Here is a 47700-nt window from a genome sequence, read left to right on the forward strand (position 1 = left end):
TTTCAACGCGTGGTCGGCGGCCGGCAAGTGGCTCAAGGTTTTCCAGGCATTGATCGAGGAGCCCAATCTCGAATGGGCTTTCATCGATGGCACCTATGTGAAGGCCCACCAGCACAGTGCCGGTGCGGCCAGCGACCAGCCCGAAGCCATCGGCAAAAGCCGGGCAGGAAACACGAGCAAGCTCCATCTGGCCGTCGATGCGCATGGATTGCCCGTGGCCTTCGAGATCACCGGGGGCGAGGTCAGCGACTGTAGCTCGGCCCCCGAGCTGATTGCACAGCTGCCGTCCGCCGCGGTGATCTTGGCCGACAAGGGCCATGACAGCGAGCGCATCCGCGAACGGATCGAGGCGCAGGGTGCCCGGGCGGTCATCCCCCGAAAGCGCAACTCGATCAAGGGCAATGCCGATCTGGACCGGGGGCTGTATCGCTACCGGCATCTGGTCGGGAACGCCTTTGCGCGGCTGAAGCATTACCGCGCCGTGGCGTTCCGCCACGACAGGCTGAAGCGGAATCACGAGAGCAGGGTAGCCACCTGGACAAAAGCCTGTTGGCCATGGTTCCTGTCCGCCCCGACCGTGCTGCCCGGCTTGGCCGTGCGCTCCAGCATGGCCAGCGCGGCCTCGACTTCGGCAGGCCCGTTGAACCCGGTGCACTCCACATCCACGATCAGCCCGCTGCGGTGCTCGATCATCGTGTGTGCCCTATGCGCCAGGCGGCTGGCGTCGCCGTTGTTGTTGCGCGCCAGACGGGCCTCGGGATCGGTTGTCGACCGATGGGTGGCGTTGCTGCGCTTCTCGCCCTTGAAGTCGGCGTAGGGGTTGCGCGTGCCATCTGCCGGCGGCTTGCCGCCGTCCTTGCGGGCGAGGGACTTGTGCGAAGCCCAGGCGTCGATCCGCGTGCCGTCCACGCTGAAATGCCCATCGCTGGCGTACCCGGGCCACTGCTCCAGCGACTTGATGCGCTCGAAGAACAGGCGCGCCACCTCCTGGTTGAACAGCCGGTCGCGGCTCTGGCTGAAGGCCGAGTGATCCCACACCGGCTCGTCCACCGGCAAACCAGACAACAGGTTGAAATCGATCTGCTCGACCAGCTGCCGCTCGGAGCGGACGGTGCAGATCACCTGGAGCGACGAAGCGCGCAACAGCCGCTCCGGTGCGATCGAGGCACGCCCCAGCCTGGAGTGAAGCCCGTCGAAGTCCCGATCCATCGAAGCCAGGATCGTATCGAGCCGCCGGCGCAATGGGCGCAGCGGATGGTCGTTCGGGATGCGCTGTTCCAGCGCTGGGTAGCTGAACAGCTCGTCTTGCTCGAGATCGAGTCCACGCATTGGCTTGGGCTGAGCTCTGCATGAAGGAGATGGCAGTCAGTTTGCCAGAGCGGAAAGCGCTCTGGCTTTTTTCAACGGCCTAATAAGGCGCCTCAGCCTGAAGGGCCGCCTGTCTCATTCCCCCTTGGGTTGGTCTGTTCGTCGCCTGGATGCGCCAGGCGTCGTCCCGAGCGCTCGGCTGTGCGTCTGCAAGGTCTGTGGAAAACATTCACTGAGCCCCGTCGATAAACCGGTGACAGAATTGAAGATAAAATTGCCTGTGGATAATATCTAAATCCATGAACAGGGAGTCGACAGGCTATCCTATATCCACAGGCAGGATTGCCACAGGCTTATTCTTGCTGGAAAAGCCAACAAGCAATGGCGTCTGCTTAGTTATCCACAGATATCATGGCGATTAAACATAAACATAAGAGTAAGCTTTTTAAAAATTCATCCTTATTTATTTCCATTACAGGTCCAGGTTAAACGACATCGAGATGCGGCTGGTTATTTTTTGTGCAGGAGCTTCATTCGCACCGCCTAACTCTCTATACTTGCCGCCCTTCCTTTTCCCCTACGAACAGGCACGAGGTGCGTGGTGGACTTCTCTTCCCGTTTTGACGTGATCGTGATCGGCGGTGGTCATGCCGGTACCGAAGCCGCGCTTGCGGCTGCGCGCATGGGCGTGAAGACCCTGCTGCTGAGCCACAATGTGGAAACCCTCGGGCACATGAGCTGCAACCCAGCCATTGGCGGTATCGGCAAGAGCCACCTGGTCAAGGAAATCGATGCCCTCGGCGGCGCCATGGCGATCGCGACCGACCGGGGCGGCATCCAGTTCCGCATCCTCAACAGCCGCAAGGGACCGGCGGTGCGGGCCACCCGCGCCCAGGCCGATCGCGCGCTGTACAAGGCAGAGATCCGCCGCATCCTGGAAAACCAGCCCAACCTGTGGATCTTCCAGCAGGCCTGCGACGACCTGATTGTCGAAGGCGAACAGGTGCGCGGCGTGGTCACCCAGATGGGTCTGAAGTTCCATGCCGACAACGTGGTACTGACTGCCGGCACCTTCCTCGGCGGACTTATCCACATCGGCCTGGAGAATTATTCCGGTGGTCGCGCCGGCGATCCGCCCTCGATTGCCCTGGCCCGCCGCCTGCGCGAGCTGCCGCTGCGCGTCGGCCGGCTGAAGACCGGCACCCCGCCGCGCATCGACGGCCGCTCCATCGACTTCTCGCAGATGACCGAACAGCCGGGCGACACGCCGGTCCCGGTAATGTCCTTCCTCGGCTCGCGCGAGCAGCATCCGCAGCAGGTCAGCTGCTGGATCACCCACACCAACGCGCGCACCCACGAGATCATCGCCGGCAACCTCGACCGCTCGCCGATGTACTCGGGGGTGATCGAGGGCATCGGCCCGCGTTATTGCCCGTCGATCGAGGACAAGATCCACCGCTTCGCCGACAAGGACAGCCATCAGGTGTTCCTCGAGCCGGAAGGCCTGTCGACCCACGAGATCTATCCCAACGGCATCTCCACCTCGCTGCCGTTCGATGTGCAGCTGCAAATCGTTCGCTCGATCCGCGGCATGGAGAACGCCCACATCATGCGTCCCGGCTACGCCATCGAGTACGACTTCTTCGATCCGCGCGACCTGAAGTACAGCCTGGAAACCAAGGTGATCGGCGGGCTGTTCTTCGCCGGTCAGATCAACGGCACCACCGGCTACGAGGAAGCCGGCGCCCAGGGCCTGCTTGCCGGCGCCAATGCCGCGCTGCGTGCCCGGGGCCGCGAGGCCTGGTGCCCGAGACGCGACGAGGCTTACCTCGGCGTGCTGGTCGACGACCTGATAACCCTCGGCACCCAGGAGCCGTACCGCATGTTCACTTCACGTGCGGAATACCGGCTGATCCTGCGCGAAGACAACGCCGATCTGCGCCTGACCGAGAAAGGCCGCGAGCTGGGCTTGGTCGACGACGCCCGCTGGGCGGCGTTCTGCGCCAAGCGCGAAGGCATCGAGCGCGAGGAGCAGCGCCTGAAGAGTACCTGGGTGCGCCCCGGCACTCCGGAGGGCGAGGCGGTTGCCGCGCGTTACGGCAGCCCGCTGACCCGCGAGTACAACCTGCTCAACCTGCTGGCCCGGCCGGAAATCGACTACGCCGGGCTGGTCGAGCTGACCGGTGGCGGCGCCGAGGATGAACAGGTTGCCGAACAGGTGGAGATCAAGACCAAGTACGCCGGCTACATCGACCGCCAGCAGGACGAGATCGCCCGCCTGCGCGCCAGCGAAAGCACCCGCCTGCCAGACGATCTGGACTACGCTACGATTTCCGGGCTGTCCAAGGAGATCCAGCACAAGCTCGGCCAGACCCGCCCGCAGACGCTCGGCCAGGCCTCGCGAATCCCGGGGGTCACTCCGGCGGCGATTTCCCTGCTGCTTATCCATCTGAAGAGGCGCGACGCCGGCCGGAACCTGGAGCAGAGCGCCTGATGTCCACCGTCACCTCCCGCCATGCCGAGGAACTGGCGCGTGGCGCCCGCGAGCTGGGCGTCGAACTGTCCGACCGCCAGCAGGAACAGCTGCTGGCTTATCTGGCGCTGTTGATCAAGTGGAACAAGGCCTACAATCTCACCGCCGTGCGTGATCCACACGAGATGGTCTCGCGCCATCTGCTCGACAGCCTCAGCGTGGTGTCTCAGGTCTCCGGGGCTGGGGATAACTGGCTGGATGTCGGCAGTGGGGGCGGTATGCCGGGTGTCCCGCTGGCCATCCTGTTTCCTGAGCGGTACTTCACCCTGCTGGATTCCAATGGCAAGAAGACCCGTTTCCTTACCCAGGTGAAACTGGAGCTGCAATTGCAAAACCTGGAAGTTGTTCACAGTCGGGTCGAGGCATTCACACCCGCGCAGCCGTTCTCCGGCATCTGTTCGCGAGCATTCAGTTCGCTGGCGGATTTCGCCAACTGGACCCGCCATCTCGGCGATGGCGAAACCCGCTGGCTGGCGATGAAGGGCGTGCAGCCGGACGACGAGTTGCAGGCCCTGCCGAACGATTTTCGACTGGAACGTACCTATGAGCTCAAGGTTCCCGGTTGTCAGGGTCAGCGCCATCTGCTGATACTGCGCCGCACTCCATGATCCGGACAGACGCTGACCATGGCTAAAGTACTCGCCATCGCCAATCAGAAGGGCGGTGTGGCCAAGACCACCACTTGCATCAACCTGGCCGCCTCGCTGGTGGCCACGCGCAGACGCGTCTTGCTGATCGATCTCGATCCCCAAGGCAACGCCACCACCGGCAGCGGTGTGGACAAGCTGAATCTGGAGCATTCGATCTATGATGTGCTGACCGGCGACTGCAGCTTCGCCGAGGCCATGCAGTTCTCCGAACACGGTGGCTACCAGCTACTACCGGCCAACCGCGATCTCACCGCGGCGGAGGTCGTCCTGCTCGACAAGCCGGGCAAGGAGCACCGCCTGCGTGAAGCCCTGGCACCGATCCGCGAGAATTACGACTACATCCTCATCGACTGTCCGCCCTCGCTGTCGATGCTGACGGTCAATGCCCTGGCCGCCGCCGATGGGGTGATCATCCCCATGCAGTGCGAGTACTACGCCCTGGAAGGCCTGAGCGATCTGGTCAACTCGATCCAGCGCATCGGCCAGGCGCTCAATCCTAGCCTGCAGATCGAGGGCCTGTTGCGCACCATGTACGATCCACGCATCAGCCTGACCAACGAAGTCTCCGATCAGCTCCAGGCGCATTTCGGCGACAAGCTCTACGAAACCGTTATCCCGCGCAACGTGCGACTCGCCGAAGCGCCCAGCTACGGCATGCCGGCGTTGGTCTACGACAAGCAATCCAAGGGTGCCCAGGCCTATCTGGCGCTGGCCAGCGAACTGTCGCGCCGCCAGCGCCAGGCCATGCGCGGTGCCAGAGCATAAGGAGCTTCCATGGCGATCAAGAAACGAGGCCTGGGCCGCGGGCTGGATGCCTTGCTGGGCGGTACCGGCGGCGTGACCGCCCTGCAGAAGGAGGCGGAGCCGGTCGACGGCCATGAGCTGCAGCACCTGCAGTTGGAGTTGATCCAGCGCGGCAGGTACCAGCCGCGCCGCGACATGGACCCTATAGCGCTGGAGGAGCTGGCGCAGTCGATCCTGGCCCAGGGGGTGATGCAGCCGATCGTGGTGCGGCCGATCGATGGCATGCGCTATGAAATCATCGCGGGCGAACGGCGCTGGCGGGCCAGCCAGCAGGCCGGGTTGGAGAAAATCCCGGCCATCATTCGCGATGTGCCGGACGAGGCGGTTATTGCCATGGCGCTGATCGAGAACATCCAGCGCGAGAACCTCAACCCGATCGAGGAAGCCATTGCCTTGCAGCGCCTGCAGCAGGAATTCCAGCTGACCCAGCAGCAGGTCGCCGAGGCTGTGGGCAAGTCGCGGGTCAGCATCAGCAATCTGCTGCGGCTGATTTCCCTGCCGGAGGAGATCAAAACCCTGCTCTCCCATGGCGATCTGGAAATGGGTCATGCTCGTGCACTGCTCGGTCTTCCCGTCGAACGGCAGGTAGAAGGCGCGCGACACGTTGTCGCACGCGGTCTGACCGTCCGTCAGACCGAGGCGCTGGTTCGCCAGTGGCTGAACGACCAGCCACAACCCGAGAAAGCCCCCACGAGCGATCCGGACATAACCCGTCTGGAGCAGCGGTTGGCCGAGCGTTTGGGCTCTCCGGTGCAGATCAAGCACGGCCAGAAAGGCAAGGGGCAACTTGTGATCCGCTACAATTCTCTGGACGAACTTCAAGGTGTCCTGGCCCATATCCGCTGATATTCCGGCGTGTAGCGGGTGATCGGAAAAGACTACCCGATGGTTGAACCGACTTGGAACCGCCCCTATACTCGCCGCGCATTTTGAAGGCGGCGTGCTCGTTGAAAGCTCCGCCAAGGCGACGGGGATCGTGTGAACATACGTAATCGGACACCTCTCCATCGTCTCCCCGTATTTCGCGTATTGGTCGTGCAGTCTCTGACAGGGCTTGCTGCGGCCTTCGCGTGCGGTGTGTTTTTTGGGTTGGTCGCAGGGTATTCGGCCCTGCTCGGAGGCCTGATCGCCTGGGTGGCCAACCTGTATTTCGCCCATAAGGCCTTTCGCTATTTCGGCGCGCGTTCGGTCAAGGCCGTGGTCCAGTCTCTTTGGTCCGGTGAAATGGGAAAACTGATTCTGACAGCGGCGCTCTTCGCGCTGGTGTTTGTGGGGGTGCAGCCTCTCGAGCCGCTGGCACTGTTCGGCGGCTACCTGCTGGTGCTCGGTACCGGAGCGAGCGCACTCCTGCTGATGAGGAACAATCCGAAGCATTGAGTATTTGAGGCGTTTATGGCGAACACTCCAGTCGAATATATACAGCATCACCTACAGAACCTGGTCTTCGGCTCACACCCGGAAAAGGGCTGGATCATCGCGCAGACGCCGGAAGAGGCCAGGCAGATGGGCTTCTGGGCCATCCATCTGGATACCATCGGCTGGTCGATCGCCATGGGCGTGCTGTTCCTGTGGCTGTTCCGCAAGGCAGCGCTCAGCGCTTCCACCAAGGTGCCGGGGCCGCTGCAGAACATCGCCGAGATGTGCATCGAATTCGTCGAGGGCATGGTCCGGGACACCTTCCATGGCCGCAACCCGCTGATCGCTCCCCTGGCCATGACCATCTTCGTCTGGGTGTTCCTGATGAACAGCCTGAAGTGGATTCCGGTCGACTTCATCCCCGGCCTGGCCCATCTCCTGGGTGCGCCCTACTTCAAGATCGTGCCGACCGCCGACCCCAACGGAACCTTCGGTCTGGCTCTCGGCGTTTTCATCCTGATCCTGTTCTACAGCATCAAGGTCAAGGGTTTCAGTGGCTTCGGCAAGGAACTGGCGTTCACCCCGTTCAACCATTGGTCGCTGGTTCCATTCAACCTGTTCCTCGAGATCCTCGGCCTGCTGGCCAAGCCGCTGAGTCTCGCTCTGCGTCTGTTCGGCAACATGTACGCCGGTGAGGTGGTGTTCATCCTCATCGCCCTGCTGCCGTTCTGGGCACAGTGGGCTTTGAATGTGCCCTGGGCGATCTTCCACCTCCTGGTGATTCCGCTGCAGGCCTTCATCTTCATGGTGCTGACCGTGGTGTACTTGAGCGCCGCCCACGAAGACCACCACTGACCGGCAACAACGCTTCCCCAACCAAACCTACCCTTAGCTTCAGGAGCTTTACATGGAACTTGTCATCATCGCCGCCTCCATCATGATCGGTCTGGGTGCCCTGGGCACCGGTATTGGCTTCTCCCTGCTGGGTGGCAAGCTGCTGGAGTCCACCGCTCGTCAACCCGAGCTGGCTCCCCAGCTGCAAACCAAGACCTTCCTGATGGCTGGCCTGCTCGACGCCGTCCCGATGATCGGCGTCGGTATCGCGATGTACCTCATCTTCGTTGTCGCTCCCTCTGCTGCTTGAGCATTTCCCGGGTCAAGAAGGGGTTCGCCCGGCGAACCCCCTCGCTGTGGAAATGGCAAGCACGCCGAACGAGATAGCACGAGGTAAATCGCTGTGAACATGAATTTGACGCTATTTGGTCAAACGATCGCCTTCGCTATTTTCGTCTGGTTCTGCATGAAGTATGTTTGGCCGCCACTCACCCAGGCCATGCAGGAACGCCAGAAGAAAATCGCCGAAGGTCTGGATGCTGCAGGCCGTGCGCAGCAGGATCTGAAGCTGGCGCAGGAAAAGGTTTCCAATACTCTCCGTGAAACCCGCGAGCAGGCTGCCGAGATCATCGAGCAGGCCAACAAGCAGGCCAATGCGATCGTTGAAGACGCCAAGCAGCAGGCACGTGCCGAAGGCGAGCGACTGATCGCCGGGGCCAAGGCCGAGATCGAGCAGGAAATGAACCGTGCCAGGGATGAACTGCGTACTCAGGTGGCGGCTCTGGCCATCCTGGGCGCAGAGAAGATCCTGGAGTCCAAGGTGGACACCAAGGCACACAACAAGCTGGTCGAAAAACTGGCCTCCCAACTCTAAGCGAGGCAAGCGATGATCAATAACCAGACGCTTGCTCGGCCTTACGCAAAAGCCGCTTTCGAGTATGCCAGCGCGGCCAACAGCAGCGACGCCTGGTCGGGCATGTTGGGCCTGGCTGCCGCTGTTGTTGGAGCCCCCGAAGTCGCCGAACTGCTGCGCAACCCGCGCCTGACCCGCGAAAGCAAGGTCGAGGCCGTGCTGCGTCTGTTCGCCGCCGACGTCGATGAGGCGTTCCGCAACTTCATCGCCAACATGGGCGAGCACGATCGCCTGTTCGTGTTGCCGACCGTGCGCGAGCTGTTCGATGCGTACAAGGCGGAAGCTGAAAAGACGCTCGACGTCGAACTGGAGACGGCCTACGAGCTTTCCGCCCAGCAACTCGAAACCTTGGCTGCCGCCCTGTCGAAGCGGCTAGATCGTTCCGTCAACCCCAGGCAGGTCGTGAATCCTGCTCTGATCGGTGGCCTGGTCATCCGCGCCGGCGATGTGGTTGTCGACGGTTCGGTCCGCGGCAAACTTAGCCAGTTGGCCGAATCGTTGAAATCCTGATTTGAGGGTCATGGCATGCAGCAACTGAATCCTGCTGAGATTAGTGAAATCATCAAGCAGCGCATCGCGAACACCGATGTGACTGCCCAAGCCCGCAACGAGGGCACCGTCGTCAGCGTATCTGACGGTATCGTTCGCATCTATGGTCTGGCCGACGTAATGTACGGCGAGATGATCGAGTTCCCCGGCGGCATCTATGGCATGGCGCTGAACCTGGAGCAAGATTCCGTTGGTGCCGTGGTCCTGGGTAACTACCTGGGACTGACCGAAGGCATGAGTGCCAAGTGCACCGGCCGCATTCTGGAGGTCCCGGTCGGTCCGGAACTGCTGGGTCGTGTGGTCGATGCCCTGGGCAACCCGATCGACGGCAAAGGCCCGATCGATGCCAAACACACCGACGCCGTCGAAAAAGTGGCGCCGGGCGTGATCTGGCGTAAGTCGGTCGACCAGCCGGTGCAGACCGGCTACAAGTCGGTCGACGCCATGATCCCGGTCGGCCGTGGCCAACGCGAGCTGATCATCGGCGACCGCCAGATCGGCAAGACCGCGCTGGCCATCGACGCCATCATCAACCAGAAGAACAGCGGCATCCGCTGCGTGTATGTGGCCATCGGTCAGAAGCAGTCGACCATTGCCAACGTGGTGCGCAAGCTGGAAGAGCACGGCGCCTTGGCCAACACCATCGTGGTGGCTGCGTCCGCTTCCGAGTCCGCGGCCCTGCAGTATCTGGCTCCCTACGCCGGCTGCACCATGGGCGAGTATTTCCGTGATCGCGGCGAAGACGCACTGATCGTCTACGATGACCTGTCCAAGCAGGCCGTCGCCTACCGTCAGATCTCCCTGCTGCTGCGTCGCCCGCCGGGCCGCGAAGCCTACCCGGGCGACGTGTTCTATCTCCACAGTCGTCTGCTGGAGCGCGCTTCCCGCGTTTCCGAAGAGTACGTGGAGCAGTTCACCAAGGGTGCTGTAAAAGGCCAGACCGGTTCGTTGACCGCTCTGCCGATCATCGAAACCCAGGCCGGCGACGTATCCGCCTTCGTTCCGACCAACGTGATTTCCATCACCGACGGTCAGATCTTCCTGGAATCCTCCATGTTCAACTCGGGTATCCGCCCGGCGGTCAACGCCGGTATCTCGGTATCCCGCGTCGGTGGTGCGGCCCAGACCAAGATCATCAAGAAGCTGTCCGGTGGCATCCGTACCGCTCTGGCCCAGTACCGTGAACTGGCGGCCTTCGCCCAGTTCGCTTCGGACCTCGACGAAGCCACCCGCAAGCAGCTTGAGCATGGTCAGCGCGTTACCGAGCTGATGAAGCAGAAGCAGTATGCGCCGATGTCCATCGCCGAAATGTCGCTGTCCCTGTATGCCGCCGAGCGCGGTTTCCTGCAGGACGTCGCCGTGGCCAAAATTGGCGCCTTCGAGCAGGCGTTGATCGGTTACTTCCAGCGTGAGAAAGCAGACCTGCTGGCGAAGATCAACGAGAAGGGTGACTTCAACGACGAAATCGATGCAGGCCTCAAGGCCGGCATCGAGAAGTTCAAGGCCACCCAGTCCTGGTAAGCCGCAGCGGGAGCCGCAAGGCTCCCGCCTGCTAACCCGAAAGGTGTCAAATGGCAGGCGCAAAAGAGATTCGCAGCAAGATTGCGAGCATCAAGAGCACGCAGAAGATCACCAGCGCCATGGAAAAGGTGGCGGTCAGCAAGATGCGCAAGGCCCAGATGCGCATGGCTGCCAGCCGTCCCTATGCGGAGCGGATCCGTCAGGTCATCGGCCATCTGGCCAAGGCCAACCCGGAATACAAGCACCCGTTCATGGTCGAGCGCCCGGTCAAGCGCGTCGGTTACATCCTCGTCTCCACCGACCGCGGTCTGTGCGGCGGCCTGAACATCAACCTGTTCAAGGCCCTGATCAAGAACATGAAGGAGTGGCACGACAAGGGTGTCGAGGCCGACTTCTGCGTGATTGGAAACAAGGGTGCCAGTTTCTTCCGCAGCTACGGCGGCAATGTGGTCGCGGCGATCGGCAACCTGGGGGAAGAGCCCTCGATCAACAGTCTGATCGGCAGCATCAAGGTGATGCTGGACGCCTTCCACGAAGGCCGTGTGGACCGTCTGTACCTGGCGTCGAACAAGTTCATCAACACCATGACCCAGAAGCCCGACGTCGAGCAGCTGCTGCCGCTGGCTGCAAGTGACGATGAGGGTGTCCAGAAGGGGTCCTGGGACTACCTGTACGAACCCAATGCCCAGCAGCTGCTGGACAACCTGCTGGTTCGCTACATCGAGTCGCAGGTCTACCAGGCCGTGGTCGAGAACGGCGCAGCCGAGCAGGCGGCGCGGATGATCGCGATGAAGAATGCGACCGACAACGCCGGCGAACTGATCAGCGATCTGCAGCTGGTCTACAACAAGGCCCGTCAGGCGGCGATCACCCAGGAAATTTCGGAAATCGTCGGCGGCGCTGCCGCGGTTTGAGAACGGTTCATAAGGTTAGAGGAACCAAGTAATGAGTAGCGGACGTATCGTTCAAATCATCGGCGCCGTTATCGACGTGGAATTCCCGCGCGATCAAGTGCCGAACGTCTATGACGCGCTGAAAGTGGAAGGCGCGGCCACCACCCTGGAAGTCCAGCAGCAGCTGGGCGACGGCATCGTTCGTTCGATCGCCATGGGGTCCACCGAAGGTCTCAAGCGCGGCCTGAACGTGAACAACACCGGTACCGGTATCTCCGTGCCTGTCGGCACGGCCACCCTGGGCCGGATCATGGACGTGCTGGGCAACCCCATCGACGAAGCCGGTCCGATCGGCGAGGAAGAGCGCTGGACCATTCACCGCGCTGCTCCGTCCTACGCGGAACAGGCTGGCGGCAACGAGCTGCTGGAAACCGGCATCAAGGTGATCGATCTGATCTGCCCGTTCGCCAAGGGCGGCAAGGTCGGCCTGTTCGGTGGCGCCGGTGTGGGCAAGACCGTGAACATGATGGAGCTGATCCGCAACATCGCCATGGAGCACAGCGGTTACTCCGTGTTCGCCGGCGTGGGTGAGCGTACTCGTGAAGGTAACGACTTCTATCACGAGATGAAGGACTCCAACGTTCTCGACAAGGTGGCCCTGGTCTACGGCCAGATGAACGAGCCGCCGGGCAACCGTCTGCGCGTGGCGCTGACCGGTCTGACCATGGCCGAGAAGTTCCGTGATGAAGGCCGCGACGTGCTGCTGTTCGTCGACAACATCTACCGCTATACCCTGGCCGGTACCGAAGTGTCTGCACTGCTGGGTCGTATGCCGTCCGCGGTGGGCTACCAGCCGACCCTGGCCGAGGAAATGGGCGTTCTGCAGGAGCGCATCACCTCCACCAAGACCGGCTCCATCACCTCCGTGCAGGCCGTGTACGTTCCCGCGGATGACCTGACCGACCCGTCCCCGGCGACCACCTTCGCCCACCTTGACGCCACCGTGGTACTGTCCCGTGACATCGCCTCCCTGGGTATCTACCCGGCAGTCGACCCGCTGGATTCCACCTCCCGTCAGCTGGATCCGCTGGTGATCGGCCAGGAGCACTACGACACCGCCCGCGGCGTGCAGTACGTGCTGCAGCGCTACAAGGAACTGAAGGACATCATCGCCATCCTCGGCATGGACGAACTGTCCGAAGCCGACAAGCAGCTGGTGTCCCGCGCGCGCAAGATCCAGCGCTTCCTGTCCCAGCCGTTCTTCGTGGCCGAAGTCTTCACCGGTTCTCCGGGCAAGTACGTGTCGCTGAAGGAAACCATCCGCGGCTTCGCCGGCATTCTCAAGGGCGACTACGACCACCTGCCGGAGCAGGCGTTCTACATGGTTGGCGGCATCGACGAAGCCATCGAGAAGGCCAAGAAACTGTAACTGGAGCGCCCGCTAGCGGGCGCTCGACCAGGCGGTCGTCACCTCGGTGGCGCCGCCTGCTAACCGAGGCATGAATATGGCTATGTCAGTCCATTGCGACATCGTCAGTGCGGAAGAAGAGCTGTTCTCGGGCCTGGTGGAAATGGTCGTCGCCCACGCTCACATGGGCGATGTCGGTATCCTTCCCGGTCACATGCCGCTGCTGACCGATCTCAAGCCCGGTCCGGTGCGGGTGATCAAGCAGGGTGGCGACGAGGAAATCTTCTACATCTCCGGCGGCTTCCTCGAAGTGCAGCCGAGCATGGTGAAGGTCCTCGCCGATACCGCGACCCGCGCCAAGGATCTGGACGAGGTCGCCGCTCAGGAAGCCGTCAAGGCCGCCGAGAAGGCGCTCAGCGAGAAAGGCGCGGAATTCGACTACGGTTCCGCCTCTGCCCGTCTGGCTGAGGCCGTCGCTCAGCTGCGCACCATCAGCGAGCTGCGCAAGAAGTACGGCCGTCACTGAGTTCGACGCTTCTTCGCTCGACGACAAAAGGGTAGCCTTGGCTACCCTTTTTTCTTGGCAAGCCTGGCATGAATGGCGCTTGCTCGATGGTCCGCAAGCAGCCGTCATTCTGCAGGGATTCCCTCCTGCTCCGACAGGGGCACCCCGCCAGGAGCCCGCAAGGACTGGGCATTGCACTGGTGAAGGAGTGCCTGATCCGGCGCTTCTGTCGACCCCCCATTTTCCAGACGGCCACCGCTACCTATTTTCCAGTCCTCTCCAGGACAGGCAGAGCTTGTCCGGCAGCAGCCAGGCGGGTTTGCTTCCAGAGCGGCGACCAGGCGAAAATGAGCAATGCCGCATGCTTCCCGGGCAACAGGCCTGTCGATGCATCCGTGTCCGGAGTGGCCGCGTCGCTTGGCGCCTTCCGGGCCGTGGGAATTTCTGGCCGACGTCGTCACAGCGACGTCCATCCGTTCTCCGTTCGACAGCTTGCCGCGACGGCGGCCGACCTGCCTGATGGGTTTGCTCGTGTCCGGGGAGTCGACATCGTTCAACAAGGCCGGAACTCCACTGACCGGTCTGGAAAAAGGATAATCGGGATGCCGGGTGCATTGCTTCGTACGGGAACGCTACGGGAATTCAGGGCTCTCGGCGTCGACGGTCAGCCAGTCCATGGCGTGGCGCTGCAGCTGCGCGAAGCCATCCGCCTGAAGATGCGCCGCGAAGCGGCCGACTGCCTGGCTATCCCGCAGTCCAACGAAACCGGTGATCGCATCGATTGGTACGCACCGGTCGAAGGCGATGTAGTGCCCTGGTCGGCAGCGACCCCGGAGGAGCGCGTACAGGCCCAGGCCCAGCTCGAGGCGATGCAGACCCAACTGCGGGCCACCGGCGAAAGCATGCGCAACGATGCGCAGAACCGGGAAAAGCAGGTCTTCGGCCGCCTCTTGGAAAAGGCCCTGCACTTCCCCGATGCCAACCACGTCTACCTGGTCGACGGCAAACCGGTGATCACCTTCTGGGGGTTCACCCAGCACCAGGCCAACCAACTGCCCGATCCCCTGGCCTGCCTGCAGACTGCCGGGCCGGCAGCACCTGTCACGGCGAGCGCCGCCCCCACGCCGCCGCCCCTGGCTCCCGTGGTGGCCGAAAAACCCTGGTGGCGGCGTTGGCTGTGGCTGCTGCTTCTGCCGTTGCTCCTGCTGTTGTTGCTGTTTTTTATGCGCGCCTGCGCACCGAGCGTCGAACTGCCGTTCGAGCTGTCCCATGTCGACCTGCCCGGTCTGCCGGCCGAAGAAAGGGCTCCGCTGGATGTCCAGCTGCGCGGGGGCGCCGTGGGGGTGGAGAGTACCCTGGGCACTGCCGGCGTCACTGGAATCGATGCGGCCGGGCAGGATAGCGAAGGCGTGCAGGTGCCGGGCGAGGCAACGGCTGTCGAGGAACTGCCGATCGAAGAGGCATTGGCGAGCGAACCCGGAGCGGATGGAGCCACAGTGGACGAACCCGCGGTGGAGGACCAGCAACAGTCCGCCCTGGAAGCGGAGCCCGAGCTGAAACCCGAAGATCCGTCGGAACAGCCGGTTCCGCCGCAACCCGATGAACAGGCCGCGGACGACCCGAAGGCCCCGCAGGAGAAGCAGTCCAACGAAGAGGCGACCAAACCCATGAGCATCCCGCCCGAGGCCCGGAGCAGCGGTTCGACCGGTTTCCTCGACGGCAACTGGCAGGCCGGTGCCGGCATCCAGGACGCCAGAACCGGCAAGCCACTGCAACTGGGATACGACTTCAAGGACGGCAAGGGTCGGGTCAATATCCGCCGTGACGACGGCGTGCAATGCTCGGGAGCGGTGAACGCCTCGATGCAGGGCGGCAACCTGTCGATCGCCAACCAGGGTCAGGCGACCTGCGACGATGGCAGCCGCTACCGACTGCCGGAGGTGACCTGCACGCCGGATGCCCGGAGTGCGGCGGACTGCACCGGCCGTTACGGAGATCAGGAATTCCCCATGTCGATGCGCCAGGGCGGCAACTGAGGCGAGCACAGCAGCATGTTTCCGGAAAAGACCGATTACGAAGACAGGATCACCCTGATCATGGGCAGCGGCATCCAGTTCCTGGATTTCGCCGTCAAACTGGAACTGCGTCGCGAACTGCCCGGCGAGTTCGTCCGGCCGCGCAGCGACGGCCCCCTGGTCCGGCTGCTGTTCGATGCGCGCAGCAACGGCTTCTGCCATCCGGCCGAGCCCGGCAAGGGGGTGACGCCTGCCTTCAGCATGGCCGTCGAGGATTCGATGCGCCTGCTCAAGGGGCTCTGGCTGCCCCTGCCGTTCTTCCGCTGCAGCCCGCCGCGGCGTTTCGACGATGGCCCGAGCAACTGGTCGCGGGTGCGCATCGTCGAACTCGGTGAAGGCGAGGACCCGGACGGCAACACCCACCGCATCACCTTCGCCTTCGACACCAAGGTCTTCGCCAGTCAGCAGGCTACCGCCTACCTGGCGCCGACCCGCGACGATGTCCGTGCCGGCGCCAGCTTCGCACTGGCCCACCAGGCCGACGAAATGGGCTGGTTCCTCGACCTCGGCTGGGTCGACGGCTGGCTGCGCGAGGTGTTCACCGAGCAGGCGCAGCTGCCGCCGTTCCGCATGCAGCCCGACGACATCCAGGCCGAGTGCGAGCAGCTCCACCACCAGGCGCATTACCTCAATCTGCTCCATCTCCTGGGGACGCACCTGCCGGTGCCGGAACTCAAGGTGGTGTCCAACCGTGACAGCGACGTGCACAAGGCGATTCCGGTGGACATGGTGCTGGACGTCGGCAACTCGCGCACCTGCGGCATCCTGATCGAGGACCATCCGCAGGAGAACGACGGCCTGAGCAAGCGCTACGAACTGGAGCTGCGCGACCTGACCCGGCCCGAGCAGGTCTATCCGGAACCCTTCGAGAGCCGTGTCGAATTCGCCCAGGCGATGTTCGGCAAGGACCATTTCTCGGTGCAGAGCGGCCGCCGCGAGGCGTTCCTCTGGCCGACCATCGCCCGCGTCGGTCGCGAGGCGGGGCGACTGGCCGGGCGCCGGCGCGGCACCGAAGGCTCGACCGGGCTGTCGAGTCCCAAGCGCTACCTGTGGGACGAGGACAGCTACGAGCCGGGCTGGCGCTTCAACTGCGCCGCACTGCGCACCGAGAGCGAACCGCATGCCACCGCCGCCCCGGTGGCCGGGCTGATCAACGAGAAGGGCCAGGCGCTCTACACCTTGCCGTTCGACGAGCGCATGCCGGTGTTCCACCCGCATTATTCGCGCAGCTCGCTGATGACCTTCATGCTTTCCGAGGTCCTTGGCCAGGCGCTGATGCAGATCAACAGCCCCTCGCAGCGCCTGCGCATGAGCCACTCGCGGGTGCCGCGCCACCTGCGCTCGATCATCCTCACCGTGCCGCCGTCGATGCCCAAGCCGGAGCGCGAGATCTTCGCCAAGTGCATGGAGCAGGCCATCGGCCTGGTCTGGAAGAGTCTCGGCTGGCACCCCGAAGACGACCCCATCGACCTCAAGGACCCGAAGAGCCGCGAGACGGCCTGGCCCTGGTTCCCCGAAGTCCATGTGCAGTGGGACGAGGCCACCTGCGGCCAGGTGGTCTACCTGTTCAACGAAACGCAGAACAATTTCGCCGGACGCTCGGAGGAGTTCTTCGCCGCCATGGCGCGTCCGGACCAGCCGCACAAGGATCGCCTGACCATCGCTTCGATCGACATCGGCGGCGGCACCACGGATCTGGTGATCACCGAATACCGCCTCGACGACGGCGTCGGCGGCAACGTCTACATCAGCCCCGAACAGCGTTTCCGCGACGGCTTCAAGGTCGCCGGCGACGACATCCTGCTCGACGTGATCCGCCAGTTCGTCCTGCCGGCGCTGCGCGAAGCCCTGTCCCGGGCCGGGATCGCCACGCCCGAGGCGCTGCTGTCGCGGCTGATCGGCAGCGAACCGCTGGCCGTGCAGGAAGCCGTGCTGCGCCAGCAGCTGACCCTGCAGGTGTTCGGCCCCATCGGTCTGCGCCTGCTCAAGGCCTACGAGCAGTACGACCCGCTGGAGCCGGGCAGCCGGGTCAGCGCCACCTTCGGCGAACTGCTCGGCGAGCGCCCCACCGAGGACGTGCTCGACTACGTCGGCAGCGCCGTGCGTCGCCAGCTGGGCAACGAGGCCGCGCCGTTCGACATCCTCGCCACCCCCCTGGACGTCAGCCTGCGGCGCATCCACGAAGCCTTCATCGGCGACCGCATGAGCATCGGCAAGACGATCCAGGCGCTCTGCGAGGTGGTGCACAGCTATCCCTGCGACGTGCTCCTGCTCACCGGCCGGCCGTCGTGCCTGCCCGGCGTGCAGGCGCTGTTCCGCGAGTTGTTGCCGCTGCCGCCGGGGCGCATCCTGTCGCTCAACCAGTACCGCACCGGCGGCTGGTACCCGTTCAACAAGCTGGACCGCATCGAGGACCCGAAGACCACCGCGGCCGTCGGCGCCATGCTCTGCCTGCTGAGCCGCAGCCTGCGCCTGCCGAACTTCTACTTCCGCGTGGCGGCCTTCAAGTCCTACTCGACGCTCAGACACCTGGGGCTGATCGACAACAACAACGTCCTCAAGGACAGCAACGTCTACTATCGCGACATCGATCTGGACGACCCGGACTACCGCCTGCCGGACACCACCTTCGACATGCGTGGCACCATGCGCCTGGGCTTTCGCCAGTTGTCCTGCGAGCGCTGGTCGGCCGCGCCTTTGTATATCCTCGGCATCGAGAGCCCGAAACTGCGCGAGGAAATGGCGTCCAAGGGACTGGTGCTCAAGGTGCGCCTGGGCATCAAGCCCTCGCGCAACCCGGCCGAGGGCAGCGAGCGTTTCGAACTGCTCGGCGTGGAGTCGGATAGCGGCTCGGTCAGCCGCACCCATGTCCGCCTGAAGCTCAACACCCTGCCCGATGCCGGGCTGGGCGAATCCCAATACTGGCTCGACAGTGGAAGCGTGTTTCGGAAATGAATGAGGGGCTGCGGCGATTGTTGTTTCGTTCGTGCTGGCCGGGCCTTTGGTGTGGGGTCAGCAGCAGACCCCAAAATATCAACACATCTCGCCCAAACCCAGGCTCCCTCGCCACAGGGGAACAATGATCGATGACATACCCTGACCAATCGCCCGAACGACTGTCCCAGCGCTGGTCCGCCGTCCACAGCGGAGCGGGCGAGGCGATCCGCTGGATCGACGAGGTGCGCCGCTTTGCACCGCGCCTGGATAACGAGGCGGACGACCTGATCCTCAGCCTGCGCCGCGTGCGCAATACCGCGCGGCGCCTCGGCACGGTGTCCGCCCTGCCGATGACCGTGGGCTTCTTCGGCCTGTCCCAGGCAGGCAAGTCCTACCTGATCTCCAGCCTCGCGGCCGGTGCCAACGGCAAGCTGGAAACCGACCTGGGCGGCGACCGCCTGGACTTCCTCACCCACGTCAATCCGCCGGGCGGCGGCAAGGAGGCCACTGGTCTGGTGACGCGCTTCAGCCGCACCGCCCGTCCGGGACCTGCCGAGTTCCCGCTGGAGCTGAAGCTGTTCGCCGAGATCGAGCTGGCCAAGGTCCTGGCCAACTCCTTCTTTAACGATTTCAACACCGAGAAGGTGCGCTACGGCTTCGACGAAACGGCGATCCGCCAGCTGCTCAGGGACCTCGAAAGGCGCCGCCAGCCGTACCCGGTGCCGGGCGTCGACGCGGACGCCGTGGTGGCGCTGTGGGACTACCTGCAGGGCAGCTTTCCGGGAACGCTGGGCGCGCTGGGCGGCTACTACTGGCCGGCAGCGGTCGAGCTGGCGCCATACCTGGCGCTGGAGGACCGCGCCCGGCTGTTCTCGATCTTCTGGGGCGAGATCCCCGAACTGAGCGAAACCTACCTGGTCTTCGCCCGCGCCCTGGCCAGCCTGGGTCACGCCGAGCGGGTGTTCGCGCCGCTGACCGCGCTGGTGCGCCCCACGCCGCAGGGCGGCCTGTCCCAGGCCGACAGCATCATGAACGTGGACATGCTCGAGCGCCTGGGCAAGGACAGCGACCAGCGCATCGCCGTGCGCCCCTGGGCGGACGGCGTGCTGCGCGGCGAAGTCGAGCTGACCCTGGTGCAGCTGGCGGCGCTCACCGCCGAGCTGGTCTTCCCGCTGGTCGAGCCGACCAGCGAGCCCATGTTCGAACAGGTCGACTTGCTCGATTTCCCTGGCTATCGCGGCCGTCTCGGCGTCGAGTCGCTGGACGAGGTGCGCCGCGCGGTGAACAGCGAAGACAGCAACCCGGTGGCGCAGCTCATCCTGCGCGGCAAGGTCGCCTACCTCTTCGAGCGCTACACCGACAGCCAGGAAATGAACGTGCTGATCGTCTGCACGCCGTCGAACAAGCAGTCGGACGTCACCAGCGTCGGCCCGGTGCTGAGCCGCTGGATCGACCGGACCCAGGGCGAGACGCCGGCCGAGCGGGCCCGCCGCAAGCCCGGCCTTTTGTGGGCGATCACCATGTTCGACATGCGCATCGGCAGCGACCTGGACAAGGGCGAGGACCTGCTGCGCCTGGGCTGGGGCAGCGGCGGCATGATGAAGATGACCATGCTCGAGCGCTTCGGCCAGTACGCCTGGCTGCAGGATTGGGCTGACGGTCGGCCGTTCGACAACAGCTTCCTGGTGCGCAAGCCGCGCCTGAAGGTGACCTTCCTCGACCTGCAGGATGGCCAGGAGGTGGCCGTCCACGAAGCTGCACGCGAGCCGCTGGCGCTGATGCGCCGGACCTTCTGCGAGGACGAGACGGTCTACCGCCACATCCGCGACCCGGAAGATGCCTGGGACGCCATGCTGGCGCTGAACGACGGCGGCATGGGGCGGATCGGCCGCTATCTGCGCCAGGTCGCCCTGCGCGAGGTCAAGCTGGGGCGCATCGGCGAGCAGCTGGAGGCGGTCCTGCACCTGCTGGAAAGCCGCCTCGGCCACTGGTTCCAGGCCGAAGGCGCCGGCGAGCTGGAAAGGAAACGCCGGATCGCCCGGCAGATCTCCGATGCCCTGTGGCCGCGGCGCCTCCTGCTCGGCGAACTGCTGCAGCGGATGCAACTGCCCGACGACCTGCTGCGCGCGCTCTACCTGCGCGCCGGCGACGAGGACGACACGCCGGCGCCGGCGCCCGGCAGCAACCTGCTGCCGGGCGGCACGCCGCCGGCGGGTGCGCTCAACCTGGGCCTCGACCTGGATCGCAACGACACCTTCGACCCCTTCGGCGACAACGAGCCGCTCGCCGCCGCCAGCCCTTCGGCGACGGCGCGGCAGCCCCGTGGCAGCGACGCGCGCTTCGCCCAGGCGGTGCTGCGCGAGTGGATCGGCCACCTGCGCCACCTGCCCGAAGACGTGCGGCTGATGACCTACCTGGGCTTCGCCAAGCCGGCGGTCGAGGCCCTTGTCGACGAGCTGGTCACCGGCGCCAGCCGGCTCGGTCTGGAACAGCGCCTGCTGCAGGCCATCGTCAGCACCGAGCAGGTCGGCACCAAGCGCGAGCAGCTCGCCGGCCGCCAGGTGCTCACGGCCAAGACGGTGCTCGGCGACTTCATCGGCTGGCTGGGCCTCATCGAGCAGCCCCTCGAGCAGCGTCTGGACAGCCGCATCGAGCGCGACGCCAAACTGTTCCAGCCGCCGTCGCCCATCGCCCGGGGCCAGTTGCCGCGCCTGACGGAACAACCGCTCGACTACACCCGGCGCTACGTCGGCGACTGGCTGGTGGCGCTGGCGCGGATCGCCGAGGAGAATGCCGGCCACAGCGCCGGCCGGGAAATCACCCTTGAACAGAACGAAGCGCTGGGCCGGATCCTCGCCACCTTTCAATCGGCACGGGCGGACTGACGCATGCTGAGAATCGAACTGACAGCCGCCGCCAGCGGCCAACCCGGGTATGGCGAACTGACCGTGCGCGGCTGGCCGGGCAACACCGATGGCCTCGAACTGAGCGTGCTGCGCAACCAGGACAGCCTCTACCTGGATGCCGGCGGCGGATGGGGCAGCCTGCCCGCCTGGCATGCCATCGACGGCCTGGAGCGCCGCGGCGAGCTGCTGCTCGGCACCGTCGGTCCCTGGCTGGTCGATCCCTTGGTCCGCGACCCGAAGATGGTCTACCGGCTGCAGCTGCGCGATGCCGGGCAGAGCGACGGCGGCGTGCTGCGCATCGTCGGCAATATTTTGTCCTCGCCGGCAGTCGGCCACCCGCAGCCGCTGGACGAACGGCCGTCCGAGCCACCGGCCGCGCCGCCTGAACCGGAGTCCGAACCGGAGCTGCCGGCCGAGGAGGTCGTCGAGCCGCCGCCGGTCGAAACGCCACGGGCGGACCGGCCGCTGGTCGCCGAGCGGGACGAAGAGTTCAGCGCAGCGCCGGCGCCGAAGCCCCGGAAACCCGCCAGATGGCTGCCGCTGGTCGCCGGGCTGATGCTGCTGATCGGCGTCGGGCTGGCCGCCTACTGGTACTTCGTCCTGCGCCCGCAGGAGGACACGCCCGCGGTGGCCTCGACGCCTGCTGCCGCGGTCGTCGGCGAGGCGGGGGCATGTGGCGAGACAGCGCTGGAGGGGATCGGAGACGACCTGGCGTTCATCCAGGCCTGCCTGCGGTCGAATCCGTCCAGCGCCCAGGTGCTGGAGGTGATCGATGCCGCCAAGCAGTCCAGGCGCTGCGGCGTGGTGCAGCGTCTCTACGCGCACAAGGCCCAGGCCGGCGACGCCGCCATCGCCTTCGCCTATGCCCGCGAGTACGACCCGCAGAGCTTCGCCGCGGGCGGCTGCGTGGAGTCCGCCGATGCCGAGACCGCGGCGTACTGGTACGAGATCGCGCTGGCCAACGACCCCGCCAACGCGGATGCCAGGAAACGCCTGGAGGCCCTGAAACCATGAACCCGCGTGGGAGAATGAAGATGTGGCGTGAGATGGCATTGCTCGGCGGCCTGCTGCTGGGCGCCTGCGCCGGCCCGGCGCTGGCGGCCGACGACAAGCCCCTGCTGCAGGCGGGAAAGAAGAGCCTCTACCAGCGCGTGCTGACCACGCCCAGCTGCCGCCTCGGCGACCAGCCCGGCGCGGCCGACGGCAAGCTGCAACCGGCCTTCACCCGTTTCTACGTGTACCAGCGGCAGAAAGTCGGCGACGCCCAATGGCTGCGGGTCGGCCCGGACAGCTACGGCAAGACCCTCGGCTGGATCGACGGCGGCTGCGCGGTGGAGTGGAAGATGCAGATGACCCTGGCGCTGACCAACCCGGCCGGGCGCGATCCGCTGCTGTTCTTCCGCCAGCGCGAGACCCTCGACAAGCTGTTCGCCGAGGACGACCCCGGCAAGCTGCTCAAGCCGATTCGCGCCAACCTGGCGAGCCAGGGCCGCGATCCGGCCGTGGTCGCCCGCGAGCCGGACTACGCCGTCGACCTGGCCAAGCGCTTCTATCTGCTGCCGGTGCTCGATGCGCGGGAAATCCTCACCGAGAAGGGCTTCCAGGTGCGCGAGCTGGAGGTCGCCTCGGTGACCGCCGCCGAGAAGAAGGCCGCCGACCAGGCTGCCCAGGACAAGGCCGGCGAGGTGAACACCCTGAAGGGCTTCAGCGCCGCCGTGGTATTCGTCATCGACTCGACCATCTCCATGGGGCCGTACATCGAACGGACCCGCGAGGCGATCAGGAAGATCTACCAGCACATCGAGCAGGAAAAGCTGCTCAAACAGGTCAAGTTCGGCTTGGTCGCCTACCGCTCCAACATCAAGGAAGTGCCGGCGCTGGAATACGTCAGCAAGCTGTACGTCGATCCGACCCAGGTGCAGGGCGGCCAGGACTTCCTCGCCAGGATGGCCGCGCTGAAGCCAGCCACGGTGTCCAGCAGCCGCTTCGACGAGGACGCCTACGCCGGGGTCATGCAGGCGCTGGACGGCATCGACTGGACCCAGTTCGGCGCCCGCTACATCGTGCTGGTCAGCGATGCCGGCGCGCTGGCCGGCGACGATCCGCTGTCCGCCACCGGCCTCGACGCCGCCCAGGTGCGCCTGGAGGCCAAGCACCGCGGCGTGGCCATCTACAGCCTGCACCTGAAGACGCCGAGCGGGGCGAAGAACCATGCCTCCGCCGAGGCGCAGTACCGCGACCTGTCGAACAACCCCTTCCTCAACAAGCCGCTGTACTACCCGGTGGACGCCGGCGATGTGGATAACTTCGGCCGCAAGATCGACGGCCTGGCCGCCGCCATCACCGGCCAGGTCAAGGCCGCCTACCGCGGCGAAATGGCCGCCGGCAGCGCCCTCGGCGCCGACGCCGACTATGGCAAGAAAGGCAATGGCAAGTCGGCCGACGACGCCCTGCTGGAAGATACCGCCAAGCTCGGCCACGCCATGCGCCTGGCTTACCTCGGCGAAGTCACCGGAGCCAGCGCGCCGCCGGTGTTCCACGCCTGGATCAGCGACCGCGACTTCGTCAAACAGAACGTGCCGACCACCGAAGTGCGCGTGCTGCTGACCAAGGCCCAGCTCAGCGACCTGAGTGAAGTAGTCAAGAAAATCGCCGACGCCGCCAACGAAGGCCTGATCTCGCCCAACGAGATGTTCGAGCGCCTGCGCTCGGTGGCCGCGACCATGGGCAAGGACCCCAGCCAGCTGCAGAAGGGCAAGTCCGCCACCCTGGCGGAAATGGGCCTGATGGCCGAGTACCTGGAGGGCCTGCCGTACCTCAGCGAAGTGCTCAGCCTCGACGAGGAGACCTGGAAGGGCATGGAGGGGTTGGAGCAGGAGAAATTCATTCGGCGGCTGAACACAAAGCTGAAGCACTACCAGAAGTACAACGCCGATGCCGACCGCTGGGTGTCCCTGGCCGAAGGCAGCGACCCGCGGGATCATGTGTATCCGGTGCCGTTGGAGGCGTTGCCTTGAGGGGCTGTGGCGTTTGGCTTGGGTGTGGGGACGGGGGGCTTGCCTCGCGGCCTGATGCGGCGGAGTGTTTGGTGGGGACTGGCGAGGGAGGCTTGGTGCCGGGCCGGGCACTTTCCTCGGCCCGGCACCAAAACCTTTTGCCAGCACCCATAAATAACCTGTCGTCGCCAGACGCGACCTGCCCTCCGCTTGTCCAGAGCATGAACAGATCATGAGTCCCCCCCATGCTCCAAATCGATAACCTCGCCATCCACCGCGGCACCTACCGCATCCTCCTGCCGCGCCTGTCCTTGCGGCGCGGCGAGGTGGCGGCGATCACCGGCGCCAGCGGCTGCGGCAAGAGCACCCTGCTGGAAATGATCGGCCTGATCCTGCGCCCGGAACGCCTCGACCGCTACACGCTGGGTGACGAAGACGAAGCGGATGCCGCCGCGCCGCTGGACATCGCCGCCCTGCTGCGCGAGGACCGCCAGGCGCGCCTGGCCGACCTGCGCGCCCAGCGTCTCGGCTTCGTCCCGCAGAGCGGCGGCCTGCTGCCGTTTCTCGACGTGCGCCAGAACATCGAACTGCCGCGGCGCATGCTCGGCCTGCCGGCGACCGGCGAGCGGGTGGAGGAGGCGATCGAGCACCTGGGGCTGCGGCCGCTGTTGCACAAGAAGCCCGCCCAGCTTTCCCTCGGCGAGCGCCAGCGCGCTTCCTTCGTCCGCGCCATCGCCCACGAGCCGGATCTGCTGCTGGCCGACGAGCCCACCGCCGCGCTGGACCCTATCCAGGCGCGCCGGCTGTTCGAGCTGATCGTCAAGACGACGCAGCGCCTGCGCATCGCCACCCTGCTGGTCAGCCACGACTGGGGCCTGCTGCGCGCCTGTGCGATCCGCCGGCTGGTGGGCGTGCCGGATGCCGAGAACAACGGCGGCACGGTGTTCCGCGATGCGGCCTGAGGCGCGTCCGGGCTGGGGCCTGCTGGCCGGATTGGCGACCCGTGACCTATGGCACGACCGCCAGGTTTCGCTGTGTATCGTCGCCGCGCTGGTGGCGGTGATCGCGCCGCTGCTGCTGCTGTTCGGCCTCAAGCACGGGGTGGTCTCGCAGCTGCGCGGGGAACTGCTCGACGACCCGCGCAACCTGGAGATCCGCCTGCTCGGCAACCACGACCTGGACCGCCCCTGGTTCGCGCGCCTCGCCGCGCAGTCGGGGGTCGGCTTCGTCATGCCGCTGACCCGTTCGCTGAACGCCCAGGCCGATCTGGCGCGCGACGGCCAGCGCTTCGTCGCCGGTGCCGAAGTTATCCCCAGCGGCTCCGGCGACCCCCTGCTCGGCGGGCGCCTCGCGCCGCCGCAGGGCGACCGGGTGCTGCTCAGCGCCAGCGCGGCGCGCCGGCTGGAGGTGAGCGGCGGCGAGCGCATTCGCCTGCTGGTGCTGCGCAAGCTGGACGGCAACAGCGAGCGCGGCCAGCGCGAGGTGACGGTCGCCGGGGTACTCCCCGAGACGGCCTTCCCGCGACCGGCGCTGCTGGTGTCGCTGGATCTGCTGGTGGCCATGGAGGACTTCCGCGACGGCTTCGCGGTGCCTGCGCTCGGCTTCGCCAGCGGCCGTCCGGCGCCGCCGCGCGAACGCTATGCCCGCGCCCGCGTCTATGCCGGCAGCCTGGATGCGGTCGCTCCCGTCGCCGCCTGGCTGGAGGGCGAGCGCATCGAGACCAGTACCCGGCTGCGCGAGATCGAGTCGGTGAAGAGCATCGACCGGGTGCTCGGGCTGATCTTCGCGGTGATCGCCTGGACCGCGGCGATCGGCTGCGTCGCCTCCCTGGCCGGCGCCTTTCTCGCCAACATCGACCGCAAGCGCAGGGATCTGGCCCTGCTGCGCCTGCTCGGTTTCCGCCGCGCGGCGGTCGGCGTCTACGTGATGGTGCAGGCGGCGCTGCTCACCTGCCTGGCCTTCGGCCTGGGCTATGCGGCCTATCTCGCCGGCAGCACGGTGTTCAACCGGGCCCTGGGCGCCAACCTGGCCGCCGACGCCTTCGTCTGCCGACTGGAAAACCTGCATATTCTGCTGGCCTTCGCCAGTGCGTTGCTGATCGCCATCCTGGTGGCGGCGGTAGGAGGGTATCGTGCGATTCACATTCAACCGGCGGAAAGCCTGCGGGATCTCTGAGCGGCGCCGCCACGGGCCGGCCGCGGCGCTGGGACTGGCGATGGCGCTGGCCAGCCTGCCGGCCGCCGCGGCCTGGGACGCGAAGTACTACAACCCGCAGCCGCAGAAGGGCGACGTGCTGCTGCCGATGCCCTGCGGCGGCTTCATGGCCTGGCGCCAGGTGCGTGTGCCGATGGCCAGCCCGCTGGACGACTACGCCATCACCCTGGGCCAGGACAGCGAGGAGTGGGGCTACCTGGAACAGGCGCGGCCGACCCACATCGCCGGCAGCTTCAGCGTCGGCAAGCCGGAGCCGGGGCGCTACTACCTGCTGGCCAAGTACGAGGTCAACGAACTGCAGTACCGCGCGGTGATGGACGGGCAATGCCCCGAGCCCGCGGCCCAGCTGCGCCTGCCGCAGACCGGGCTGAGCTGGTTCGACGCCGTCGCCTTCACCGACCGCTACAACCTCTGGCTGCGCCAGAACGCCGCCGACAAGCTGCCCAGGGAGGACGGCGTGGCCGGCTTCCTGCGCCTGCCCACCGAGGTCGAGTGGGAATTCGCCGCGCGCGGCGGCCTGGCGGTGTCCCAGGCGGAATTCCGCGACACCCGCTTCCCCATGCCGGAGGGACTCGAAGCCCATGCCTGGTTCGCCGGCGCGCAATCGGCCAACGGCAAGCTGCAGCTGGCCGGCCTGCTCAAGCCCAACCCGCTCGGCCTGCACGACATGCTCGGCAACGTCGACGAGATGCTCTTCGAACCCTTCCACTTGAACAAGCTGGACCGCCAGCACGGCCAGGCCGGCGGCTATATCCTGCGCGGCGGCAACTACCTGACCCCGCAGGCCGAGCTGCGCACCGCGCTGCGCCAGGAGCAGCCCTACTACGCCGCCGACGGCAGCGCGCAGAACCGCCTGAAGACCGGCGGCTTCCGCCCGGCCCTGGTGGCGCCGGCGCTGACCTCCCGCGAGCGGATCAGGCAGGTCGAGGCCGACTGGAAGAAGCTCGGCGTGTCCCGCCCCGAGACCCAGGACGAATCCGGCGCGCGGCCGGCCGGCCAGGACCCGGCGAGCGAGATCGCCAGCATCGCCAAAGATGTGCAGGACGACGCGCTCAAGCGGCAGCTGGAGAAGCTGCGCAGCGACCTGCGCGCCAACACCCAGGCGCGCGACGAACAGCGCGACCAGGCGATCCGTTCCGAGCTGCAGCTGGGCGCCTTCCTCTGCACCAAGCTGAAGGACGACGGGCTCTTCCTCGACACCCTCGAAGGCAATTACAGTCGCAGCTGCGGGGCGGATGGCACGGAGCCCAAGGCCCGTTGCGACGCGCGCCGGGAACAGCTGGACGGCCATCGCAAGGTGCTCGATTTCATGCTCAACTACTACGCCGACAGCGTCGTGGGCACGGCCCTGAACTACAGCCAGGCAACCGTCGAACCCCAGGTCGGCATGGTGGCGCAACAGCTGGCCGCGCGCGGCAAGAGCAACCTGCGCAGCTACCTCGACACCCACTGGAACAACCTGCGCACCTACCTGAAGAACGGCAAGGTGGCGCGTGCCCACTGGCTGCAATCCTGCAAAACCCTCTGATCGGAGAAGGCGAGACTAGACATGATGGTGGCCTCGTTCACGACTAAACGGATCGCTTGGACAACTCTCGTCCTGCTGCTGGCGGGCTGCCAGACCCTGGGCGTTCCCGGGATGGGTCAGACCGACCCGCGACTGGCCAACAGTAATTCGGCCCAGTTCTTCAGCAAATCCGGCTGGCAGGCCTGCGCCGGTGGTGCCGTGGTGGGCGTGCTGGCCTGCCAGCTGGCCAATCCGGACAAGAAGGGCGAGTGCATGGCCGCCTCGGCCGTGCTCGGCTGCGGCGTCGGCATGGGCGCCAACTACTACCTCGACCAGCGCCGCAGCCAGTACGCCAATGCCGAACAGCGCCTCGACGTGGCCATCGCCGACGTGCGCAAGGACAATCACGAGCTGCAGGACCTGACACGCACCGCGCGCACCGTGATCGCCGATGACCGTCAGAGCATCGCGATGATCAAGCGCGACATCGCCACCAACCGGGTGCAGAAGGCCCATGCCCAGCAGCGCCTGGCCAAGGTCGACGCCAACCTGGTCTTTCTCCGCGACAAGCTGGCCAATGCCCGTACCAAGCAGGAGGAATGGCGCAAGGTTTCCGCCGCCGAGCGCGGCAGCGCCAGCGCCGCGCGGATCGACACCCTGAACGCAGAGATCACCAGCATGCAGCGACAGATCAGTTCGCTGGAAGCCGAGATCGACCAGCTCTACAAACAACGCTCCGCCATCCGCCTGGGTTGAACCATGCATCGATTTTCCAGAGTCCTCCCATTCGTCGCCGCCCTGTCGCTCGGCGCCTGCGCGGTGAGCCCGCAGGAATGCGATCCGCGCAACGCCGATGCCGGCTTCGCCACCAAGTTCGGCTGCAACGCGCATGGCGGTTATGCCCAGCGCATCGAACAGAAGGAGAGAATCCTGCTCGACGAGCGCCGGACCAACCAGCTGTTCCGCGACACCTATGCCGCCCTCGACAAGGAAAGAAGCGAGGTCGGCCACGAACTGGACCGCCAGCGCAGCGAATATGCCGCACTCAACAAGGCGATGGACGCGCTGCTCACCGAGCTAAAGCAGAAGACCCGCGGCAATCAGCGCCTGCAGGGCGAAATCGCCGCGCTGGAAAAGGAAATGGCTGGCATCAACCGGCAGGACAACGCCGCGGTGGCGCAGAAACAGTACGAACTGCAGAAATTGCGCACCCGGCTCGCCGGTCTCGAAAGCGACCTGGGCCTGCGCTGATTTACCCCTGCAACGACCGGCCGGATCAAGGCGACCATGAAGCGAATCACCCGTTTATCCAGCGCCACGCACAGCGCGGCGGATGCCCTGGCCGGTCACGCGGAACTGGTGACCATCCTGCGGCGCCACCTGCCGCCGAGCACGGCGGCCCTGTTCGCCAAGCCGAAGCAGACCGAAGGCGACATCGTCGAGTGGTACTCGGATCTGGGCGGCCAGCCGGTGCCCTTCACCGAACTGGCTCCGCAGGAGGCGCGGCAGGTTCGCCAGCTGCTGGAAGAGCGCCTGGCCTCCATCACACAGCTGGCCGAGCGTCTCGAAGGGCAGGGCGAGGAAGGCCGGCGCCAGGCCGAGCTGTTGCGCCAGGCCGCGCGCTATCCGGACACTTCCACCCTTTACGCGCTGAACGGACAGCCGTTGGTGACCTTCTGGGGCGGCGGCGAGCCGCCTGTTGCGCCGCCCCCGGCGGGCGGCATCCCGGGCCCGGCGGCGGTAGCGGCAGCCGGCGCTGCGGCGCCTTTGCTGGCGAGCGAGGCGCCGCAGCGCCGCTGGTGGCCCTGGCTGCTGTTGCTTCTGCTGTTGCTGGCCCTGCTGGCCAGCCTGTGGTGGTGGCTGCTCGGCCGCGAGGAGCCGGTGGAGCCGCTCGCCGCGGTCGAACCGCCGGCCGTCCAGGAGAAACCGCAGCCCGCCGAGGAGCCCCCGCCGCCCGAGCCCGAAGTCGCCCCGGAGCCTGAACCGGAGCCCGAGCCCGTCACGCCGCCGGCTCCTGAAGCGAAGCCGGAACCCGAGCCCGTGGTGAAACCGGAGCCGCCCAAGCCCGAGCCGAAGCCGGAACCCAAGCCCGAGCCGAAACCCGAACCCAAGCCGGACCCGGTCGAGCTGGCGCGAAAGCGCATCGCGGCGGCGGGCAGCAACTGCAATACCTTGCAGCAGCTGCTCAGCCAGGATCCCCAGGTCAAGCAGAGCCCGGCACTGCGCGCCGAGGTCGAGCAGAAGCTGAAACAGCAGTGCCGGCAGCAGTTGATCACCAATGCCAAGAACCTCTGTCCGGAAGAGCGTCCCAAGGAGCTGGCGCCGGAGCTGGTCATCGTGTTCGACGCCTCGGGCTCGATGGACATCAGCCTGCTGGCGACCAAGCAGGAAATCGATCGGGCGGTGATGATGCAGGGCATGACCGACATTGCCGCGCGCATGCTGCTGGGTGGCAACCCCGGGATCGACACCACCGGCCACCTCTACCGCGAGCCCAAGCGCATCACCGCCGCCAAGGAGGCGACCACCGCCGTGGTGCAGCGCCTGCCCAGCGACGTCAACGCCGGGCTGGTGCTGGTCGAGCGTTGCCCCGGCTCGCGCAGCATGGGCTACTTCACGCCGGCCCAGCGCGGCGGCCTGCTGGCGCGTCTGCGCTCCATCGATCCGGTGGAGGGCACGCCGCTGGCCGATGGCATCGCCAAGGCTGGGCAGATGCTCGACGGCGTCAACCGCGAATCGGTGATGCTGGTGGTTTCCGACGGCGAGGAGAGCTGCCGCCAGGACCCCTGCGCAGTGGCCCGAGACCTGGCGCGGCGTAAGCCGCACCTGAAGATCAACGTGGTCGACATCCTCGGCACCGGGGCTGGCAACTGCCTGGCCCAGGCCACCGGCGGCCGGGTATTCACCGCCAAGAACGCCGGCGAGCTGGCCATGATGACCCGCCAGGCCGCCCAGGACGTGCTGCCGCCGGCGCATTGCCGGCAGTGAGGCGTTCGGCATGCGGCAAACCCCGCCCTTCGGGGCGGGGAAGGATGGCGCGGCGGGGTTTGCGTCGGCCGAAATCTAGTGGGTCTATCCCAGTCGAATGGTGCAATCGCAGACCTTTTCCACCAGCTCGGGGTCATGACTGACCAGCAATACCGCGCAATCATGGCGCGTAGCGACTTCGGTCAAGAGCAAGACGACTTCACGGGCCGTAATCGGGTCCAGGCGGGAAACGGGCTCGTCGGCGAACAGGAAAACCGGATCCAGCAGCAGGGCCCTGGCAATGGCCAGGCGTTGAAGCTCGCCGCCCGACACGTCGTGCACGGGCCGTTCGAGCAGGGCCGGATGCAGTCGCAACTGCTCCAGCAAGGGCGGCAGCCGGAACGCGTCGAGCCTGTGCAGCCGGATCAGGTCATCGAACAGGCGCCTCAGGGGAATCGCGGGTGCGAATGCGGCAGGCGGATCCTGGTACAGCTTCAGGTACTTGTGCCGAGCAATACCGGGCGCGCGCGTCACTGCGCCAGCGTCCGGCGGCAGCAGGCCGAGCAGGATGTCGCCCAGGCTGCTTTTGCCGCAGCCGCTGTCGCCGACGATGCCGACGATCTCGCCCCGGCCCACGCGGAGGTCGAGCCCCTGGAACAGCCGCCTGCCGCCGCGGCTCTTGGCGAGCCCGCGGGCCTCGATGACGGCCGGCCCTTGCCCGCTGGCGCCGAGGCCGTGGTCCCTGGTCCGCGGCCAATGGCTAGGTGCCGCGCCGATCAGCTGGCGGGTGTAGTGGGCCGCCGGAGCGCTCAGTACTTCATTCGCCGATCCTTCCTCCACCAGGCGTCCGGCGCGCATGACCATGATCCGGCCGCCGATCCGGCGCGCCACCTCCACGTCGTGGGTGATGGTCAGCACGCAGCCCGCGTCGCCCTTGCGGCGCAGCAGGTCGGCGATATGGTCGCGCCGGCCCGCATCCAGCCCCTTGGTGGGTTCGTCCGCCAGCACGATGGCCGCGCCGCCGGCCGTCGCGGCGCAGAAGGCCAGGCGCTGGGCCATGCCGCCGGAAAGCTGGCCGGGCAGCTTGTCGCCGGCCTGCTCCAGGCCGACGCCGGCCAGGTCGCGGCGGGCATTCATGCCGGCCTGCTCCGTGTCTTGTCGCAGCACGCACGCGTAGACCTCGGCGATCTGCTGACGGCCGCGCATCAGCGGGTCCAGGGAGTGCCAGGGTTCCTGCGGCAGCATGGCGATGCGATGGCCCCAGAGTCGCTCGCGCTCCTTTTGCGAAAGGGCGGCGATGTCCCGACCCTCGATACGGATGGTTCCGGTGCTGCGCAGTGGGGGCGGCAGCAGGCCCATGACGGCCTGGATCAGGATGCTCTTGCCGGCGCCGGTCTCGCCGAGGATGGTCAGCCGCTCGCCCCTGGCCAGGCTCAGCGACAGGTTTTCCAGCAGGGGCTGGTCCCCGGCGGAGACCGAGAGATTTTCGATCTGCAGCAGTGCGGTCATTGGTTTTTCCCCGCCAGAAGGTTGAGGCCGAACACAAGCAGGAACACGGCCAGGACCGGCTGGGCCAGGACCCAGGGGGCGGCGCTGTAGTAGGGGAAGAGCTCCACCATCATCAGGCCCAGCTCGGCGGTGGGCGGCTTCAGGCCCACGGAGACGAAGCCGAGCGCCGCCAGGGCCAGGATGGCGGCGGCGGCGCCGAAGGCCGCCAGGGTCAGCACCGGCGCGACGATGGCCGGCCAGACGTGGCGGCGGAAACGGTAGAACCAGTCGAAGCCCAGCATCCGCGAGGCCTGCATGGGCGACGAGGCGACCACGCTGCGGGTGATCGCGCGCACCACCCGGAAGTACTCCACCCACAGCACCAGCGAGATGGCGACGTAGAGCATCGGCAGCGAGCCCGGCGCAAGGCCGGCGAACAGCAGGATCAGCACCAGTCCCGGCAGCGCCAGCACCATGTTCAGGAAGAAGGAAAGCACCTTGTCGGTCAGCCCCTGCCGCCAGCCGGCGGCGACGCCCAGCACGACGCCCAGGCTGGCCGAGGTCGCCACGCACAAAAGGCTCAGCAGCAGCGACAGGCGCACCGCCGCGCCCATCCGCGCCAGCATGCTGCGGCCGAACTGGTCGGTGCCCAAGGGTTCCCGCAGGCTGGGCGGAGCGAAGCTGTCGGTGAGGTTCTGCACGGCCGGGTCGGTCGCGTTCAGCAGCGATTCGAGCACGGCGAAGCCGGCGAGGCCGGCCAGCACGGCGGCGCCGACGCGCTGGCCGGGCTTGAGATGGCGCAGGAAAAGGTTCATCCGGTCGTTCTCCCGCGCGGATCGATCAGGTGGCAGGCCAGGTCGGTCAACAGGTTCAGGCCGACGAATATCAGCCCGAGGGCCATGGCCGCGCCCTGGATCATGGGGACGTCCCGGTTGAAAACCGCATGGGCCAGTCCATGGCCGAGGCCCGGCCAGGAGAACAGGGACTCGATCATGACGATGCCCTCGATCGCGCTGGCCAGCTGGATGCCCAGGAACGCCACCACGGGCAGGGCGCAGTTGCGCAGGCCGTGCCGGGCGAAGGACTGGGCGAAGGTCAGGCCCTTGATGCGGGAAAAGGTGAAGTAGGCGGAGCGGATGACCGCGCTGGCGCTGTGGCGCACCACGCGATTGGACACCGCGGCCATGGACAGCGCCAGACCGATGGCCGGCAGTACCACATGGTTCGCGCCGTCGAAGCCGGCCACCGGAAACAGGCGCAGCTCCAGTGCAAAGATCAGCACCAGCACCAGACCGATGACGAACACCGGTTGCGCCCGCAGGAACGCCGAAGCCATCAGCGAAACCCGGTCGAACCAGCCGTCGGCCCTGACGGCCGCATAGAGTCCCATCGGCATGGCGATCAGCGCGGCGATCAGGATGGCGGCGCTTGCCAGCAGCAGGGTGTGCTGCAGCAGGTGGGCGATTTCACGGACCACCGGCAGGCCGCTGACCAGCGAGTCGCCCAGATTGAAGCGCAGCAGGTCGAACAGCCACTCCAGATACAGGCGCCAGGCCGGCTGGTCGAGCCCCAGTTCGGCGCGTACGGCTTCGGCGGCGGCCAGGCTGACGTTGTCGTAGCCATAACGACCCGCGGCGATACGGAACGCCATGTCGCCGGGCAAAAGGCTCATCAGCACGAAACCGAGGGTGCCGACGCTCCAGCACACGAAGGCGGCCTGTGCCAGCCGCTTCAGGAACAGGATGATCATGGGGTCTCGAAACTCATCCGGGAAAGGCGGTAGTTGCGCTCGTAGGGGTCGAAACTGAAACCCCGCACACGGGCCGAGACGGCCGTCTGCTGGGTGTAGAAGAGCACCGGAATCACCGGCAGCTCTTCGGCCAGGATGTGGGAAACCCGCTGCGCGTATGCCCGGTATCGCGCCGGGTCCCGCTCCGACTCGAGGCGTCCGAGCAGGGCCGGCAGTTCGTCGTTGCGCCAGCCCATCGCGCCCCAGTCGCCATTGCCGCCATCGCCGTAGTCGGCGAACAGCAGGCTCAAGGGGGCGGCGACGTTGCCGTAGTTGCGCGCCACCAGGGCCAGCTCCAGCGAGCCGTCGTGGTGGGCGGACGGAATGCCGCTGGAGTTGACGATCGTCACGGCGATGGCGATGCCGATTTCCCGCAGCTGCGCCTGGATGGCCGTGGCGACCACGGACAGCTCGGGGCGGTCGGCATAGGTGACCATGGTCAGCTGGAAGCGTCGGCCGGCGCGCTGCAGGATGCCGTCCGGCCCCGGCTGCCAGCCCAGGCCGGCGAGCAGCTCCCGGGCGCGTTCGAGGTCCCGCTGGATCGGCGGCAGCCCGTCGATGTGCCAGCCGGCCAGCGAGGGCGGTATCAACTGATTGGCTTGCGCGTCGGGCACGCGGACGATGCGGCTCGAGATGCCCTGACGGTCCAGGGCCAGGCTCATGGCCAGCCGGGCGTCGCGCTCGGCCATGAACGGATGGCCTGCGTTGAGCTTGATCTGGATCGTGCGGGGGATGCGGTCGGAATGGACCCGGACATCCTCCTGCCGGCGCAGCAGGTCCAGGCTGGCGGGATCGAGCGTGTAGATGATGTCGGTCTGTCCGGCCATGACCTGCAGGGCGCGGCTCTCGGCCCGGTGCCCGGTAAGATACACCGCCCTGGGGATGATCGCCGGCGTGCCCCAGTAGTCGTCGAAGCGGGTCACCCGGATGCGGTGCGGCGGATCGAAGGCTTTGAGCCGGTAGGGGCCCGTGCCGTGCATCCAGCCGACGCTGGCGTCGTCCTGGTAGGAGGCGGGGGAGAGGATGACGGTCGAATAGTGCGCCATCAGCGCGCCCAGCGGGTTGTAGGGCCTGCCGAGCCGGACGGCCACGCCCAGCGCATCTTCGGCGCGGATCTCGACGATCGGCGCCGAGCGGATCACGCCGGGCTTGCGCCGGGCCATCTCCAGCGCCTGCACGACCGCAGCGGCGTCCAGCGGCAGGCCGTCATGGAAGCGCACGTTTTCCCGGAGCTGGAAACGCCAGGTCAGGCCATCCTCGCTGACCTCCCAGCTTTGGGCGAGGCCCGGAAGCAGCCGGCCGCTGTCATCCACTTCGAGAAGGCTCTCGGCCACCTGAAGGCGGGTATACACGAAACCGTCGCGCGCCGGGTCCTGGCTGGTGAATTCGAAGGGGCCGCCGAGCGTCAGCACCTCGGGGTCCTGGTTCGGGCTGCAGGCGGTCAGGCACAACAGCAGCAATAGCGGCCATGCAGGTTTCAAGCGATCTTTCCTTTGCGAATGGAGCGGCATCGACCCTGGGGCGGGCGCTTCACAGGCTCCACGACAGGTTGACGTTCAGGTTGCGCGGCTCGCCGGGCATCACCCAGACGTTGCTGTAGGAGCGCTCGTAGTAGGTGCGGTCGAAGGCATTGTTCAGATTGACGCCGAGGCTGAGCCTGTCGCTGGCCCGGTAGCGCGCCAGCAGGTCGACGGTAGTGTAAGAGGGCAGCTCGAAGCCGCTGTCCGCCGTATTGCCGGAGCGCTCGCCGACGTAATTGAGCGCGCCGCCCAGCTCCAGGCCCTGCAGAAGACCGCCATGGAACTCGTACACGCCCATCAGACTGCCGCTGTGGCGCGGCACGTTGAGCAGGCGGCTGCCGGTGTCCAGGGTGTTGTCCTCGGTCACCTCGGCATCGACATAGGCATAGGCGCCGATGACGCGTATGGCATCGGTGAGCTGGCCACTGAACTGCAGATCGACGCCCCGGCTCCTGACCTCGCCCGTGGTCATCTGGTAGGACGGGTCGTTCGGGTCGGCGGTGAGCACGTTCTCCTTGGTCAGGTGGAAGGCGGCGAGGGTCATGCCCAGGCGGCCGTCCAACAGGTCGAGCTTCACGCCCGCCTCGTAGCCGATGCCTTCTTCCGGGTCGAAGGGATTGCCGCTGGCGTCTGCGCCGCTGTTGGGCTTGAACGAGCGCGAGGCATTGGCGAAGACGCCGACCTCGGGCGTCAGCTGATATAGCAGGCCGATGCGCGGCGTGACCTCTTCCTGCGTCTGCCGCGCCCGGATGCCGTTGACCTCGTTGTCCAGGCGCTGTTCGTAGTGGTCGTAGCGGGCCCCGACCAGGCCGAACAGCCGCTCGGTCAGGCGTACTTGGTCCTGGAGGTTGAGCGAGCGGGAATGGACGAGTTCGTTGCGATGCGTGCTGCGGCCGCCGACGCCGGTGCTGAACGGCGGTCGCGGCTGCCCGTAGACCGGTTCGTAGATATCGAGGGTGGCGGTCGGCCGGGAGCGCAACAGCCGTTCGTCCTTGGCATAGCGTTCGTATTCGGTGCCGATCAGCAGATTGTGCTCGATGCCGCCGGTATGGACCCGGCCGCGCAGCTCCAGCTGGGTGATCGCGTCCTGCCAGTCGAAGTCCCGGTAGCGGTACTCGCGGTTGAGCGTTCGGCCGTCCGCGGCGAGGCTGCTCGCTTCGGTTGCGTAGCCGTTCATCCGGCCCTGCTTGTAGTGACCGGCCAGGCGCAGGGTCCAGTTCGGGTTGAGGTCATGTTCCAGTTCGGCCTGCAGGGTTTCGTTGTTGTTGCGGATCTTGCCGTCGTCCGGCTCGCCGAAGAAGGCGGAACGGGATACCCGGCTGAGTCGGCCGTCGGGGGCGACCACGCCGCGGTCGAAGACCTGGCGGTTGCGGATCACCTCGGCCTGGACTAGGAGGCGGGTGTCGGGGGCGATATTCCAGCTGAACGCCGGCGCGAAGAACTGGCGCTCGCCGGAGCGGTAGTCGCGGAAGTGGTTATTGTCCTCGATGGCCAGGTTCATGCGCAGCAGCATGTCCTCTTCCTCGTCCAGCGGCGTGTTCAGGTCGAGCGTGCTGCGGTAGCGGTCCCAGCGCCCGGCGCCGAGGTCGAGGCGGGCGAAGCGGTCGCGCTGCGGCCGCTTGCTGACCAGGTTGATGGTGCCGCCCGGATCGCCCCGGCCGTACAGGCTGGACGCCGGACCCTTGAGCACTTCGACGCGCTCGATGTTGGCCGCGTCGGGCGAGTTCATGTAGCCGCGGTTGACGCTGAAGCCGTCCTTGTAGAACTCGGAGGTGGTCAGGCCGCGAACGCTGTATTCGTACAGGGTCAGCCCGCCGAAATCGTTCTGCCGTGCCACGCCGCCGGCGAAGTCGAGCGCCCGCTCGATGCGCGGGCTGTCGAGGTCCTCCAGCACCTGGGCCGGTACCACGCTCACGGATTGCGGGATTTCTTCCAGGGCCGTGTCGGTCTTGGTGGCGCTGCTCGAACGCCGGGCGCGGTAGCCCTGCACCGGGCCGCTGGCGCTCTCCTGATCCGCCTCGATGACGACGGCTTCGAGAATGGCCGGCTCCTCCAGGCTCTGGCCGAAGGCGGGACCGGACACCAGGCCGATCAGCATCCCGGTCGTCACCAGACTGGGCGCGCTTTTTCCGGGCTTCATGCCGCAGCCCGACCGCCCCGGCGCCGCGGCCGGCTCCGGAAGAAGGCCTGTTGTGCTTCGTTCATGCAGGTGTCGGCGGGCTGGGCGGGCAGCTCAGCTTCGGTCATGGCCACTCCGGTTTCGTCGGAAGGATCGGTCCCTGCGGCATTGGTCGTCTGTGCCTCCTTTCCAGGGGGAATTTTAATGTGAGTGCTTATTGTTACAATATAACATTTTAGGGGTGGCCAAATAAACTCCTTCGCCCAAGCTCGTGCAGGAAAAGCGCACACCGCGGCGGATAGCGGCTATTGAAAAGGAAGGCATCAGGAGGCAAAGTCGGACCCCGGCCGCACTTGCCCATGCGCCGGGTTTCGTCGACGCTTATCCATTCCGTCCATGTCCAGGATTGTTCCCATGTCCCTCGATATCGTCATTCTCGCCGCGGGCCAGGGCACGCGCATGCGTTCTGCCCTGCCGAAAGTCCTGCACCCGCTCGCCGGCCAGTCCATGCTCGGCCATGTCGTCGACACGGCTCGCCAGCTGGCGCCGCAGGGCATCCACGTGGTGATCGGGCACGGCGCCGAGCGGGTACGCGAGCAACTGGCGGCGGATGATCTGAACTTCGTCCTGCAGGCCGAGCAGTTGGGCACCGGACATGCCGTCGCCCAGGCGCTGCCGGCGCTTTCCGCCGAGCGGGTGCTGATCCTTTACGGCGACGTCCCGCTGATCGAGGCGGACACCCTGCGCCGCCTGCTGGCGCAGGTCGGCCCCGACCGGCTGGCCCTGCTCACCGTGGATCTGGTCGATCCCACCGGCTACGGACGGATCGTCCGCGACGCGGCGGGGCAGGTCGTCGCCATCGTCGAGCACAAGGACGCCAGCCCCGAGCAGCGCGCCATCTGCGAAGGCAACACCGGCATTCTCGCGGTGCCCGGCGAGCACCTGGCCGAGTGGCTGGGGCGGCTGTCCAACGACAACGCCCAGGGCGAGTACTACCTCACCGACGTGATCGCCATGGCAGTGGCCGATGGCCTGCAGATCGCCACCGAGCAGCCGCAGGACGCCATGGAAGTGCAGGGTGCCAACGACCGCATCCAGCTCGCCCAGCTGGAGCGCTACTACCAACTGCGCGCTGCGCGGCGGCTGATGGCCGAGGGCGTGACCCTGCGCGACCCGGCGCGTTTCGATCTGCGCGGCGAGGTCAGCGTCGGCCGCGACGTGCTGATCGACGTCAACGTGATCCTCGAGGGCAAGGTGGTGATCGAGGATGGCGTGGAGATCGGCCCGAACTGCGTGATCAGGGACAGCACCTTGCGCAGGGGTGCGCAGGTCAAGGCCAACAGCCACCTGGAAGGCGCCGAACTGGGCGAGGGCGCCGACTGCGGGCCCTTCGCCCGCCTGCGTCCGGGCGCGGTGCTGAAAGCGAAGGCGCATGTCGGCAACTTCGTCGAGCTGAAGAACGCCGTGCTGGGGGAGGGTGCCAAGGCCGGGCATCTGTCCTACCTGGGCGATGCCGAGATCGGCGCGCGGACCAACATCGGCGCCGGCACCATCACCTGCAACTACGATGGCGCCAACAAGTTCAGGACGGTGATGGGCGAGGACGTGTTCGTCGGCTCGAACAGCGCCCTGGTCGCGCCGGTCAGCCTGGGCGACCGCGCCACCACCGGCGCCGGCTCGGTGATCACCGAGGACGTGCCGGCCGACAACCTGGCCCTCGGCCGCGGCCGGCAGCGCAACATCGAAGGCTGGCAGCGTCCCCAGAAGAAACGCTGAGAAACGCCATGACGACCCAAGCGAAACCCAACGCGCTCATCCTGCGCATCGAACTGCTCGATTTCGAGCCCGTGATCCATCGTCAGGTGAAGGTGCCGGCCAACCTGACGCTCGTCGACCTGCACGAGTGCATCCAGCTGGCCATGGGCTGGGAGAACGAGCATCTGTACGGATTCCGGATCGGCCGCACCCACTATGGTCCGGACGGAGACGGCGTTCTGGAGGACGATGTCGGGCTGCTCGATGCGCTTGGCCGGGGCCGGACGCTCTACTACACCTACGACTTCGGCGATTCCTGGGAGCACAAGATCACCGTCGAGAAGCGACTCGCCGGCGACCCGCTGAAACCGAGGTTCGTTTGCCTGAGTGCCGCCAATGCCTGTCCGCCGGAAGACATCGGTGGTGTTTTCGGCTACCTCAACTATCTCGAGGCCATCGCCGATCCGGACCATCCGGAGCACGCGGATTACCTCGAATGGTTCGAGGAGCCCCTCGATCCCGCGGCCTGCGATCTGGACGAGATCAACCGGCGGCTGGCCGTCCTGAAATAGACATGAAGGACTCCCGCGCATGCGCGTACTGACCTACGCCGGGCTCGAACCCGGCCGGCTGAAAACCGCCCTGAAGAAGGCCGTGGCCGCCATCGAGCGCGACGACTGGCGCAGCGTCGACCTGAAGAAACTGGCGCCGACGCCCTATTTCCGCGTCAAGCTCGACCAGGCCAGCCGCCTCTTGCTGAGTTTCGTCCGCTACCGGGACGAGACTGTCTGCCTGGCCCTGGAGGTCATCCCCCAGCACGCCTACGAGAAGTCCCGCTTCCTGCGCGGCGCGCGGGTCGACGAGGCGCTGATCGAGGCCGCCGGCGCGACGCAGGCCGAGGCCGCCGCCACGCCGGTGCGCTACCTGCATCCGGGCCGCGGGGAGTTCCACCTGCTGGACAAGGTAATCTCCTTCGACGACGCCCAGGAAGCCATCTACCGCCTGCCGCCGCCGGCGATCCTGGTGGGCTCGGCCGGCTCCGGCAAGACTGCCCTGACCCTGGAGAAGCTGCGCCAGGCCGAGGGCGAGCTGCTTTACGTCACCCACTCGCCCTGGCTGGCGCGCAACGCCCGCGAGCTGTATTTCGCCAACGGCTACCGCAACGACACCCAGGAGCCGCAGTTTCTCGCCTATCGCGAATTCCTCGAAACCCTCAGGGTGCCGGACGGCCGCGAAGTGAGCTTCCAGGCCTTCAAGGCCTGGTTCGAGCGGCACCGCCAGCAGTACCGCTTCACCGATGCCCACCAGTGCTTCGAGGAGTTCCGCGGGGTGATCGGCAGCCAGCCGGAGGGCGTGCTCGACGAGGCCGCCTACCTGGCCCTGGGCGCTCGCCAGTCGATCTTCCCGGCGGAGCAGCGCAGCGCCGTCCACCAGCTGTTCCGGCGCTACCAGGCCTGGCTGCAGGACAGTGGCCTGTACGACAGCAACCTGATTGCCCAGCAATGGCAGGCGCTGGCCGAACCGGCCTACGACTTCGTCGTCGTCGACGAGGTGCAGGATCTGACCAACGCCCAGCTGGCGCTGGTGCTGAAAACCCTCAGAAAGCCCGGCCAATTCCTGCTCTGCGGCGACTCCAACCAGATCGTCCATCCCAACTTCTTTTCCTGGAGCGCGGTCAAGGGGCTGTTCTGGCGCGATTCGGCGCTGGCCGAGCGGCAGACGCTTTCGGTCCTGCGCGTCAACTACCGCAACGCCCGCGAAGTCACCCGGGTGGCCAACGATCTGCTGAAGATCAAGCACGCCCGCTTCGGCTCCATCGACCGCGAGAGCAACCACCTGGTCGAGTCCGCCTCCAGCGAGCCGGGCGAAGTACGCCTGCTGGCCGACAAGGATGCGGTCAAGCGCGACCTGGACGGCAAGACCCGGGCCTCCACCCAGTTCGCCGTGCTGGTGCTGCGCGATGAGGACAAGGCCGAGGCGAAGAAGCACTTCCGTACGCCCCTGGTGTTCTCGGTACACGAGGCCAAGGGGCTGGAATACCCCAACATCGTTCTCTACCGCTTCGTCTCCGACCAGCGTCAGGCCTATGCGGAAATCTGCGAGGGCGTCGCCGCCGCCGACCTGGAAAGGGACGAACTGGACTACCGCCGCGCCCGCGACAAGCAGGACAAGTCGCTGGAGGTCTGGAAATTCTACGTCAACGCCCTGTACGTGGCGCTGACCCGCGCGGTGGAGCGGCTCTACCTGATCGAGAGCGACCACAGCCACCCTCTGCTCGCCCTGTTGGGGGTACGCGACAGCGACGCCCGGCTGGAAATCGAATCCAGCAAATCCAGCCGCGAGGACTGGGAGCGCGAGGCGCACCGTCTGGAACAGCAGGGCAAGCAGGAGCAGGCCGAGGCGATTCGCCGCGACATCCTCAAGACCCGCCAGGTGCCCTGGCCGGTGTGGAACTGGGAAACCGCCGGCCCGATGATCGAGCGTGCCCGTGATCCCCGGGAAATCTCCAACAAGGTGCGTCAGCAACTGTTCGACTTCGCCCTCTGGCACCAGATGGAGCGGCACATCGAGCACCTGGCCGATACGCTGCACTGGAATCCCGCCGTGCAACTGATCGCCAACGCCCGCCAGGGCTCGATCTGGCGCACCCGCGACAGCCTCGTCGAGCGCCAGCTCGGCGCCTACCGCAAGAAGAACTTCAAGGACATCCTCGTCCAGTGCGACCAGTACGGCGTCGACCACCGCACGCCGATGGACGCCACCCCGCTGATGCTCGCCACCCTGGCCGGCAACCTGCCGCTGGCGGAGGCGCTGCTCGAGCGCGGCGCCGATCCCGAGCAGCGCGACCTGTTCGGCCACAGCGCGCTGTCCTACGCCCTCGAGCGCGCCGTCGAGGACGAGGAGTACGCCGCCGGCCCCTTCGGCGAACTCTACGAGCGCCTGGCGACCCCGCTGGACCTGGAAGTGGAGGGACGGCTGATCCGCCTGCAGCCGCAGCAGGGCGAATACCTGCCCCTGCAGCTGATGCTCGCCGGCCTCAAGGTGCTCGGCTCGCAGCTGAACCATACCCGGGAGTTCCCGATCGGTCGGCGCTACGGCTTCTACGCCGACTACCTGATGCGCAACCTCACGCATTTCCCGGCCAACGTGCTGCGCCCCGAGCGCCAGAAGCGCACCTACTTCAACCAGGTCCTGGCCCGCGCCGAAGTCGACAGCAGCTACCGCCCGGCGCGCAAGCTCTGGCAGCGCGTGCGCAACGGCCACTACCTGCCCAGTCCGGACCTGAAACTGCGCGTGCCCGACGGCGACGGCCAGGGCCGCTGGCAGCCGCTGTACGAACTGCTGGCAGTCCGGGAAATCCTCGCCGGCAATGCCTACCTCATGGTGGGACAGGCGCTCAGGTTCGTGCTGGACGGCACCAGGGAGAGCGGCACCGGAACCTTTCCGACGATGCTTTGAGCGATGAATGAGTCAGACCTACGATTTCGTCGTTCGCGAACGCATCCAGTGCGGACAGCTGGTCGAGCTGCTGCCGCAACTGCGCGGGCGCACGCGACCTTCCTCGGTGATCTACGCGCCTCACCGTCGCCTGTCGGCGGCTTCTCGCGCCCTGATCGATGTACTGGTGGGCACGGCATCGGACGGGGAATAGTGGCGCGCCACCCATGAACGGGCTGGCGAGCATGGACGGACCGTGCTTTCAGGACATTTTCTTCCTGCTGGGCCATGGCCTGCTTTGCAACAGCCCGAGCACTTGCGGTCTGCAGTCTGCTATGTTTTGATTCGACGCAAATTTAATTTCGAATCGAAACATATAAATGTCGAAGCGCAACACTCCGCAACGCCGCCATGCCATTCTCGCCCTGTTGGCCGAACGGGGCGAAGTCAGTGTCGACGAACTGGCCAGACGCTTCGAAACCTCGGAGGTCACCATCCGCAAGGATCTCGCCGCCCTGGAGAAGAACGGCCTGCTGCTGCGTCGCTATGGCGGAGCGGTGCCGCTGCCGCAGGATCTCGCCGAGGAGAGCCTGCGGCCGCTGTCCGCCTGCAAGCAGGCCATTGCCAAGGCCGCTGCCGCGCGGATTCGCGAGCATGCACGGATCATCGTCGACAGCGGCAGCACCACCGCGGCAATGATTCCCGAGCTGGGCCACAAGCGTGGTCTGCTGGTGATGACCAATTCCCTCGAGGTGGCCAACGCCCTGCGCGAGCTGGAGAACGAGCCGGTGCTGCTGATGACCGGCGGAACCTGGGATCCGCATTCCGAATCCTTCCAGGGCCAGGTCGCCGAGCAGGTGCTGCGTTCCTACGATTTCGACCAGCTGTTCATCGGTGCCGACGGCATCGACCTGGCGCGCGGCACCACCACCTTCAATGAACTGCTCGGCCTGTCCAGGGTCATGGCCGAGGTCGCCCGGGAAGTCATCGTCATGGTCGAGTCCGACAAGGTCGGCCGGCGGATTCCCAACCTGGAGCTGCCCTGGAGCAGCGTGCACACCCTGATCACCGACGAGCGCCTCCCGCCCGAGGCGCGCGAACAGATTGCGGCGCATGGCGTGGAGCTGGTCTGCGTCGCCGTACCCGCCTGAAGGAGAACGACATCATGTGCGGAATCGTTGGCGCCATCGCCGAACGCAACATCACCCCCATCCTGCTGGAAGGCCTCAAGCGCCTGGAATACCGGGGCTACGACAGCGCCGGCGTGGCGGTGATCGATACTGCGGGCAAGCTCGTCCGCTGCCGTCGTTCAGGCAAGATCGCCGAGCTGGAACAGGCCCTGCAGAGCGAGCCGCTGAGCGGGCGCCTGGGCATCGCCCATACCCGCTGGGCCACCCACGGCGCGCCGCTGGAGCGCAACGCCCACCCGCACTGTTCCGCCGATGAGCTGGCGGTGGTGCACAACGGCATCATCGAGAACTACCTGCAGCTGCGCGAGCGCCTGCAGGGTCTCGGCTACCGCTTCGAGTCGGATACCGACACCGAGGTCATCGTCCACCTGCTGCACCACAAGCTGCAGGACAGCGGCGACCTCACCGCCGCGCTCAAGGCCACCATTCCCGAGCTGCACGGTGCCTACGGCCTGGCGGTGATCGGCGCCGGCCAGCCGGACCGCCTGCTCGCCGCGCGCAGCGGCAGCCCGCTGGTGATCGGCCTCGGTCACGGTGAGAACTTTCTCGCCTCCGACCAGCTCGCCCTGCGCCAGGTGACCGACCGCTTCATCTACCTGGAAGAGGGCGACATCGCCGAGATCCACCGTGACAGCGTGCAGGTTTGGGATGCCCAGGGCCGCCCCGTGCAACGCGAGATGCTGCAGTATCGGGATGGCGCCGAAGCCGCCGACAAGGGGGAATTCCGCCACTTCATGCTCAAGGAGATCCATGAGCAGCCGAACGTGGTGCGGCGCACCCTGGCAGACCGCCTGGCGGCGCATCATGTGCTGGTGGAGGCCTTCGGCCCGCAGGCGGCCGAGCTGTTCGGCCGGGTGAAGAACGTGCAGATCGTCGCCTGTGGCACCAGCTTCCATGCCGGCATGGTCGCCCGCTACTGGCTGGAGGGACTGGCCGGGATTCCCTGCCAGGTCGAGGTGGCCAGCGAGTTCCGCTACCGCAAGGTGGTGGTGCAGCCGGACAGCCTGTTCGTCACCATTTCCCAGTCCGGTGAGACCGCCGATACGCTCGCGGCCCTGCGCAATGCGAAGGATCTCGGTTATCTCGCCAGCCTGGCGATCTGCAACGTCGGCACCAGCTCGCTGGTGCGCGAATCCGAGCTTTGCCTGTTGACCCAGGCCGGCCCGGAAATCGGCGTCGCCTCGACCAAGGCCTTCACCACCCAACTGGTCGCCCTGCTGCTGCTGACCCTGGCCCTGGGCCAGGCGCGCAGCAGCCTCGCCGCCGGGGTCGAGGCCGAGCTGGTGGACGAGCTGCGCCGTCTGCCGGCGCGCCTCGACGAGGCGCTGGCGATGGACGCGACCATCCAGCAGATCGCCGAATTCTTCGCCGACAAGAACAACTGCCTGTTCCTCGGCCGCGGTGCCCAGTATCCGGTGGCGATGGAGGGGGCGCTCAAGCTCAAGGAGATCTCCTACATCCACGCCGAGGCCTACCCGGCCGGCGAACTCAAGCACGGCCCGCTGGCGCTGGTCGACGCTAGCATGCCGGTGGTCACCGTGGCGCCGAACAACGAGCTGCTGGAGAAGCTCAAGTCCAACCTGCAGGAAGTCCGCGCCCGCGGCGGCGAACTGATCGTCTTCGCCGACGGCGAGGCCGGCATCCACAACGGCGAAGGCACCCGCCTGGTGAAGATGCCCTTCATCCACCATCAGCTCGCGCCAATCCTCTACACCGTGCCGCTGCAGCTGCTGTCCTACCACGTCGCGGTACTCAAGGGCACCGACGTCGACCAGCCGCGCAACCTGGCCAAGAGCGTGACGGTGGAGTGAGGGAGGAGGGGACGGAAATGCCCGTTGTGGGAAGACAATAAAGTCTCATCCTTGACAATAAAGTTTCATCCTTACAAATAGAGTTTCATCCTGAGTCGAGCGAGAGGACATGCGCACTGACGAGGTGCCGCGTCCTCAGCCGACCCGCCGCAACAGGCAGAAATCGGCCAGAAGCGGTCGTCCTTGAGCACTACCCTTATGGCGCGCAGTGAAATGTCCCATATCCGCCTCTGCTGCACGCTTCCGGCATCCCTGCGCGCCGCCGTTAGCGGGAGCACCAAGCGCGTAGGCATGAGCCACGGCTTTACGATCAGGGCGCGATGCGTGATGATGCCATTTTGATAACTGTTCATTGGATGCATCATGGAAGGATTCTGGACAGGTGCACTGAAGTACTGCGGTATCGCTGCCGTAGCGGGACTTGTTGGATATACCGTTTACCCGCAGATCATTGCCTCCCCCCACCTGAAGAACCTCACGCACACTGAGCTGTTCGCCCTTCTCGGCCTTATCGTGATCGTGGTTTTCGGCCTCTGCCTGGCCCTGGTCAATGCCGGAGCCAAACGAGGCCCCGGTAACAACTCGGTCAATATCAAAGGCTCCGCCGTGCATGGAAATGTCCAGGCCGGCAACAACACAACCCGCGAAAACAAATGAATAAGGCGAATGTGTGGGGTTCCCAGATTCACGGGAGCCTAAGGGTGGGTGACGATACCAACTACATCATCAACCTTCCTCCACCTGACCCAACCGCCATATCACGGGCCTTAGCGAAATTCCAGGAGCTCAGCGAGAACGACGAAGATTTCCAGTACTTCGTTGAGCGTCTGGATTTTTTCACCAATCAGAAAACCCAGACGCCGGTGATCGGTCTTGAGCAAAAGCTCGTGAACGGTGGACGTGACGATTTACTGGAGATTGCGATCGAGCGAAAAGATGCTTTCGCGAAGCGCCTCATGAAATCGCAGCTAAATCGTAGACGCCAAGGCATCTTCCTCTACATCCTTCAGAAAATCAGCTTCGCATTCGAGGAACTGATTCGCCCGCTCATCAAGCAAGGTGCGCCGAACGAAATCATCGATGGAGTAATACTGAACGGGATTGTGGACGTAATCTACCGCGAGATCATGGCTGAAGACCTGACCATCGATCAATACATGATCTCCGGCATGCTGTATTTCTTGACCGGGAAGTGCCATTTGATCTGGGAGAGGCCAAAGTGCTGATGTATCACCCGGCCTTTGACGCCAATCATTGCCTTTACAGAATCGTATCAATCCTGCATGCCACTAGTGATACACAAATCAGCTGGCCGCTACTGCGCATGCTGGATTTCTACTACTTGTTCCCCGGCCAGCTAAAAAATATTAAGCCGTGGCCTAGGGAAATGGGGAAACTGAAAGCTCAGGTGATGAAAATCCCTGATCAGTTCGAAGACCTGACCAACCCTGCGCGTACGTTTTTTGAGTTAGAGCCATTCCAGAAAACCGCAACGCTCGAATTGATCGCCAAAGGCGTCCTCTCCAAATCATCATTTGACAAAGGCATCATGGAATTAGAGCCTGACTCCCTGCCCTCGGCCTACACAGCCCTTCTGGACACCGATGATTTCCTTATTAACGCGGCAATCAAATTCACGATATAAAGGGACATGAAAAAGATCGATGCCCGAAAGCTCTCTCGAGAAACTCAGGACCAGATGCGACGCCTGGCC

General features: G+C 65.8%; 37 protein-coding genes and 3 pseudogenes. 34 read left to right on the top strand and 6 right to left on the bottom strand.

The window, feature by feature from the left end:
- Nucleotides 1-553 (top strand): annotated as a pseudogene (locus tag ACYVD0_RS22580) (IS5 family transposase); the annotation flags it as partial.
- Here the strand turns inward: ACYVD0_RS22580 and ACYVD0_RS22585 are convergent.
- Nucleotides 529-1329: pseudogene (locus ACYVD0_RS22585) on the bottom strand (transposase); the annotation flags it as partial. The pseudogenes ACYVD0_RS22580 and ACYVD0_RS22585 overlap by 25 nt on opposite strands.
- A gap of 580 nt (nt 1330-1909) precedes the next feature.
- On the opposite strand from ACYVD0_RS22585, the gene mnmG reads away from it, so the two are divergent.
- The 24 genes from mnmG (at nt 1910) to ACYVD0_RS22705 (ending at nt 30897) form a co-directional block, all read left to right on the top strand.
- Nucleotides 1910-3802, top strand: a complete 1893-nt coding sequence (gene mnmG, locus ACYVD0_RS22590) for a tRNA uridine-5-carboxymethylaminomethyl modification enzyme MnmG/GidA (RefSeq protein WP_460428869.1) — start codon at nt 1910-1912, stop codon at nt 3800-3802.
- Entirely contained in the window at nt 3802-4449 is a 648-nt protein-coding gene (gene rsmG / locus ACYVD0_RS22595; protein ID WP_460428870.1) for a 16S rRNA (guanine(527)-N(7))-methyltransferase RsmG, read from the top strand. Before mnmG ends, rsmG begins: the two co-directional genes overlap by 1 nt.
- An 18-nt stretch (nt 4450-4467) precedes the next feature.
- Complete coding sequence (locus ACYVD0_RS22600) at nt 4468-5256, top strand: ParA family protein (protein WP_460428871.1); 789 nt, start codon at nt 4468-4470, stop codon at nt 5254-5256.
- Between the two features lie 9 nt (nt 5257-5265).
- Nucleotides 5266-6141: a ParB/RepB/Spo0J family partition protein gene (locus tag ACYVD0_RS22605; protein WP_460428872.1), complete on the top strand. Its 876-nt coding sequence runs from the start codon at nt 5266-5268 to the stop codon at nt 6139-6141.
- A 132-nt stretch (nt 6142-6273) separates the two neighbouring features.
- A complete protein-coding gene (locus tag ACYVD0_RS22610; protein WP_460428873.1) occupies nt 6274-6672 on the top strand; it encodes a F0F1 ATP synthase subunit I in 399 nt (132 codons plus the stop codon).
- A 15-nt stretch (nt 6673-6687) separates the two neighbouring features.
- Complete coding sequence (atpB, locus tag ACYVD0_RS22615) at nt 6688-7506, top strand: FoF1 ATP synthase subunit A (protein ID WP_460428874.1); 819 nt, start codon at nt 6688-6690, stop codon at nt 7504-7506.
- A gap of 52 nt (nt 7507-7558) precedes the next feature.
- Nucleotides 7559-7795 carry a FoF1 ATP synthase subunit c gene (atpE, locus tag ACYVD0_RS22620; protein ID WP_460428875.1) on the top strand — a complete coding sequence of 79 codons (237 nt, stop codon included), beginning with the start codon at nt 7559-7561 and terminating at the stop codon, nt 7793-7795.
- 93 nt (nt 7796-7888) lie between these two features.
- On the top strand, nt 7889-8359 hold the full coding sequence (locus ACYVD0_RS22625; protein WP_460428876.1) for a F0F1 ATP synthase subunit B: 471 nt from the start codon (nt 7889-7891) through the stop codon (nt 8357-8359).
- A 12-nt stretch (nt 8360-8371) separates the two neighbouring features.
- Complete coding sequence (locus ACYVD0_RS22630; protein ID WP_460428877.1) at nt 8372-8908, top strand: FoF1 ATP synthase subunit delta; 537 nt, start codon at nt 8372-8374, stop codon at nt 8906-8908.
- A gap of 15 nt (nt 8909-8923) precedes the next feature.
- Complete coding sequence (atpA, locus tag ACYVD0_RS22635; protein WP_460428878.1) at nt 8924-10468, top strand: F0F1 ATP synthase subunit alpha; 1545 nt, start codon at nt 8924-8926, stop codon at nt 10466-10468.
- Between the two features lie 50 nt (nt 10469-10518).
- Nucleotides 10519-11382, top strand: coding sequence for a F0F1 ATP synthase subunit gamma (atpG, locus tag ACYVD0_RS22640; RefSeq protein WP_460428879.1), 864 nt, complete (start codon nt 10519-10521; stop codon nt 11380-11382).
- 31 nt (nt 11383-11413) lie between these two features.
- Nucleotides 11414-12790: a F0F1 ATP synthase subunit beta gene (atpD, locus tag ACYVD0_RS22645; protein ID WP_460428880.1), complete on the top strand. Its 1377-nt coding sequence runs from the start codon at nt 11414-11416 to the stop codon at nt 12788-12790.
- Between the two features lie 76 nt (nt 12791-12866).
- Entirely contained in the window at nt 12867-13295 is a 429-nt protein-coding gene (locus ACYVD0_RS22650) for a F0F1 ATP synthase subunit epsilon (RefSeq protein ID WP_460428881.1), read from the top strand.
- A gap of 581 nt (nt 13296-13876) precedes the next feature.
- Entirely contained in the window at nt 13877-15310 is a 1434-nt protein-coding gene (locus ACYVD0_RS22655; protein ID WP_460428882.1) for an SrfA family protein, read from the top strand.
- A gap of 15 nt (nt 15311-15325) precedes the next feature.
- Nucleotides 15326-18304, top strand: coding sequence for a virulence factor SrfB (locus ACYVD0_RS22660; RefSeq protein ID WP_460428883.1), 2979 nt, complete (start codon nt 15326-15328; stop codon nt 18302-18304).
- A 131-nt stretch (nt 18305-18435) separates the two neighbouring features.
- Complete coding sequence (locus tag ACYVD0_RS22665; protein ID WP_460428884.1) at nt 18436-21171, top strand: putative virulence factor; 2736 nt, start codon at nt 18436-18438, stop codon at nt 21169-21171.
- 3 nt (nt 21172-21174) lie between these two features.
- The gene (locus ACYVD0_RS22670; protein WP_460428885.1) at nt 21175-22206 is read left to right on the top strand and encodes a flagellar basal body-associated FliL family protein; all 1032 of its coding nucleotides are present in this window, start codon (nt 21175-21177) and stop codon (nt 22204-22206) included.
- Nucleotides 22207-22226: 20 nt separating this feature from the next.
- Entirely contained in the window at nt 22227-24209 is a 1983-nt protein-coding gene (locus ACYVD0_RS22675) for a vWA domain-containing protein (protein WP_460428886.1), read from the top strand.
- Between the two features lie 224 nt (nt 24210-24433).
- The gene (locus tag ACYVD0_RS22680) at nt 24434-25150 is read left to right on the top strand and encodes an ABC transporter ATP-binding protein (RefSeq protein ID WP_460428887.1); all 717 of its coding nucleotides are present in this window, start codon (nt 24434-24436) and stop codon (nt 25148-25150) included.
- Nucleotides 25140-26363: an ABC transporter permease gene (locus ACYVD0_RS22685; RefSeq protein WP_460428888.1), complete on the top strand. Its 1224-nt coding sequence runs from the start codon at nt 25140-25142 to the stop codon at nt 26361-26363. The genes ACYVD0_RS22680 and ACYVD0_RS22685 overlap by 11 nt, the downstream gene beginning before the upstream one ends.
- Nucleotides 26364-26403: 40 nt before the next feature.
- Complete coding sequence (locus ACYVD0_RS22690; protein ID WP_460428911.1) at nt 26404-27930, top strand: formylglycine-generating enzyme family protein; 1527 nt, start codon at nt 26404-26406, stop codon at nt 27928-27930.
- A gap of 21 nt (nt 27931-27951) precedes the next feature.
- Nucleotides 27952-28665, top strand: coding sequence for a hypothetical protein (locus tag ACYVD0_RS22695; RefSeq protein WP_460428889.1), 714 nt, complete (start codon nt 27952-27954; stop codon nt 28663-28665).
- Nucleotides 28666-28668: 3 nt separating this feature from the next.
- Nucleotides 28669-29160 carry a hypothetical protein gene (locus tag ACYVD0_RS22700; RefSeq protein WP_460428890.1) on the top strand — a complete coding sequence of 164 codons (492 nt, stop codon included), beginning with the start codon at nt 28669-28671 and terminating at the stop codon, nt 29158-29160.
- A gap of 36 nt (nt 29161-29196) precedes the next feature.
- Nucleotides 29197-30897, top strand: coding sequence for a VWA domain-containing protein (locus ACYVD0_RS22705; RefSeq protein WP_460428891.1), 1701 nt, complete (start codon nt 29197-29199; stop codon nt 30895-30897).
- An 84-nt stretch (nt 30898-30981) separates the two neighbouring features.
- Here the strand turns inward: ACYVD0_RS22705 and ACYVD0_RS22710 are convergent, their stop codons facing one another.
- The 5 genes from ACYVD0_RS22710 to ACYVD0_RS22730 are packed head-to-tail and all read right to left on the bottom strand — an operon-like array spanning nt 30982 to nt 37771.
- Entirely contained in the window at nt 30982-32385 is a 1404-nt protein-coding gene (locus ACYVD0_RS22710; protein ID WP_460428892.1) for an ABC transporter ATP-binding protein, read from the bottom strand.
- Complete coding sequence (locus tag ACYVD0_RS22715) at nt 32382-33179, bottom strand: ABC transporter permease (protein ID WP_460428893.1); 798 nt, start codon at nt 33177-33179, stop codon at nt 32382-32384. The genes ACYVD0_RS22710 and ACYVD0_RS22715 overlap by 4 nt, the downstream gene beginning before the upstream one ends.
- Nucleotides 33176-34114 carry an ABC transporter permease gene (locus ACYVD0_RS22720; RefSeq protein ID WP_460428894.1) on the bottom strand — a complete coding sequence of 313 codons (939 nt, stop codon included), beginning with the start codon at nt 34112-34114 and terminating at the stop codon, nt 33176-33178. Before ACYVD0_RS22720 ends, ACYVD0_RS22715 begins: the two co-directional genes overlap by 4 nt.
- Nucleotides 34111-35634, bottom strand: coding sequence for an ABC transporter substrate-binding protein (locus ACYVD0_RS22725; RefSeq protein WP_460428895.1), 1524 nt, complete (start codon nt 35632-35634; stop codon nt 34111-34113). The genes ACYVD0_RS22720 and ACYVD0_RS22725 overlap by 4 nt, the downstream gene beginning before the upstream one ends.
- 49 nt (nt 35635-35683) lie before the next feature.
- Nucleotides 35684-37771 (bottom strand): TonB-dependent siderophore receptor, encoded by a 2088-nt coding sequence (locus ACYVD0_RS22730; protein WP_460428912.1) that lies wholly within the window; start codon nt 37769-37771, stop codon nt 35684-35686.
- Between the two features lie 435 nt (nt 37772-38206).
- On the opposite strand from ACYVD0_RS22730, the gene glmU reads away from it, so the two are divergent.
- From glmU to ACYVD0_RS22775, 9 genes and pseudogenes are all read left to right on the top strand, one after another.
- Nucleotides 38207-39568: a bifunctional UDP-N-acetylglucosamine diphosphorylase/glucosamine-1-phosphate N-acetyltransferase GlmU gene (gene glmU, locus ACYVD0_RS22735; RefSeq protein ID WP_460428896.1), complete on the top strand. Its 1362-nt coding sequence runs from the start codon at nt 38207-38209 to the stop codon at nt 39566-39568.
- Nucleotides 39569-39576: 8 nt separating this feature from the next.
- Nucleotides 39577-40119, top strand: coding sequence for a plasmid pRiA4b ORF-3 family protein (locus ACYVD0_RS22740; RefSeq protein WP_460428897.1), 543 nt, complete (start codon nt 39577-39579; stop codon nt 40117-40119).
- A gap of 19 nt (nt 40120-40138) precedes the next feature.
- Nucleotides 40139-43006: a DEAD/DEAH box helicase gene (locus ACYVD0_RS22745; protein ID WP_460428898.1), complete on the top strand. Its 2868-nt coding sequence runs from the start codon at nt 40139-40141 to the stop codon at nt 43004-43006.
- Between the two features lie 13 nt (nt 43007-43019).
- Nucleotides 43020-43199 (top strand): annotated as a pseudogene (locus ACYVD0_RS22750) (LysR family transcriptional regulator); the annotation flags it as partial.
- A 166-nt stretch (nt 43200-43365) separates the two neighbouring features.
- On the top strand, nt 43366-44136 hold the full coding sequence (locus ACYVD0_RS22755; protein WP_460428899.1) for a DeoR/GlpR family DNA-binding transcription regulator: 771 nt from the start codon (nt 43366-43368) through the stop codon (nt 44134-44136).
- A gap of 14 nt (nt 44137-44150) precedes the next feature.
- Entirely contained in the window at nt 44151-45986 is a 1836-nt protein-coding gene (gene glmS, locus ACYVD0_RS22760) for a glutamine--fructose-6-phosphate aminotransferase (RefSeq protein WP_460428900.1), read from the top strand.
- Nucleotides 45987-46349: 363 nt separating this feature from the next.
- Complete coding sequence (locus ACYVD0_RS22765) at nt 46350-46643, top strand: hypothetical protein (protein WP_460428901.1); 294 nt, start codon at nt 46350-46352, stop codon at nt 46641-46643.
- A 44-nt stretch (nt 46644-46687) separates the two neighbouring features.
- Nucleotides 46688-47212, top strand: a complete 525-nt coding sequence (locus ACYVD0_RS22770) for an ABC-three component system protein (RefSeq protein WP_460428902.1) — start codon at nt 46688-46690, stop codon at nt 47210-47212.
- Nucleotides 47212-47631 (top strand): ABC-three component system middle component 5, encoded by a 420-nt coding sequence (locus ACYVD0_RS22775; protein ID WP_460428913.1) that lies wholly within the window; start codon nt 47212-47214, stop codon nt 47629-47631. Before ACYVD0_RS22770 ends, ACYVD0_RS22775 begins: the two co-directional genes overlap by 1 nt.
- The last annotated feature ends 69 nt before the right edge of the window (nt 47632-47700 follow it).

Source organism: Azotobacter armeniacus (assembly GCF_054779355.1).

Excerpts from the sequence above, each read along its gene's own strand:
- ACYVD0_RS22775 (WP_460428913.1), top strand. The coding sequence starts at position 47,212 with ATGTATCACCCGGCCTTTGACGCCAATCATTGCCTTTACAGAATCGTA.
- ACYVD0_RS22650 (WP_460428881.1), top strand. The coding sequence starts at position 12,867 with ATGGCTATGTCAGTCCATTGCGACATCGTCAGTGCGGAAGAAGAGCTG.
- ACYVD0_RS22685 (WP_460428888.1), top strand. The coding sequence starts at position 25,140 with ATGCGGCCTGAGGCGCGTCCGGGCTGGGGCCTGCTGGCCGGATTGGCG.
- ACYVD0_RS22720 (WP_460428894.1), bottom strand. The coding sequence starts at position 34,114 with ATGATCATCCTGTTCCTGAAGCGGCTGGCACAGGCCGCCTTCGTGTGC.
- atpE (WP_460428875.1), top strand. The coding sequence starts at position 7,559 with ATGGAACTTGTCATCATCGCCGCCTCCATCATGATCGGTCTGGGTGCC.
- ACYVD0_RS22665 (WP_460428884.1), top strand. The coding sequence starts at position 18,436 with ATGACATACCCTGACCAATCGCCCGAACGACTGTCCCAGCGCTGGTCC.
- ACYVD0_RS22680 (WP_460428887.1), top strand. The coding sequence starts at position 24,434 with ATGCTCCAAATCGATAACCTCGCCATCCACCGCGGCACCTACCGCATC.
- ACYVD0_RS22690 (WP_460428911.1), top strand. The coding sequence starts at position 26,404 with ATGGCGCTGGCCAGCCTGCCGGCCGCCGCGGCCTGGGACGCGAAGTAC.
- ACYVD0_RS22630 (WP_460428877.1), top strand. The coding sequence starts at position 8,372 with ATGATCAATAACCAGACGCTTGCTCGGCCTTACGCAAAAGCCGCTTTC.
- atpD (WP_460428880.1), top strand. The coding sequence starts at position 11,414 with ATGAGTAGCGGACGTATCGTTCAAATCATCGGCGCCGTTATCGACGTG.
- ACYVD0_RS22600 (WP_460428871.1), top strand. The coding sequence starts at position 4,468 with ATGGCTAAAGTACTCGCCATCGCCAATCAGAAGGGCGGTGTGGCCAAG.
- ACYVD0_RS22695 (WP_460428889.1), top strand. The coding sequence starts at position 27,952 with ATGATGGTGGCCTCGTTCACGACTAAACGGATCGCTTGGACAACTCTC.
- ACYVD0_RS22710 (WP_460428892.1), bottom strand. The coding sequence starts at position 32,385 with ATGACCGCACTGCTGCAGATCGAAAATCTCTCGGTCTCCGCCGGGGAC.
- ACYVD0_RS22765 (WP_460428901.1), top strand. The coding sequence starts at position 46,350 with ATGGAAGGATTCTGGACAGGTGCACTGAAGTACTGCGGTATCGCTGCC.
- atpA (WP_460428878.1), top strand. The coding sequence starts at position 8,924 with ATGCAGCAACTGAATCCTGCTGAGATTAGTGAAATCATCAAGCAGCGC.
- ACYVD0_RS22705 (WP_460428891.1), top strand. The coding sequence starts at position 29,197 with ATGAAGCGAATCACCCGTTTATCCAGCGCCACGCACAGCGCGGCGGAT.
- ACYVD0_RS22740 (WP_460428897.1), top strand. The coding sequence starts at position 39,577 with ATGACGACCCAAGCGAAACCCAACGCGCTCATCCTGCGCATCGAACTG.
- ACYVD0_RS22755 (WP_460428899.1), top strand. The coding sequence starts at position 43,366 with ATGTCGAAGCGCAACACTCCGCAACGCCGCCATGCCATTCTCGCCCTG.
- ACYVD0_RS22730 (WP_460428912.1), bottom strand. The coding sequence starts at position 37,771 with ATGCTGATCGGCCTGGTGTCCGGTCCCGCCTTCGGCCAGAGCCTGGAG.
- atpG (WP_460428879.1), top strand. The coding sequence starts at position 10,519 with ATGGCAGGCGCAAAAGAGATTCGCAGCAAGATTGCGAGCATCAAGAGC.
- glmU (WP_460428896.1), top strand. The coding sequence starts at position 38,207 with ATGTCCCTCGATATCGTCATTCTCGCCGCGGGCCAGGGCACGCGCATG.
- ACYVD0_RS22715 (WP_460428893.1), bottom strand. The coding sequence starts at position 33,179 with ATGAACCTTTTCCTGCGCCATCTCAAGCCCGGCCAGCGCGTCGGCGCC.
- glmS (WP_460428900.1), top strand. The coding sequence starts at position 44,151 with ATGTGCGGAATCGTTGGCGCCATCGCCGAACGCAACATCACCCCCATC.
- ACYVD0_RS22745 (WP_460428898.1), top strand. The coding sequence starts at position 40,139 with ATGCGCGTACTGACCTACGCCGGGCTCGAACCCGGCCGGCTGAAAACC.
- atpB (WP_460428874.1), top strand. The coding sequence starts at position 6,688 with ATGGCGAACACTCCAGTCGAATATATACAGCATCACCTACAGAACCTG.
- ACYVD0_RS22675 (WP_460428886.1), top strand. The coding sequence starts at position 22,227 with ATGTGGCGTGAGATGGCATTGCTCGGCGGCCTGCTGCTGGGCGCCTGC.
- ACYVD0_RS22660 (WP_460428883.1), top strand. The coding sequence starts at position 15,326 with ATGTTTCCGGAAAAGACCGATTACGAAGACAGGATCACCCTGATCATG.
- ACYVD0_RS22605 (WP_460428872.1), top strand. The coding sequence starts at position 5,266 with ATGGCGATCAAGAAACGAGGCCTGGGCCGCGGGCTGGATGCCTTGCTG.
- ACYVD0_RS22700 (WP_460428890.1), top strand. The coding sequence starts at position 28,669 with ATGCATCGATTTTCCAGAGTCCTCCCATTCGTCGCCGCCCTGTCGCTC.
- ACYVD0_RS22670 (WP_460428885.1), top strand. The coding sequence starts at position 21,175 with ATGCTGAGAATCGAACTGACAGCCGCCGCCAGCGGCCAACCCGGGTAT.
- rsmG (WP_460428870.1), top strand. The coding sequence starts at position 3,802 with ATGTCCACCGTCACCTCCCGCCATGCCGAGGAACTGGCGCGTGGCGCC.
- ACYVD0_RS22655 (WP_460428882.1), top strand. The coding sequence starts at position 13,877 with ATGCCGGGTGCATTGCTTCGTACGGGAACGCTACGGGAATTCAGGGCT.